General features: G+C 71.5%; 37 protein-coding genes. 19 read left to right on the forward strand and 18 right to left on the reverse strand.

Annotation, left to right across the window (positions count from 1 at the left end; all coding sequences use genetic code 11):
- Window positions 1-77: 77 nt before the first annotated feature.
- Complete coding sequence (locus ACFUPX_RS35290) at window positions 78-2,687, reverse strand: PA14 domain-containing protein (RefSeq protein WP_383332234.1); 2,610 nt, start codon at window positions 2,685-2,687, stop codon at window positions 78-80.
- Between the two features lie 203 nt (window positions 2,688-2,890).
- On the opposite strand from ACFUPX_RS35290, the gene ACFUPX_RS35295 reads away from it, so the two are divergent.
- From ACFUPX_RS35295 to ACFUPX_RS35315, 5 genes are all read left to right on the forward strand, one after another.
- On the forward strand, window positions 2,891-3,904 hold the full coding sequence (locus tag ACFUPX_RS35295) for a LacI family DNA-binding transcriptional regulator (protein ID WP_383332165.1): 1,014 nt from the start codon (window positions 2,891-2,893) through the stop codon (window positions 3,902-3,904).
- A 154-nt stretch (window positions 3,905-4,058) separates the two neighbouring features.
- Window positions 4,059-5,156: an ABC transporter substrate-binding protein gene (locus ACFUPX_RS35300; protein ID WP_383332167.1), complete on the forward strand. Its 1,098-nt coding sequence runs from the start codon at window positions 4,059-4,061 to the stop codon at window positions 5,154-5,156.
- A 1-nt stretch (window position 5,157) separates the two neighbouring features.
- Window positions 5,158-6,678, forward strand: coding sequence for a sugar ABC transporter ATP-binding protein (locus tag ACFUPX_RS35305; RefSeq protein ID WP_383332169.1), 1,521 nt, complete (start codon window positions 5,158-5,160; stop codon window positions 6,676-6,678).
- Between the two features lie 98 nt (window positions 6,679-6,776).
- Entirely contained in the window at window positions 6,777-7,742 is a 966-nt protein-coding gene (locus tag ACFUPX_RS35310; protein WP_383332171.1) for an ABC transporter permease, read from the forward strand.
- Window positions 7,743-7,771: 29 nt separating this feature from the next.
- The gene (locus tag ACFUPX_RS35315; RefSeq protein WP_383332236.1) at window positions 7,772-8,761 is read left to right on the forward strand and encodes an ABC transporter permease; all 990 of its coding nucleotides are present in this window, start codon (window positions 7,772-7,774) and stop codon (window positions 8,759-8,761) included.
- A 16-nt stretch (window positions 8,762-8,777) separates the two neighbouring features.
- Here ACFUPX_RS35315 and glgC read toward each other — a convergent pair whose 3' ends face one another.
- The 4 genes from glgC to ACFUPX_RS35335 are packed head-to-tail and all read right to left on the reverse strand — an operon-like array spanning window position 8,778 to window position 12,729.
- The gene (gene glgC / locus ACFUPX_RS35320) at window positions 8,778-9,998 is read right to left on the reverse strand and encodes a glucose-1-phosphate adenylyltransferase (protein ID WP_383332173.1); all 1,221 of its coding nucleotides are present in this window, start codon (window positions 9,996-9,998) and stop codon (window positions 8,778-8,780) included.
- A 22-nt stretch (window positions 9,999-10,020) separates the two neighbouring features.
- The gene (gene glgA / locus ACFUPX_RS35325) at window positions 10,021-11,187 is read right to left on the reverse strand and encodes a glycogen synthase (RefSeq protein ID WP_383332175.1); all 1,167 of its coding nucleotides are present in this window, start codon (window positions 11,185-11,187) and stop codon (window positions 10,021-10,023) included.
- A gap of 52 nt (window positions 11,188-11,239) precedes the next feature.
- Entirely contained in the window at window positions 11,240-11,980 is a 741-nt protein-coding gene (locus ACFUPX_RS35330) for a (2Fe-2S)-binding protein (protein WP_383332177.1), read from the reverse strand.
- Between the two features lie 11 nt (window positions 11,981-11,991).
- Window positions 11,992-12,729, reverse strand: a complete 738-nt coding sequence (locus ACFUPX_RS35335; RefSeq protein WP_383332179.1) for a class I SAM-dependent methyltransferase — start codon at window positions 12,727-12,729, stop codon at window positions 11,992-11,994.
- A gap of 423 nt (window positions 12,730-13,152) precedes the next feature.
- On the opposite strand from ACFUPX_RS35335, the gene ACFUPX_RS35340 reads away from it, so the two are divergent.
- A complete protein-coding gene (locus tag ACFUPX_RS35340; protein WP_383332181.1) occupies window positions 13,153-14,166 on the forward strand; it encodes a DMT family transporter in 1,014 nt (337 codons plus the stop codon).
- Window positions 14,167-14,221: 55 nt separating this feature from the next.
- On the opposite strand, the gene ACFUPX_RS35345 is transcribed toward ACFUPX_RS35340, so the two are convergent.
- Together ACFUPX_RS35345 and ACFUPX_RS35350 are read right to left on the reverse strand one after the other, a co-directional pair.
- On the reverse strand, window positions 14,222-15,418 hold the full coding sequence (locus ACFUPX_RS35345; protein WP_383332183.1) for a transglycosylase family protein: 1,197 nt from the start codon (window positions 15,416-15,418) through the stop codon (window positions 14,222-14,224).
- 129 nt (window positions 15,419-15,547) lie between these two features.
- Window positions 15,548-16,519: an acetylxylan esterase gene (locus ACFUPX_RS35350; protein ID WP_383332185.1), complete on the reverse strand. Its 972-nt coding sequence runs from the start codon at window positions 16,517-16,519 to the stop codon at window positions 15,548-15,550.
- Window positions 16,520-16,618: 99 nt separating this feature from the next.
- On the opposite strand from ACFUPX_RS35350, the gene gndA reads away from it, so the two are divergent.
- Entirely contained in the window at window positions 16,619-18,061 is a 1,443-nt protein-coding gene (gene gndA / locus ACFUPX_RS35355; protein WP_383332187.1) for an NADP-dependent phosphogluconate dehydrogenase, read from the forward strand.
- Window positions 18,062-18,077: 16 nt separating this feature from the next.
- Here gndA and ACFUPX_RS35360 read toward each other — a convergent pair whose 3' ends face one another.
- The 6 genes from ACFUPX_RS35360 to ACFUPX_RS35385 form a co-directional block, all read right to left on the reverse strand.
- Window positions 18,078-18,266 (reverse strand): hypothetical protein, encoded by a 189-nt coding sequence (locus ACFUPX_RS35360; RefSeq protein ID WP_383332189.1) that lies wholly within the window; start codon window positions 18,264-18,266, stop codon window positions 18,078-18,080.
- Between the two features lie 96 nt (window positions 18,267-18,362).
- The gene (locus ACFUPX_RS35365; protein ID WP_383332191.1) at window positions 18,363-18,809 is read right to left on the reverse strand and encodes a nitroreductase family deazaflavin-dependent oxidoreductase; all 447 of its coding nucleotides are present in this window, start codon (window positions 18,807-18,809) and stop codon (window positions 18,363-18,365) included.
- A gap of 65 nt (window positions 18,810-18,874) precedes the next feature.
- Window positions 18,875-19,537: an aspartate/glutamate racemase family protein gene (locus ACFUPX_RS35370; RefSeq protein WP_383332193.1), complete on the reverse strand. Its 663-nt coding sequence runs from the start codon at window positions 19,535-19,537 to the stop codon at window positions 18,875-18,877.
- Complete coding sequence (locus ACFUPX_RS35375; protein ID WP_383332195.1) at window positions 19,534-19,881, reverse strand: GNAT family N-acetyltransferase; 348 nt, start codon at window positions 19,879-19,881, stop codon at window positions 19,534-19,536. Before ACFUPX_RS35375 ends, ACFUPX_RS35370 begins: the two co-directional genes overlap by 4 nt.
- Window positions 19,878-20,318 carry an aspartate 1-decarboxylase gene (gene panD / locus ACFUPX_RS35380; RefSeq protein WP_383332197.1) on the reverse strand — a complete coding sequence of 147 codons (441 nt, stop codon included), beginning with the start codon at window positions 20,316-20,318 and terminating at the stop codon, window positions 19,878-19,880. Before panD ends, ACFUPX_RS35375 begins: the two co-directional genes overlap by 4 nt.
- Window positions 20,319-20,431: 113 nt before the next feature.
- A complete protein-coding gene (locus ACFUPX_RS35385; protein WP_383332199.1) occupies window positions 20,432-21,409 on the reverse strand; it encodes a beta-ketoacyl-ACP synthase 3 in 978 nt (325 codons plus the stop codon).
- A gap of 511 nt (window positions 21,410-21,920) precedes the next feature.
- On the opposite strand from ACFUPX_RS35385, the gene ACFUPX_RS35390 reads away from it, so the two are divergent.
- Together ACFUPX_RS35390 and ACFUPX_RS35395 are read left to right on the forward strand one after the other, a co-directional pair.
- Complete coding sequence (locus tag ACFUPX_RS35390; RefSeq protein WP_383332201.1) at window positions 21,921-22,235, forward strand: helix-turn-helix transcriptional regulator; 315 nt, start codon at window positions 21,921-21,923, stop codon at window positions 22,233-22,235.
- A 39-nt stretch (window positions 22,236-22,274) separates the two neighbouring features.
- Window positions 22,275-23,015 carry a 4'-phosphopantetheinyl transferase family protein gene (locus tag ACFUPX_RS35395; RefSeq protein WP_383332203.1) on the forward strand — a complete coding sequence of 247 codons (741 nt, stop codon included), beginning with the start codon at window positions 22,275-22,277 and terminating at the stop codon, window positions 23,013-23,015.
- A 38-nt stretch (window positions 23,016-23,053) separates the two neighbouring features.
- Here ACFUPX_RS35395 and ACFUPX_RS35400 read toward each other — a convergent pair whose 3' ends face one another.
- From ACFUPX_RS35400 to ACFUPX_RS35420, 5 genes are read right to left on the reverse strand one after another with little or no spacing between them, the layout of a single operon-like run.
- Window positions 23,054-23,968: an SDR family NAD(P)-dependent oxidoreductase gene (locus tag ACFUPX_RS35400; RefSeq protein WP_383332205.1), complete on the reverse strand. Its 915-nt coding sequence runs from the start codon at window positions 23,966-23,968 to the stop codon at window positions 23,054-23,056.
- Window positions 23,969-23,989: 21 nt separating this feature from the next.
- Entirely contained in the window at window positions 23,990-25,027 is a 1,038-nt protein-coding gene (locus ACFUPX_RS35405) for an SDR family oxidoreductase (protein WP_383332207.1), read from the reverse strand.
- Entirely contained in the window at window positions 25,024-26,349 is a 1,326-nt protein-coding gene (locus tag ACFUPX_RS35410; RefSeq protein ID WP_383332209.1) for an NAD(P)/FAD-dependent oxidoreductase, read from the reverse strand. Before ACFUPX_RS35410 ends, ACFUPX_RS35405 begins: the two co-directional genes overlap by 4 nt.
- Before the next feature lie 40 nt (window positions 26,350-26,389).
- Complete coding sequence (locus ACFUPX_RS35415) at window positions 26,390-27,256, reverse strand: class I SAM-dependent methyltransferase (protein WP_383332211.1); 867 nt, start codon at window positions 27,254-27,256, stop codon at window positions 26,390-26,392.
- Window positions 27,253-27,504 carry an acyl carrier protein gene (locus tag ACFUPX_RS35420; protein ID WP_383332213.1) on the reverse strand — a complete coding sequence of 84 codons (252 nt, stop codon included), beginning with the start codon at window positions 27,502-27,504 and terminating at the stop codon, window positions 27,253-27,255. The genes ACFUPX_RS35415 and ACFUPX_RS35420 overlap by 4 nt, the downstream gene beginning before the upstream one ends.
- 415 nt (window positions 27,505-27,919) lie before the next feature.
- Between ACFUPX_RS35420 and ACFUPX_RS35425 the strand changes: the two genes are divergently transcribed.
- The 10 genes from ACFUPX_RS35425 (at window position 27,920) to ACFUPX_RS35470 (ending at window position 47,942) form a co-directional block, all read left to right on the forward strand.
- Window positions 27,920-28,771 (forward strand): alpha/beta fold hydrolase, encoded by an 852-nt coding sequence (locus ACFUPX_RS35425; protein WP_383332215.1) that lies wholly within the window; start codon window positions 27,920-27,922, stop codon window positions 28,769-28,771.
- 123 nt (window positions 28,772-28,894) lie between these two features.
- Window positions 28,895-35,545, forward strand: coding sequence for an SDR family NAD(P)-dependent oxidoreductase (locus ACFUPX_RS35430; protein ID WP_383332217.1), 6,651 nt, complete (start codon window positions 28,895-28,897; stop codon window positions 35,543-35,545).
- A gap of 3 nt (window positions 35,546-35,548) precedes the next feature.
- A complete protein-coding gene (locus ACFUPX_RS35435; RefSeq protein ID WP_383332218.1) occupies window positions 35,549-39,508 on the forward strand; it encodes a type I polyketide synthase in 3,960 nt (1,319 codons plus the stop codon).
- The gene (locus ACFUPX_RS35440) at window positions 39,490-40,506 is read left to right on the forward strand and encodes a 3-oxoacyl-ACP synthase III family protein (protein ID WP_383332220.1); all 1,017 of its coding nucleotides are present in this window, start codon (window positions 39,490-39,492) and stop codon (window positions 40,504-40,506) included. The genes ACFUPX_RS35435 and ACFUPX_RS35440 overlap by 19 nt, the downstream gene beginning before the upstream one ends.
- Entirely contained in the window at window positions 40,503-41,939 is a 1,437-nt protein-coding gene (locus tag ACFUPX_RS35445; RefSeq protein WP_383332222.1) for an NAD(P)/FAD-dependent oxidoreductase, read from the forward strand. The genes ACFUPX_RS35440 and ACFUPX_RS35445 overlap by 4 nt, the downstream gene beginning before the upstream one ends.
- Window positions 41,936-43,018, forward strand: coding sequence for an AfsA-related hotdog domain-containing protein (locus tag ACFUPX_RS35450; RefSeq protein ID WP_383332224.1), 1,083 nt, complete (start codon window positions 41,936-41,938; stop codon window positions 43,016-43,018). Before ACFUPX_RS35445 ends, ACFUPX_RS35450 begins: the two co-directional genes overlap by 4 nt.
- A gap of 48 nt (window positions 43,019-43,066) precedes the next feature.
- Window positions 43,067-44,374 (forward strand): protoporphyrinogen/coproporphyrinogen oxidase, encoded by a 1,308-nt coding sequence (locus ACFUPX_RS35455; RefSeq protein ID WP_383332226.1) that lies wholly within the window; start codon window positions 43,067-43,069, stop codon window positions 44,372-44,374.
- A gap of 8 nt (window positions 44,375-44,382) precedes the next feature.
- A complete protein-coding gene (locus tag ACFUPX_RS35460) occupies window positions 44,383-45,243 on the forward strand; it encodes an SDR family NAD(P)-dependent oxidoreductase (protein WP_383332228.1) in 861 nt (286 codons plus the stop codon).
- A gap of 13 nt (window positions 45,244-45,256) precedes the next feature.
- A complete protein-coding gene (locus tag ACFUPX_RS35465; RefSeq protein WP_383332230.1) occupies window positions 45,257-46,273 on the forward strand; it encodes an acyl-CoA desaturase in 1,017 nt (338 codons plus the stop codon).
- Between the two features lie 43 nt (window positions 46,274-46,316).
- Window positions 46,317-47,942 (forward strand): AMP-binding protein, encoded by a 1,626-nt coding sequence (locus ACFUPX_RS35470; protein WP_383332232.1) that lies wholly within the window; start codon window positions 46,317-46,319, stop codon window positions 47,940-47,942.
- Window positions 47,943-47,984 lie beyond the last annotated feature (42 nt).

A 47,984-nucleotide genomic window follows, 5' to 3' on the forward strand; every position in this document is an offset into this window, starting at 1 on the left:
TGGCCCCCCCGGGTGGGGGCGTTCCTCAACCGGGCGCCCGGCCCCGCCGCCGGGCCGGGCGCGCCCGCGGGCTGGGGTCAGGAACCCGAGCACCCCGCCGGGTCCGGCCGCGACGCGTCGCTGATCAAGGCCTCATGTGCTGCCTTGAGTCGCTTCACGTCGGGCTTGATGACCCTGCGGTCGTAGGTGAGCAGGCCGTTCAACTCGCCCTCCACATCCGAGATCTGGGTGTAGACGGCGCCGTTGCCGCCCTTGCAGGCGAGCTTGTGGACCTCGTCGAGCTTGGTGAGGTAATCGTCCGTGTACGTCGCCGGGTCCACGTCGACGTAGCTCTGCTGCACGGACCAGGCGTGGCCCGGCACGGCGAGTCCGAGGCCGCCGTACTCTCCGTTGAGCTGCGCCCGCACGCCGTCGGGCTTGGGCGGCAGGGCCGGGCTCGGGTAGCCGTGCTCGTCCATGATGTCGCCGGTGCCGCCGTCGCGCCCGAGGTTGAGGCCCGACATGCCGTTGACCAGGCGGGTCGGGTCCCAGGACTTGGCCTGGGTGGCGATGCGGCCCTCGTCGTACTGGCCCCAGCCCTCGTTGAAGGTGACCCACATGACGATCGACGGGTGGTTGGTGTGCTCGTCGATCATCTGCTTCATCTCGGACTCGTACTGGGCGCGCGCCGCCGTGCTCGGGTTGCGGCCCGCGTCCATCGACGGCATGTCCTGCCACACCATCAGGCCCAGCTTGTCCGCCCAGTAGAACCAGCGGTCCGGCTCCACCTTGATGTGCTTGCGCACCGAGTTGAAGCCCATCTCCTTGTGCATCTTGAGGTCGTACGCCAGCGCCTCGTCGGTCGGCGCGGTGTGCAGTCCGTCCGGCCAGAAGCCCTGGTCGAGCGTGGCCATCAGGAACTGGGGCTTGCCGTTGAGCATCGTGCGCGGGGTGCCGTCGACCTTCTCCACCGCGATGGAGCGCATCCCGAAGTAGCTCTTGACGGCGTCCCGGCCGACGGTGACCTTCAGGTCGTAGAGGAAGGGGTCGTCCGGCGACCAGAGGTGCGGCTTGGCGATCTTCAGCTTGAGCGGTGTGCCCGTGCGTCCGCTCGCCTCGGCGACCTTCTTCTTGCCCGCGTACGCGACCGCCTTGACCGGCACTCCGTCGCGTACGCCCTTCGGCTCGACGGTGACCTGCTTGGTCGCCACGTCGGGCGTGATCTTGAGCGAGTCGGCGTGGTCGGCCGCGACCGGCTCCATCCACACCGTCTGCCAGATGCCGGACGTCGGGGTGTACCAGATGCCGCTCGGGTCCAGGCGCTGCTTGCCGACCGGCGGGTTCTCGCCGTCCTTGCCGTCGGTCGGGTCGTAGACGCCGACGATCAGCTCCTGGGTCTTGCCCGGCTTCAGCGCGTCCGTGATGTCGGCGCTGAACTTGTCGTAGCCGCCCTTGTGTTCGGCGACCTTCTTGCCGTTGACGAACACCTCGGACTGCCAGTCGACCGCGCCGAAGTTGAGCTTGAGGCGCTTGCCGTCGCCGACCTTCCAGCCCTGCGGGACGGTGAAGGTCCTGCGGTACCACATGCGGTCCTCGTGCCGCTGGAGGCCGGAGAGCTGGGACTCCACGGGGTAGGGGACGAGGATCTTCTCGCCGAGCTGCTTGCCGACCGGGGGCTTCTCGCCGGCCTTGGCCGAGGCGAACTGCCAGGAGCCGTTGAGGTTGCGCCAGGCGTCGCGGGTCAGCTGGGGGCGGGGGTACTCGGGCAGTGCGTTGTCCGGGCCCACGTCATCCGCGAACTTGGTGCGCAGCTGGTGCTCGGAGTGGTTGGGGCCGCTGCTCCAGAACGCGGCGACCGCCTTGCCGTCGTCGCCGGTCAGGCCGCCCTTGCCGTCGTAGCGCAGGTCGGCGGTGCCCTTGGCCGTGCCCTCCTTGTTGCCGACCACGGGCTCCTTGAGGCCCACGAGCAGGGCGCGTGCGTCCTTGGGGTCGGCCTTGACGGTGCTGATGGGCCACTTGGCGCCGCCGATGACGGCCTCGATGTGGGTGGCGAGGTCCTGCGGGGGCGCCGCCAGCTTCTGGGCGAAGTCGAGCCTCAGGGTGCGGCCGTCCTTGAGGACCGTGGCGGCGGTGGCTCCGTCGTACTCGAAGCCGTCGGGGAGGCGGAAGGCCGACTGCGGGATCGCCACCTTGCTGCCGCCGGGCTCGGTCCAGCGCAGGTGGAGGTTGGAGCCGCCGTAGTGCTCGAAGTACTCGACCTTGATGTCGTAGGCCTTGCCGGCCTCCAACTCGACCGGCTTCGCGGTCTGTTCCTTGTCCCAGTCGTCGACCCAGTGGTCGATGGCGAGCTTGCCGTCGACCCAGAGCCGGAAGCCGTTGTCGCCGATCATCGAGAAGGTGTGGGACCCGGTCTTCGCCGGGACGACCTTGCCGGTCCAGCGGACGGTGGCGTCATCCGCCTTCCCGGTGGCGAAGGTCAGGCGCGGGTCGAGGTTGTCGAAGTCGATGCGCTGGTCGAAGCCGGTTGCCTTGAGCTCGTGGAAGTCGAAGGCTCCGGGGGCGGACTGGGTGTAGTACTCGCCCTTCAGGCCGTGGACTTCGGGGGGTTCGTCGGCCGCTGTGGCGGCCGGCACGGCGGTGAGTCCGGCGAAGGCGAGGGCGACGGTGAGCAGCAATATCAGTCGCTGCCGCACTCGTCTGGGTCGGATCGGGCGCACGGATCCTCCATTGCTCGAAGCGGTGCTTGAAGGCTGAGGAAGGGGGTGGCGGCTCGCCGCCGCAGTCTGTACAACGGCTCTGTACAACGTTGGAAGGAACGGCAGTTGGCATGACAGCACGCTCTCCGGCGCGCTGTCCAGGGTCATGACAATCACCCCAGGACAGGGGTGCACACCGACGCAGGGAGCTGCACGTGCGGGTAAGCCTCAAAGACGTCGCAGAGCGCGCGGGCGTCTCCATCAAGACCGTTTCGAACGTGGTGAACAAGTACCAGCACGTCACCCCGGCGATGCGGGCCCGCGTCCAGGAGGCCATCGACGAGCTGGGCTACCGACCGAATTTGACGGCGCGTCATCTGCGCAAGGGCCGTACGGGAATCATCGCGCTCGCCGTCCCCGAGCTGGGAAACCCCTACTTCGCCGAGCTGGCGGGCGCGGTCATCGACGCGGCGGCCGAGCATGATTTCACCGTCCTGCTCGACCACACCCGCGGCGAGCGCGAGCAGGAGGTCCTGGTCAGCCAGGGTTTCCGGGCCCGGGTGATCGACGGTCTGATACTGAGCCCGCTGGAGCTGGAGTCGGACGACCTGCTCGGCCGCGAGGACGACGTACCGCTGGTGCTGCTCGGCGAGCGCCAGTACGACCTGCCCTACGACCACATCGCGATCGACAACGTGGCGGCGGCCCGCGTGGCGGTGCGCCACCTGATCAGCCGGGGGCGCACCCGCATCGCGTACCTCGGCGCCCGGACGGACTCCGCGAACCGCCCCGCGAACCTGCGACTCCAGGGCTGGCGCGAGGAGTTGACGCAGGCGGGAATCGCCGCGCCGGACAGTCTGGTGGGCCCGGTCGGCGGCTGGAACCGCTGGGACGGGGCGAAGGCGATGGCGCGGATGCTGGACGCGGGAGTGCGGCCGGACGCGGTCTTCGCGTACAACGACCTGGTGGCGATCGGCGCCATGCGGGTGCTGCACGAGCGCGGTCTGCGCGTGCCGTGGGACGTGGCGGTGGTCGGCTTCGACGACATCGCCGAGGGGCAGTTCGGGGCGGTCACGCTGACCACGGTCTCACCGGACAAACAGGCCATCGCCCGGCTCGCGGTGGCCTCGCTGCTGCGGAGTCTGGAGGGCCCTGAGGAGCCCGCGGGCCGTGAACTCGCGGCGCAATTCCGCCTGGTGGAGCGGGAGAGCACGCTGGGCCGGCGCTGACCGGCCGCGCCGACGGCCGGGGCCTCCCGTTGCGCGGAGGGTTTACAGCATCCTTCCAACGATGTAAAAAGCTCCCCGTACCGCCGAGTTGACCGCAAGTGCCATTCTCCCGTGAGCGCTCTCAGCGCCGGGGCCGTGCCGTTTTGGGGACTCCATGAAGCCGACCACACGCCTTAGCCGCACCTCAGCCAGGACCCTCCTCGCCGCCGGTCTCGCCGCGAGCCTCGCCCTCGCCACCGGATGCGCCAAGTCCGAGGACGACGGCGACAAGAGCTCCGCGTCGCAGGACAAGGGCGACTCGGGACAGGTCGTCTCGGAACCCAGCGAGGGCAGCGGCCCGACCTGCGCGATAGATGCCTACGGCGGCAAGAAGCTCGACCTCAAGAGCGCCACCGTCGGCTTCTCCCAGTCGGAGAAGGAGGCCAACCCCTTCCGCATCGCGGAGACGGCGTCCATCAAGGCCGAGGCGAAGAAGCGCGGCGTCAAGCTGCTCACCGCCAACGCCCAGTCGCAGTTCTCCAAGCAGATCAGCGACGTCCAGGACCTCATCGCCAAGGGCGCCGACCTGCTTGTCATCGCACCCCTGAACTCCGACGGCTGGGAGCCGGTCCTCCGCTCGGCCGCCGCCAAGCACATCCCGATCATCACCATCGACCGCAAGATCAACGCCAAGGCCTGCAAGGACTACGTCAGCTTCATCGGCTCGGACTTCGTCGAGCAGGGCAAGCGCGCGGCCGACCAGATGATCAAGTCGACGGGCGGCAAGGGCAAGGTCGCGATCCTGCTCGGCGCGGCGGGCAACAACGTCACCACCGAGCGCACCAAGGGCTTCCAGGACCGCATCAAGGAGAAGGCCCCCGACCTGAAGGTCGTCTTCAAGCAGACCGGCGAGTTCGCCCGCGAGAAGGGCCAGCAGGTCACCGAGCAGCTCATCCAGTCCAAGCCGGACATCAACGGTATCTACGCCGAGAACGACGAGATGGGCCTCGGCGCCGTCAACGCCCTCAAGGGCGCGGGCAAGAAGGCCGGTGACGTGAAGATCGTGACGGTCGACGGCACGCGCAACGCCGTGCAGGGCATCGTCGACGGCTGGATCGACGGCGTCATCGAGTCGAACCCGCGCTTCGGCCCGCTCGCCTTCCAGACCCTGGACACCTTCACCAAGGGCACGAAGGTCTCGCAGGACATCGTCATCAAGGACAGCGCGTACACGAAGGACAACGCCAAGGCGGACCTCGGCAAGGCGTTCTGAGATGTCCGACGTCCTCTCGGTCACCCACCTCAGCAAGACGTTCCCGGGCGTACGGGCCCTGGACGGGGTCGACTTCACCGCACGCGCAGGTGAGGTGCACGCCCTGATCGGCGAGAACGGCGCGGGCAAGTCGACCCTGATCAAGGTCCTGACAGGCGTCTACGCCCCGGACACGGGCAAGCTCACCTACAACGGCAACCAGGTCACCTTCTCCAGCCCTCTCGAGGCCCAGCACGCGGGCATCTCCACCATCTACCAGGAGGTCAACCTCGTCCCCCTGATGAGCGTGGCCCGCAACCTCTTCCTCGGCCGCGAGCCACGCAACCGGCTGGGCCTCATCGACTTCCGCCGGATGCACCGCGAGGCGGAAGAGGCCCTGCAACGCCTGGGCATCGGCGTCGACGTACGCCGCCCGCTGCGCGAACTGGGCGTAGGCACGCAGCAGATGGTGGCTCTGGCGCGGGCGGTCTCGGTCGACGCACAGGTCGTCATCATGGACGAGCCGACGTCGTCACTCGAACCCCGCGAGGTCCAGACCCTGTTCGGCGTCATCCGCATGCTGCGGGACCAGGGCATCGCGGTGATCTACGTCAGCCACCGCCTGGAGGAGCTCTACGAGGTGTGCGACACGGTCACGGTCCTGCGGGACGGCAAACTGGTGCACACGGGCCCGATAGCGGAACTCGACCGCCTCCGCCTCGTCGCCCTCATGCTGGGCCGCGAGGTCGGCGAGGTCCGCGAGGAGGGCGTGACAAAGTTCACCGGCGACCACGCTCCGGACACCCAACCGGTCCTCCAGGCAAGCAACCTGACGATGCGCCACCACCTGCACGACGTGTCGCTCGACATCCGCCCCGGCGAGGTGGTGGGCCTGGGCGGCCTGCTCGGCTCCGGCCGCAGCGAAACGGCAAAGGCGATAGCGGGAGCACTGCCACCGGATTCCGGCCACGTCATGATCGCGGGAGCCCCGGTCCGCACCGGCTCACCCCCGGCCGCGATCCGAGCAGGCATCAGCCTCCTCCCGGAGGACCGCAAGGCGGAGGGGATAGTCCCCGGCCTCTCGGTCCGCGAGAACATCGCCCTGGCCGCACTCCCCCGCCTCTCGCGCTTCGGCCTGGTGAACGAGGGCGCGATCGACTCCATCGTCGACACCTTCATGAAGCGCCTGCGCATCAAGGCATCGGGCCCGCACCAAAAAGTAGGTGAGCTGTCCGGCGGCAACCAGCAAAAGGTCCTGCTGGCCCGCTGGCTGGCCATGAACCCCAAGGTCCTCCTCCTGGACGAGCCCACCCGAGGCATAGACATCGGCGCGAAGGCCGAAGTCCAGAAACTCATAGACGAGTTGGCCAACGACGGCCTTGCGGTCCTCCTCATCTCCTCCGACATGGAGGAACTGATAGAGGGCTCGGACCGGGTCATAGTCCTCAAGGACGGCAAGGTCATCGAGGAACTGACCGGCACCAAGGTCACAGAGGACGCCCTCATGCGAGCGATAGCAACCACAGGGGGCCCCGGTGAATGACCGGACGATGGCGAGGACGGACATACCGGCGCGGCCCCGCCCCCAAGTCGACCCGAAGCGCACCCGACGCCCCGCCGGCAGGCACCCCCGGAGCACCCATGACTGACCTGGCCCTGGGAGGCAAAGCCCCCGCCGACCGCGAGCGCGTCCTGCGCTACCTCCAGAACTACGGCGTCTACCTGGGCGTAGCCGTTCTCCTGATCCTCAACATCGCCCTGACCCCCCACTTCCTCTCCGCGGAGAACTTCCGCACCCAGGCGGTCCAGGTAGCCCCCGTCCTCATCGTCGCCCTGGGCATGGCCCTGGCCATCGGCAGCGAGGGCGTGGACCTCTCCGTCGGCTCGGTCATGGCGCTCTCCACGTCCCTCCTCTCCCTCTACCTGGGCTATGGGACATGGATCGCACTCATCGTCGCGCTCATCGGCGGCGCGGCCATCGGCCTGGCCAGCGGCTCCCTCATCGCGTTCATCGGCGTCCAGCCCATCGTGGCGACACTGGCCTTGATGGTCGCCGGCCGCGGACTCGCCCTGGTGCTGCTCCCCCAGCTCAAGGACGTCCGCGACCCGACGATGGCGAGCCTCGGCTCCGGCGCGGTCCTCGGCATCCCCTACCTGGTCCTGATCGCGGCGGCCCTCGCGCTCATCGTCGCCTTCGTCGTCAAGCGCACCACCTTCGGCCGCCAGCTCCTGGCCATCGGCGACAGCCGCCCGGCCGCACGCCTCGCGGGACTCCCCGTACGCCGCGTACTGATCCTCGTGTACGTCTGCTCCGGCGTCCTCGCGGCCATCGCGGGCGTCCTGGCGACGGCCCGTCTCACCGCCAGCGACCCCACCTCACTCGGCAACCTCATGGAACTCTCCGCCATCACCGCCGTAGTGGTCGGCGGCACCCCGCTCAGCGGCGGACGCGTACGGATCGGCGGCACCGTAGCGGGCGCCGTCCTGATCCAGCTGCTCACCGCCACGCTCATCAAGCACGATCTGCCGCCCTCGTGGACACAGATCGCCCAGGCCGTAGTGATCATTCTCGCCGTCTACGCGGCACGGGAGAGGGGCAAGCGGTGACCGGCACCGTCCTATCCGAGGCCAAGCCCATGAAGAAGCCAGGGGACGAGCAGACCGGCGCGAGCCGCTCCGATCGCGTCAGCGCACTCGCCCAGCAGCACGGCGCCCTGGTCACCCTGGTGGTCGCCGTCATCGCGGCCTCGCTCAGCTTCGACACGTTCATGACCGGGGACAACCTGGAGAACATGGCGGTGTCCTCCGCGTTCCTCGCGGTCGTGGCGCTCGGCATGACGTTCGTGATCATCACGGGCGGCATCGACCTCTCCGTGGGGTCCCTGTTCGCACTCGGCGGCGTCCTCGCGGCCTGGGGCTCGCAGTACGGGACGGCGGTGGCGCTCCTGCTCCCGCTGGCCGTCTGCGGACTCATCGGCCTCGTCAACGGCCTCCTCATCGCCCGCTCCCGCCTGGCCCCCTTCATCGTGACGCTGGCCGCGATGCTCGGCGCACGCGGCATCCTCCTGTCCATCACCGACGAGGGCTCCAAGACCTACCTGGTCGACAAGGACTCGTTCTTCGCGACGCTCGGCCAGGGGAAACTCCTGGGCATCGGCGCCCCCGTCTGGATCACCCTGGCCCTCTTCGTCGTCGGCGCCGTCGTGCTGCGCCGCAGCCGCTTCGGCCAGTACGTGTACGCGGTCGGCGGCAACGAGGACGCGGCGGCCCTCATGGGCGCTCCCGTGGCCCGCACCAAGGTCACCGTCTACACCCTCTCCGGCCTCTGCGCGGGTCTCGCGGGCGCGCTCAACGCGGCCTGGCTGGTCTCGGGCGTCACCATCCTCGGCTCGGGCATGGAACTGGAGGCGATCTCCGCGGTCGTCATCGGCGGCACGCTGCTGACCGGCGGATTCGGCTTCATCAGCGGGTCACTCGTGGGCGTACTGCTCCTGAAGGTCATCCAGAACGTCATCAACCAGATCGGCTCGCTCGACTCCGCCTATCAACAGGTCGTCAGCGGCGCCTTCCTGGCCCTCGTGGTGATCGCCCAGACGTGGCTGGGCCGCAGGCGCCGGGTGCTGTAGAAGGCACACCCGGGTGTCACATGGGAACGGCCTGCCCCTTCCCCAGCGCGATCACGCCCCCCTTCGACACCGTGTACAGCTCTTCGTCCCGCTCGGGGTTGACCCCGATCGTCGCCCCGGGCGGGACGTCCACGTTCTTGTCCAGGACGGCGCCCCGCACCACCGCGCCCCTGCCCACACGGACGTTGTCGTGCAGCACCGAGCCCTGCACGACCGCCCCGTCCTCGATCGTCACCCCGGGCGAGAGCACGGAACGCGTGACCTGCCCCCGGATGACGCACCCGGGGCTGACGATGGACTCGCTCGCGATGCCCGCCGCGCAGAACTTGGCGGGCGGCAGACCCCCGGAGTGGGTGTAGATGGGCCAGCGCCGGTTGTCCAGGTTGAAGACCGGCTGGTCGGAGATCAGATCCATGTGTGCTTCGTAGTACGCGTCGAGTGAGCCGACGTCACGCCAGTAGCCGTGATCGCGCGCCGTCTCCCCGGGCACGTGGTTGTCGTCGAAGTCGTACAGCTGGGCCAGGCCGCGTTCGGTGAGCATGGGGATAATCGAACCACCCATGTCGTGCACGGAGTTGCCGTCCTCGGCATCCTGCTGGATCGCGTCGACGAGTGTCTTGGTCGTGAAGACGTAATTGCCCATGGAGGCGAACACCTCGTTCGGTGACCCGGGCAGACCGGGCGGGTCGGCGGGCTTCTCCAGGAAGCTGTCGACGCGCGTGCCGTCCCGCGAGGGCGTGATGACGCCGAACGATGCCGCGTCCGAGCGCGGCACACGGATCCCCGCGACCGTGACCCCCGCGCCGCTCTCGAAGTGCTGGCTCAGCATCTGGCGCGGATCCATGCGGTAGACGTGGTCGGCGCCGAACACCGCGATGTAGTCGGGCTGTTCGTCGTGTACGAGGTTGAGGGACTGCAGGATCGCGTCCGCGCTGCCCAAGTACCAGCGGGGACCAAGACGTTGCTGCGCCGGGACCGGGGTGACGTAGTTGCCCAGGAGGCTGGACATCCGCCAGGTGGTGGTGACGTGCCGGTCCAGGGAGTGCGACTTGTACTGGGTCAGTACGCAGATCCGCAGGACGTCGCCGTTGACGAGATTGGAGAGCACGAAGTCGACGAGGCGGTACGTACCGCCGAACGTGACCGCTGGTTTGGCCCGGTCGGCCGTGAGGGGCATCAGGCGCTTTCCCTCACCGCCCGCCAGGACGATTCCGAGCACCGAAGGTCCACCGCGCATCGCGCCGCCCCCTTAACTGGGATCACTTGGACTCGAGTAACTCCGCGTACACCTCGGTCGTGCGTCGCGCGACCGCGTCCCAGCCGAACTCCCGGACGGCGCGGTCGCGTCCGGCGGCGCCCATGCGGGTCGCGGCGCGCGGATCGGCGACCAGTTCGTTCAGGGCCCGCGCGAGCCGCGCCTCGAAGGCCGCCGGCTCCTTCTCCTCGTACGGGACGAGGAGTCCCGTACTTTTGTCGGCGACTACCTCGGGGATGCCCCCGACGTCCGACGCCACGACCGGCGTGCCGCACGCCATCGCCTCCAGGTTGACGATGCCGAGCGGCTCGTACACGGACGGGCAGACGAACACCCGTGCATGGGTGAGGAGTTGGACGATCTGCGGGCGCGGCAGCATCTCCGGGATCCAGTGGACTCCCGCGCGGGCGCGGCTCAGCTCCTCGAAGAGGGTGCGGAACTCGGCGTCGATCTGCGGGGTGTCGGGGGCTCCGGCGCAGAGCACGAGCTGGGCTGCCGGGTCCAACTCCTTCGCGGCGCGCAGCAGATGGGGCACGCCCTTCTGCCGGGTGATGCGTCCGACGAACAGGACGAAGGGCCGCTCGGGGTCGATGCCCAGGCGCTCCAGGACGTCCGTGCCGGGGTCGGGGCGGTAGAGGGCGGTGTCGATGCCGTTGTGGACGACGTGCACCTTCGCCGGGTCGATGGCGGGGTAGCAGCCGAGGATGTCGGCCCGCATGCCGCGCGAGACGGCGATCACGGCGTCCGCGGACTCCACGGCGGTGCGCTCGGCCCAGCTGGAAAGGGCGTACCCACCGCCCAGTTGCTCGGCCTTCCAGGGGCGCAGGGGCTCGAGGGAGTGCGAGGTCATGACGTGCGGGATGCCGTGCAGGAGCTTGCCGAAGTGGCCCGCGAGGTTGGCGTACCAGGTGTGGGAGTGGACGAGGTCGCACCCGGTGAGCGCGGCCGCCATGGAGAGGTCGACGGAGAAGGTGCGCAGTGCGTCGTTGGCGCCGTCCAGGGCGTCCCAGGCCTGGTGGCGCACGAGCCCGTCGGCGGCCGGCCGATTTCCCCAGCAGTGCACGTCGACGTCGACGAGGGCCTCTAACTCCCTTGCGAGGAACTCGACATGGACTCCGGCTCCGCCGTAGACATCCGGCGGATACTCCCGGGTGAGCAGTCCCACTCGCACGCAGCACCCCCCGTCCGTCCGCCCCAGCCGTCGGTCGCCCGCCCCCTCATGGTCACCCAGAAGCGCCCGGCGGGGAAGAGGTCCGCACCGACCTCTGGGGCGGCCGGTCGAAGCAGCAGTCCCCGCACACGCCGCCGTCGGGGCAGCGGTAGTAGAGGCAGCAGCTGCGGCGGCGGAACGCGGTGCCGCTCAGGGTTCCGGTGGAGCGCAGGTCGGGGTGGTCGAAGAGTTCGACGGCCAGCGCCCGTGCCCGCTCCCCCACGTCGGTACGTCCGGTGCGGCGCGCCCAGGTGTCCAGCTCGCGGGCCGCTCCGGCGAGCGCGGAGCCCGCGTTGCCCCACAGGAGGGGTGCGGAGATCCGGTACCGCGTGCGCAAAACGTCGGCCAGGGGCGCCAGATGGCCGTGCTGCACGACGTCCCGGATGCTCGCGGCGTCGCCGGGCCGCGTGCCCAGGTCCGTCAGCCACAGGTCGTCGGGCGAGGTGCCGTCCGCGTCCCAGTGCAGCAGCGCCGGGTCGAGGTCGGGCACCTGGCCGTGGAGCGCGGCCGAGCCGAGCGCCACGGACCACAGGCGCGCCGCGAGCCCCAGTTGCGCCACGGACACGGCGATACGCGCCTCGGGCGCCCCGAGGCGGGCGGCGACCTTGTCGACGCGGAACGCGAGGGGCCCGCCGTCTCCCGCGTAGAGCCGTGCCAGGGGCGTGACGTGGGCGCCGCCGGGTGGCGCCCCGGTGCGCAGGGCGAAGAATCCGCCGACGGAGCCGACTTCGGTGAGGTCGAGAGGGGCATTCACGAGAGCAGAGCCTAGGCGTCCCTGCGGAACAGGGCCGTCCAGAGGAAGGGCTCACCGAAGTACGCGGAGTCGGCGGGTTCGTCGCGCATGCGGCGCAGTTCGACCTCCGTGAAGTCGGAGAAGATCCAGCGCAGTGACTCCGGCGTGTAGGCGAGGCCGCCCTGGAGCCCGGACGCGCGGTAGAAGTCCGCGTCGGGCAGTTCGGAGCCGGAGCCCCCCTCGCCGGCGGCGAAGCTGGTGAGGGCGAGGTGGCCGCCGGGGGCCAAGGCGCGGTCGAGCAGGGAGAGGTAGCTGACGCGGCGGTGGGGCGGCAGGTGGTGGAAGCAGCCCGAGTCGTGGATGAGGTCGTACGGGCCGCCCAGTTCGGCCGCCGTGAGCGCGAAGGCGTCGCCGCGGTGGAAGCGGATGTCCGCCCCGGCCTCGCGGGCCCGCTCCTCGGCCCAGGCGACGGCCTGCGGGGAGAGGTCGACGGCGTCCACCCGGAACCCCAGGGAGGCCAGATACAGCGCGTTGCGGCCGGGGCCGCAGCCCAGATCGAGTGCTCGGCCCGGGGTGAGCAGGCCCCGGTCCATGTAGGAGGCAAGGTTCTCGTCCGGTTTGGCCACGAAGAACGGCACCGGGCGTGAGCGGTCGGTGTAGAAGCCGTCCCACCAGCTCGCCGCGTCGGCACTCCAGCGGTCGGCTGTTGGCGCGAACATGCCGTCCATGAGCTTCAGGACGTCGTCGACACTGCGTATGTTCCGGTGCATCCGGACCCCTTTCCACGAGGGTCAAGAATATGACCGGGCACCGTAAAAGCCCAGGTCAGATGGCTTCCTGGTAAATCCGCAGGAAGCTTTTCGAGGAGCTGGGAGCACACTGGAGGGGCGGCACCCCGCAAGAGGCACGCGGTCGCGCACACAGCGCGCCCAGTGGCCTGGAAGGGGGTGCTCAGGAGGGCGCTCACGCAAGAATTTTCGAGAGTCTGGATGATCCACCGAACCGCGGCGTAACCCACCCGGGGGAGGACATCTCCCCGGTCGTACTCCATCGGTAGTAGGACCCAATGCCTGCTGAGGTACGACGACGTGGAGCGAAATCCGCGAGATCGTAGTGAGTATGGAAGCCGACCGTTCGCCGCACCGGACGCCCCGGGCCCACCAGGGGGCGCGACGCAAGCCGTGGAGCACCTCATGAGTGCCCTCACGCTCGCCGTGGTGCTCTCCCTCGTCTCCGCCGTGGCGTACGCGGGCGGGGCCATCCTGCAGGAGCGCGTCGCCGTGAGCACGCCGGAGCGACGGTACGCCCCGCTGCGCCGCGGCGCCTGGTGGGTCGCCATCGCGCTGAACGGCCTCGGTGCGCTGCTGCACGTGGTGGCGCTCGCGTACGGGCCGCTGAGCCTGGTGCAGCCCCTCGGCGCCCTCACCATCGTCTTCGCGCTGCCGATGGCCGCGCTCTTCGTGCGCCGCAAGGCGGGGGCCACCGCGTGGCGCGGCGCGATCATGGCGACCGTGGGCCTTGCCGGACTGCTCTCGCTGACGCAGTCGGCCGACGCGCAGTCCCTGGACGACGCCGAGCGGGTCATGGTGGCGCTGGTGACGGCGGGGGCCGTGGTGGCGCTCATCGTCGTGGCGCACGCGGTGCACCGGCATCCGGTGGTGCGCAGCGTGCTGCTGGCCAGCGCGGCGGGCGTCGCCTTCGGCATCGCCTCGGTGTTCACCAAGACGGTGGCGGTGGACCTGGAAGCGCACGTGTCCCTGACGCGGCAGGTGCCGAGCCTCGCCGTGATCGCGGTCCTGGCGGCGGCCGGTGTGCTGATCTCGCAGGCGTCGTACCGAGGAGCGGGTCTCGCGGCGCCGCTGTCGACGGTGACGGTCGTGAACCCGGTCGTGGCGGCCGCGGTGGGCCTCACGCTCTTCGACGAATCGTTCCGCTACGGCTCGGCGGGCACGGCCGTGGCCCTGGGCTTCGGTGTCGTCGCGGCGGGCGGTCTGATCCTGCTGACCACGGAGCGGATCGGCGCGGCGCAGGGTGCGTCGGCGCCGACGGTGCAGGTGGCCAAGGGCGGCCCGGGGGCCGCGGATCCGGCGGCCCCCGAGATCCGGCGGCCGGAAGAGCTGCCCGCGGTGCCTTCGCAGCCGACGACCGGGCCGCACCGGCGGGCGCTGTTCCGCCACGGCCACGGCCGCGAGCGCATCGGCTCCTGAAGCACGCACAGCACACAGAGCGAAGCCCCTGGGATCTCCCAGGGGCTTCGGTCTTTCAGATGCGGACGCCGCCGGCCCGCAGGTACGCGAGCGGATCCACGTCGGAGCCGAACCCGGGTCCCGTCCGCACCTCGAAGTGCAGGTGCGGGCCCGTGCTGTTGCCCGTGGACCCCGAGCGCGCGATGCGCTGGCCCGCGCCGACCTTCTGGCCGCTCTTCACGGTGAGCGCCGAGAGGTGGCCGTACTGGGAGTACTTGCCGTCGGCGTGCCGGATCACCACTTCGTAGCCGTACGAACCGCCCCAGCCCGCAGACACGACCGTGCCCGCGGCGACCGCCTTCACCGAAGTGCCGGTGGCCACGGGGAAGTCGACTCCCGTGTGGTAGCCCTTCGACCAGGAGCCGCCCGCGGCGCGGTAGGGCGTGCTCGGCGATGCGGCCACGGGTGCGGAGAGGCCGTGCGAGGCCTGGGCGGGCTCGGCCTTCTTGGGTTCGGCCTTCTTCGGCTCGGCCTTGGCCTGCGGCTTCGGTTCGGCCCGCTGCTTGGCCTCCGTGCGCGGCTTCGGCGGGGTCTGCGGCTTCCCGGCCTTCTTCCGCGAGGCTTCGAGGGCGAGCCGCTGACCCGGTGTGATCAGGTCGGGGTCGCCGCCGATCGTCGTGCGGTTGGCCTCGTACAACTGCCGCCAACCGCCCCCGACCCGGCGCTCGTCGGCGATCTGGGAGAGCGTGTCGCCGCGGACGACCGTGTACATCTGGCCGCGGCCCGCGGTGGACTGCGGGGTCACTTCCGGCTTGACGTCCTTGGCCTCGCGCTGGGGGGCCTTCGGCGCCGCCTTCTTGGGCGCGCTCGCCGGCGTGACGTCGGGCGCGTCTCCGCCGCGCGTCAGGCCCGCCCGCTCGGAGCAGACCGGCCAGGCACGCGGGCCCTGCGCCTTGAGGACCTTCTCGGCGACGGCTATCTGCTGGTCCTTGGTGGCGCGGTCGGCGCGCGGGGCGTAGGCGGTGCCGCCGTACGCCTCCCAGGTGGACTGCGTGAACTGGAGGCCGCCGTAGAAGCCGTTTCCGGTGTTGATGCTCCAGTTGTTCGTGGACTCGCAGGCCGCCACCTTGTTCCAGGTGTCGACGTCGGCCGCCTGTGCCGTGCCGGTGCCGATCAGTGGCAGCGCCATCCCGGCGCCGCCCGCCGTCACGGTCAGCGACGCACGGTTGATCCGGTTCGGCTGATACCGGCGGTGACGACCGCGTACGGCCATGGGAGCCCCCTCAGTCACGCACATCACAGTCACGTCAGAACAGTCACGTCAGACACACGACAAGGCGGCAAGTTAGCCGGTCCGACCGAACCGTGACAAGGGCGCACGACCGAGGGGGCGCACCAACCGTCAGCCCTTCAAATGCCGCGGAAGCCACTGGAGTTGAACATTCTGCTGGTAGGGGCCGCCGCCCTCGTGATCGTTGAAGGAGTACACCTCCATCGAAGTCTCCGCTCCCGTATAGGCGTTGTGCGCCGCGAACACGGTGGACGGCGGGCACGTCATGTCCTCCAGCGCCGTCGAGAAGAGCGCGGGCGCCGTGCCGCGCGCCGCGAAGTGCACGCCGTCGAAGTAGGAGAGCGTACGGAAGACGCGCTCCTCCGCGCCGCGCTTCGCCTTCATGTAGAGGGCGATCTCCCGGTAGGGCGGCCGTTCTGTGAGGGTCGTGGAGCGCGGGAAGTCGCACAGGAACGGCACGTCGGATGCGATCGCCGCCAGGTCGTGGACGAGTCCGCCGACGGCGAGCGTGATCCCGCCGCCCTGGCTGCCGCCGACCGCGGCGACGCGCGAGGAGTCCACCAGCGGATGCGTACGGGCCGCCTCGACCGCGCGTACGCCGTCGGTGAAGACGCGCCGGTAGTAGTACTCGTGCGGGTCCTCGATGCCGCGCGTCATGTAGCCGGGGTAGGCGGGGCCGCTGCCGACCGGGTCGGGGGTGTCGCCCGCCGAGCCGCCGCTGCCCTGTCCCCGGGTATCCATCACGAAGTGCGCGAAGCCGGCCGCCGACCACAGCAGGTGCTCGTGCGGGAGACCGCGGCCGCCGCCGTATCCGATGTACTGGACGACGGTGGGCAGCGGCTCGGTCGTCCCGGCGGGAAGTATCAGCCAGCCCTTGACCGGGTGGCCGCCGAACCCGGCGAACGTCACGTCGAAGACGTCGACCGTGCTCAGGTGCGCGTCGACGGGCTCGAAGCGGGCGTCCAGGTCGTGCTCACGTGCGGCCGAAAGGGTCTTCTCCCAGAAGGCGTCGAAATCCTCGGGCTCGGCCAGGTCGGGCCGGTAGCGGCGCAGTTCGTCGAGCGGCATGTCGAAATGGGGCACGGGCGGCTCCTCCGTCGGACACAGTGTCGGAATGTCACGCTACGCCGCGGGGCAATACTGGCGAACACCACCGGCACTTTCATCCCCAGGAGCCACGGCATGAGCAGCACGTCAGCCCAGATCGGTGTCACAGGCCTCGCGGTCATGGGGCGCAATCTGGCCCGCAACTTCGCACGCAACGGCTACACCGTCGCCCTGCACAACCGCACGGCGGCCAAGACCCGGGCGCTGGTCGAGGAGTTCGGCCACGAGGGCGAGTTCATCGCCACCGAGACGGCGAAGGAGTTCGTCGCTGCCCTCGAGCGCCCGCGCCGCCTCGTCATCATGGTGAAGGCGGGCGATCCCACGGACGCCGTCATCAAGGAGTTCGCGCCGCTCATGGAGGCGGGCGACATGATCATCGACGGGGGCAACGCGCACTTCGCGGACACCCGGCGCCGCGAGCGCGAACTGCGCGAGCAGGACATCCACTTCGTCGGCACGGGCGTCTCCGGCGGCGAGGAGGGCGCGCTGCTCGGCCCGAGCATCATGCCGGGCGGCTCCCCGGAGTCGTACGCCTCGCTCGGCCCGATGCTGGAGAAGATCTCGGCGAAGGCGAAGGACGGCTCCCCGTGCGTCACACACGTCGGTCCGGACGGCGCGGGGCACTTCGTGAAGATGGTGCACAACGGCATCGAGTACGCCGACATGCAGCTGATCGCCGAGGCGTATCAGCTGCTTCGCGATGTGGCGGGCTACTCCCCCGCGCAGATCGCGGACATCTTCCGCACCTGGAACACCGGCCGCCTGGACTCGTATCTGATCGAGATCACGGCGGAGGTCCTGAAGCACGTGGACGCCGCGACGGGTGAGCCGTTCGTGGACGTGGTGCAGGACCAGGCCGAGCAGAAGGGCACCGGCCGCTGGACCGTGCAGATCGCCCTCGACCTGGGCGTCCCGGTGTCGGGCATCGCGGAGGCGGTGTTCGCCCGCTCGCTGTCGGGCCACACCGAACTGCGGGAGGCGTCCAAGGAGTTGGCGGGCCCGACGGCGCGTGCGCTGAGCGAGGCCGAGGCCGCGGCCTTCGCCGACCAGGTCGAGCAGGCGCTGTACGCGTCGAAGATCGTGTCGTACACGCAGGGCTTCCACGAGGTCGCCGCGGGCAGCGAGGAGTACGGCTGGGACATCGACCTGGGCGCGGTCGCCGCCATCTGGCGCGGCGGCTGCATCATCCGCGCCGCCTTCCTGGACCGCATCCGCGCCGCGTACGACACGCGCGCGGACCTGCCGAGCCTGCTCTCGGACAAGACGTTCGCGCAGGAGATCGGCGCGGCCCAGGACGACTGGCGCGCGGTCCTGGTCGCGGCCACCCAGCAGGGTGTGCCCACGCCGGGCTTCTCGGCGGCCCTCGCGTACTACGACGCGTTGCGCGCGGACCGCCTGCCGGCCGCTCTCACGCAGGGACAGCGGGACTTCTTCGGGGCGCACACCTATCGGCGTACGGACCGCGAGGGTTCGTTCCACACCCTGTGGGGCGGTGACCGCTCGGAGGTGCGGGCCTGACGGCCTCCTCCTGACGTCAGACCGGCTTCGGTTCCGTCTCGGGTTCCGGAGCCGGCGGCGGCAGCGGGGTCGGCGGCGGCCCCGGCGTGGGACGCGGCACGGGGCCCGGTCCTGGCGCGGGGCGCTCGGGGTCGGGCACCGGGCTCGGCCCGCCCGGGTCGGGGATCGGGCTCGGCGGCACGGGGTCGGGGTACGGGACGGTCATGTCTCCTCCATCGACGTCGGAGATCGGTCGTGTCCACTCTCTCCCGCCTCGCGTGCCCACGCCTGCCGAGTTAACGCGTCCGCGGGCCGTGCGACCTCAGTCCTGGACGCGGCTGAGCCGCACGACGGGGATGTCGCGTTCCGTCTTGGCCTGGTAGTCCGCGTAGAGGGCGAAGAGCTCGACCAGGCTCGGCCAGACCCGGGCCTTGTCCTCGGCCGACAGGGTCTCGGCACGGGCGGCGAACCGCTCCTCGGTGCCCACACGCAGGCGCACGTCGGGCTCCGCGACGATGTTGCGGTACCACAGGGGGTGCTCGTCGTCGCCGCCGTTGGACGCCACGACGAGGTAGTCCTCGCCGTCGCGGCCGTAGATCAGTACGGTGCGGCGCAGCTGCCCCGTGCGCCGTCCGCGGTAGTCGAGCAGCAGGCAGGGAACGCCTTGGACCCCGGTGCCCGTGGTGCCGCCCGACTCCTCGTATCTGCGGGCCTGCTCGGCCACCCAGCCGGTGGGACTGACCACGGCCTCTTCGTCCTGCTGCGCCATGTCCGCTCCTGTGAAGTCGAAGGGGTACGCGGGAGACGAGCGGTCACTCATCTCCCGCGCTCAGCCTACGACTTGGCGTCCGCGCCGACCCGGAGCACCGCCACGGCCGCGCGCAGGCCGGGGCGTGGACTGGAGAGGACCGGTACGGCGAGGGTGGCGTGGTCCGCCGCCTGCGCCATGGACGCCTGGGCGAGGACGACGGCATCGACACCCTCCAGGGCGTCGACGGCATCGGCGATCAGCCGTACGTGGCCTGCCCTGTCCCCGGCTTCGAACCGCTCCCAGGCGCCTTCCACCAGGACCGTCGTGACGTCGACGGGCCGCCCGGCGCGGGCGGCCTCGTCCTCGACCAGGGCGCGGGTCGGGCCAAGGGTGCTCTCCAGGGTGGCGACGACGGCCACGCGGCGCCCGGCGGCCACGGCGGCGGCGGCCATGGGCCGGTCGACGCGCACGAGGGGGATGCCGACGGCCGCGGCGCGCGCCTCGGTGACGGCGCCGATCGTCGAGCAGGTGCAGAGCACGGCGTCCGCTCCCTCGGCGACGGCCCGCACGAGCAGCTCCTGGACGGCGTCGGCCACCGCCTCGGGGCCCTCGGCACCGGCGCGCGCGAGCAGCTCCTCGTGGACGAGGTGGCGCAGGGCGAGCCCCGGATGGTCCTGGTCGCGCAGCCCCTCGAAGACGGGGACGTGCACGGGCGAGGTGTGCAGCAGGGCGAGTGTCGGCGTCACCACGCGGACGGGTCCGACTTCACCTTGTCCAGGGCGGCGGCGACCAGCTCTCCCGAGGGGACGGGGGCCTCCTGCGGATGGCGCTCGGCCCACTTCACGACGTACGGACACAGGGGCGCGACGGCGACGCCTTCCCGAGCCGCCATCGCGTACAGCTCTCTGGCCAGCGATCCCGCGATGCCCTCCCCCTCGTGCGCGGGCACCACTTCGGTGTGCACCGGCACCAGGGCGGCTTCGGGCGCGTCCAGCGTGAAGTACACGATCTGGCCGACGACTTCGCCGTCCGCGCGCGCCTCCAGGGCGCCGCGCTCCCGGTCGTCGCGGATCTCGATCCCACTGCTCATCGGCTCTCCTGAAGGGCTGCCACGGCCTGCGGACCGCGGGCCATGTCGTCGGCGCCCGGCACCGGCGCGGACGCGTCGTTCCCGAGGGCCACGATGCGGTTGTCCTCGCCGTCGACATGCACGACCTTGGGCCGCAGGGTGCGTGCCTCGGCGTCGTCGACCTGGGCGTAGCTGATGATGATCACCCTATCGCCGGGGTGCACGAGGTGCGCGGCCGCTCCGTTGATGCCGATGACGCCGCTGCCGCGTTCGCCCTCGATGGTGTAGGTCTCCAGGCGGGCGCCGTTGGTGATGTCGACGATGTGCACGAGTTCACCCGGCAGCAGGTCGGCCGCTTCGAGGAGGTCGGCGTCGATGGTGACCGAGCCCACGTAGTGCAGGTCCGCCTGGGTGACCGTGGCACGGTGAATCTTGGACTTGAACATGGTGCGCAACATGGAAGCACTCCCTGATCTAGGCTCCCTGCCTGCGTTTGTGCAGGTCAAGGGCTGTATGGCAACGATACAGCGAGGAGCTGCCTCCCGTCACGGTCTCCCGTCAAGGTCTCCCGTCACGGACAGGCGATCACCTGGGCCGCGTAACTGAGGCCCGCGCCGAAGCCCATCAGGAGGATCGGGTCCCCCGGCCTGACCTGGCCGAGGTCGATCAGCCGGGACAGCGCCAGCGGCACGGAGGCCGCCGACGTGTTGCCGCTCTCCACGATGTCCCGGGCCACGGCGGCGTTCGTGGCGCCCAGGCCCGCCGCCAGGCGTTCGATCATCCGCAGGTTCGCCTGGTGGGTCACCAGGCCCTTGAGGTCAGCCGGGGCGAGCCCGGCACGGGCGCAGGCCGCCGCGGCGACCGAGGCGAGCTCCGAGGTCACCCAGCGGTAGACGGCCTGGCCCTGCATCGTCACGCTGCCGTGCCGGTCGGGGATGGCGACCAGCGCGGCCTTGTCGCCGTCCCCGCCCCACTCCACCGGGTGGATCCCCGTCCGCTCGGCGGCGACGACGACCGCGGCGCCGGCCCCGTCGGCGAAGACGGTGGCGGTGTCCACGTCCCGCTGGTCCACCCAGTCGGTCATCCGCTCGGCCCCGATGACCAGGGCGCGGCGGCTGGTGCCGGAGCGGATGAGGCCGTCGGCGACGCCCAAGGCGTAACAGAAGCCCGCGCAGGCCGCGTTGACGTCGAAGGCCGCGATGCGCGGGACCCCGAGGAGCGCCGCGACGGACGCCGCGCCGCTCGGCATCGGCGAGGGCATGGAGCAGGTGGCCAGGACCAGCACATCGATGTCGGCGGGGGCGAGACCCGCCGCCGAGAGCGCCTTGGCCGCCGCGCCCGCCGCCATCCCCGTGACGGTCTCCCGCGCTCCGGCGAACCTCCGCTCGCGCACTCCCACCCGTCGCTCGATCCACTCGGCCGTGACGCCGAGTCCCCTGCCCAGCTCTTCGTTGCCGACGACCCGTTCCGGGCGGACACCGGCGACGGCCGCGATGCGGGAACCGGCGACGGCGTCGGAACCGGCCGGGGCAGATGAATTGGTCGACATAGGGTCACCTCGAGATGGCTGCGTCGGCGGACGGTGCTTTTTGCACGGAGTCGTCAATTCCACTTGACGAAGAATTTCCCATGCCCTGAGGGGGAGAGGAATGCATGACGGGCCGGAGCGCGGTACGGATTGCAATTCACCACCCCTGCAAAGAATTCCGCACGCGGGCCGAAGCCTCGCCGGAAAGGCGTGCCAAAGACGCTCGCCGCCCCCTTGGTGACCATGGTCACCGGGCTGGGCCGGGCCACGCCGCCCCGCCGAACGCCCATGTCACCATGCGGAGTTGAGCGCTCAACTAGTTACGATCGCGATCACCCGTCCCCCGGCAAAGGCTTCCGCCTTGCCGCCCTCTCCTTGGGGGTACAGTGCGACTTACGCAAGTCCCAACGGCGACCGGCGAGTTCGGGCGCCGTCTTATTAACTTCGAGTCAATGGGGGGACGGCGGTTGAGACCATTAAATCGATCCGGCTCCTCCCGCGGTGACGACTTCCTCAAGGAGTTGGAGAACGCATGCACGGGGATATTCAGGTCGACGGTGGCGTGGACACACGAATAGGGACCGGTGGCAGACGTCTGGCATCGGTGGAACGTTCCGCCCTGCGGGTCCTGACACCACGGGAGCTCGAAGTGTTCGGCGTCCTGCCGGACGGTGAGGGGAACCGGGAGCTCGCCCGTCGCCTCGGCATCGCGGAGCGCACGGTCAAGGCCCATCTGACCAGCATCACCCGGAAGCTGGGGCTGCGGTCCCGGGTGGAGGCCGCGCTCCTCGCCGCGGAGTGGTCGGACGAACTGCGGGCCGACGCGAAGGAACTCGACAGGCCGTAGCGACACCTTCATGAATGAAGTGGCTGAAGTGACACCTTCGTGACCGAGTCCCCTCCGACGGTCGACGTGTGGACGCTGTGCGTTCCGGAGCACGCCGCCGCAGCGGCCGCGCGCGCCGGGATGCTCGACGCCAAAGAGGCGCAGCGTGCCGCCGGGTTCCAGGACCCGGCGGCGCGCACGCGCTTCGTCACGTCCCACGTGGGGCTGCGCGTGCTGCTCGGCGCCCGCCTCGGGATCGCCCCGCGGGACGTCGTGCTCGTCCGCGAGCGGTGCGGGATGCCCGGTTGCGAGGAGCCGCACGGGCGGCCCGCCGTCGCCGGTGACCCCGGAGTGCACTTCTCGCTCTCGCACGCCGGGGACGTCGCGCTCTACGCCCTTGCCGCCTCGCCGGTCGGGGCCGACATCGAGTCCCTGGATCTGGTCGGCGCCGGTCTCGAACGGATGGCCAGGCGGCTGCACCCCGCCGAACGGCGGGCCCTGGACGGACTGGACCCGGCGGTGCGTCAGGAAGCCCTGCTCGGTTGCTGGGTGCGCAAGGAGGCCTTCCTCAAGGGCATCGGCACCGGACTGCCCGGCGGGGTCGGCGCCCATCACGTCGGTCTCGCCGCGGCGCTGGCCCCGCCCTGGGCGCCGCCCGCGCCCGCCGGCTGGGCCCTGCTCGACGTGCCCGCTCCCGACGGCGCTCACGCGGCCGTCGCCCTGCGTCTCCAGGACCCCGGCGAACGGGGACGGCTCCCCCTCATGCGTACCTCCCGGCTGATGCTGGACCGACTGAGTTGACCGGGCCGGGATCGGCCCCCGGCGTCGGTCCGGCTCCCCTACTGGTCCGCCGCCGACTTGACCACCTTGTTCAGGCGGTGCATCCGGGTGGCCAGACTCATCCGCCCCTCCAGTCGGAACGCCGGCGGCTGCCGTCCGTCCACGTCGGCGAAGCCGTACTCGAGTGCCAGGTCGCCGGTGCTGAGGACCTTGCCCGTGCGCTCCATCACCTCGGGGTCCGCGAGCAGCGCCGCGATCGCCCGCCCCACGTACTCCGGGGAGTGCACCACCGAAGCGGGGCCGTCACCCATCGCCTCCCATGCCGCCTCCACCCGCTCCGTGCGGACGAAGCCCGGGTGCAGGGAGAGCGCCGCGACGTTCTTCTTGCGCAGGTCGGAGGCGAAGCCCCGGCACATGCGGTCGGAGGCCGACTTGAAGACGTCGTAGCCGACCTGGCCGAGGTAGATGTCCCCGTCCGAGAAGCTGATGCCGACGATCACGCCGCTCTGCTGCGGCAGCATCAGCGGGGCGAGCCTGCGGGTGACGTCGTACTGCGCGCGCAGCGACGTCTCGAACAGGTCGTAGCGCCACATCGGCTGGTCCCAGAAGGGTGCGTCGAAGCGCACGTCCGAGGAGCGTTCGTAGCCTCCCCAGGCGTTGTTGACCAGCAGGTCCAGCTTGCCGTGGTCGGCCTGGACGCGGGCGGCGAGCGCCTCGTTGTCCTCGGCCACGCCATGGTCGCAGCGTACGGCGATGCCCTTGCCGCCGCGCCGGGTCACCTCGTCGGCGGTGTCGTCCACCGTGCCGGGCAGTCCTTCGGTGCGCGCGCCGCCTCGAGTGCTGCGGCCCGTGACGTACACGGTGGCGCCCGCGGCGCCGAGCGCGAGCGCGACGCCGCGGCCCACGCCGCGGCTGGCTCCGGTGACCACGGCCACCTTGCCGCCCAGGTCCGGCGAGTTCCATTCCTCGTTCACAGCACTGTCCTTCCGTTCGGTCTAGCCGAGGTGCTCCGCCGCGTACTCCAGGCTCGTCAAGTACGCCGCCGTGTCGTCGACTTGTGGGATGCCGTAGCGCTCGCGCAGTTCGGGCATGGAGGTGGGCAGCACGCCGCCGCTGCACCGCGTGACCTCGCTGACGTCGCGCAGGACGGACAGGAAGGAGCGGGTCCGCGGGGCGGTGCTCTCGATGGCGTCCGGGGCGAGCTCGTCGGCGTTCACCACCGGCGGCGGGGTCAGCGAGCGCCCGCGCCCGGCGGCGTGCTTGACCAGCACTCCCAGGCAGGCCTCGATGTCCATGGCCTCCGCGCCGTACGTCACCCAGAACTCGCCCTGGTCGTCGCCGAGTTCGATGGCGCGCAGGACCGCCTTGGACAGCAGGTCCTGCGGGACGAAGTCCATCCGGATGCCGGGGTGGGCGGGGATGAAGGGCGCCTTGCCGCGGCCGAGCCAGTCCGACATCAGCTGCACGATCTGGCCCTGCGAGGTCCAGCCCGTGGTGGAGTCCCCGATGAGGTTGGTGGGCCGGAAGACGGTGTGCCGCACGCCGCTGTCCCGCAGGATGCGCTCCGCCTCGCGCTTTGAACCGATGTAGTTGCGGCAGACGTTGTCCACGCCGAGCGGCACGGGCGCGGTGTCCTCGAGCGCGGCGACGAACGCCGTGCTCATGAAGTGGACGGTGGCGCCCGCCCGTTCGGCGAACCGCGCGACCCTGCGGGTGCCCTCGACGTTGATCGGGCGGTAGGCGTCGGCGGGCAGGCCCCACTCGGTCAGACCGGCGGAGTGGACGACGACGTCGACCTCGGCGGCGAGTGCGCCGTAGCTGTCCTCGTCGAGGCCGAAGCGCTCCGCGGTCATGTCCAGGCGCACCGACCGCGCGTCCCCGGCCTCCGGCACCGGGGTGCTGTGGGTGGCCACGACGAACCGCGGGCCGTCCGGCTCCCGCAGGAGGGAGCGTCCGACGACCCCGGAGGCGCCGGTGAGGAGGACGGTGGGGCGGGCTCCCGCCCGGCCTTTGCCGTTCGCGGTGGGGCTCATGCGCGGGAGTCCTTCCAGTCCATCAGCCGTGCCACGGCTCGGGCGCCGACGTACAGGGCGGGGTCGGGCGGGAAGGAGGCGGGCGGCTTGCGCCGCTCGTCGTCCACGAAGAGCAGCCGCGAGTGGTCCGTGTCCTTGCCGAGCGTGAGGTCGCGCAGGACCTTGCCGCCGGTGTGGGTGGCCGCGATGCCGTTGCCGCAATAGCCGTACCCGTACAGGATGTTGCCGCCGCCGAGCCTGCCGAAGTGCGGTGCGTAGTCACGGACGACGTCCGCGGTGCCGCCGTACGCGTAGCTGAACTCCACGTCGCCCCACATCGGGAAGAACCGCCGGAACTCCCGCTGGATCTCACGGTAGGCCTCGGGGCGGTTCATGTTCCGCTGCCGCTTGTCCCTGCCGTAGTAGTACGGGGCCGGGCCGCCGGCGAACATGATGCGGTTGTCGTGCGTGAAACGGGCGCAGGTCAGCAGGGACTTGGCCTCGACCAGGCCCTCGCGCCCCTCCCAGTTCACGCGTCCCAGCTGTGCGTCGGTCAGCGGCTCGCTCACCATCGCGTACGTCCAGATCGGGATGACCTTCCTGCGGAACGGCGGGAAGGCGTCCATGTGGACGTTGGTGGCCAGGACGACCTTGTCGGCGGTGACCTGTCCGCCGGCGGTCACGACGGTCGGCCGCACCCCCGGTTCCACGCGCAGGCAGGGCGAGTCGTCGTAGATCGTGACGCCCTTCTCGCGCACCACGCGGGCGATGCCGCGGGAGAGTTTGAAGGGGTTCACGAGCGCGCCGCCGGTGCGCATGCTGCCCAGCACCGCGGGCGAGCCGATGATGGCCTGGGACTCCTCGCGGGACAGGACCTCTGCCTGTGCGGCGCCCATCCGCTCGGCGAGGGCGCGGTCGTGCTCCAGACGCCCCAGCTGGGCCGCGTCGGTGGCCACCATCAGGTAGTCGTTGGCCTCGTACTCCGCGTCGACGCGGTTCTTGCGGGCGAACCTGCCGATTTCCAGGATCGACCGGCCCACCGCCTGCGACGCCTCGAGCGCGCGCTGGAGTCCGAATTCCTTCACCAAAGCTTGAATGTCTTTGCCGATGGTTGGCGTGACGAATCCGTCGGCGCGGCCCGACGTGCCGTAGCCGGAGTAATTCGCCTCGACGATGCGGATGTCGAGCGCGGGCTCGGCCTCTTTGAGGAAATAGGCCGTCCAGAGCCCCGTGAATCCGCCGCCGACGATGCAGACATCGCAGTCGACGCGTTCCCGGAGAGGGGCCTCGACGGTGACCTTTTCGGTGTCGTGCCAATAGACGACGTGCTTGTACGCGTTCAAATGAGTGCTCCTCGAGAGGACCCGCGGTCGGCGCTGTCGGTCACACGGCTTCGAGGATGATCCTCGACAGGCCGAGATGACGGTTCCTGAAGTGGCCGACCGTGGAGCTCAGATACCGCTCGTAGTTGGCGACATTTTCCTCGCCGGCCACCTGCACGGCCTGTTCGCGGTTGGCCCGCAACCGGTCGAACCATTCCTGGCAGGTACGGCTGTAGTGGTCCGGGTCGTTGCGCAGACTGACGACGTCAAAGTGCTTCTCGCTCGACTCGAGAACCTCGGAGAGCGCCGGAATCTCGGATTCCGGGAAGATGATGTCCATGATGAAAAGCAGGTCCCGCACGGTCTGCTTGTCCATCTGGACGTTGTTGCCCTTGATGTTCGTCTGGAGCGCGAGCCGGCCGCCCTTGGGCAGCCAGGCACGGCAGTGCTCGAAGAACTCGCGGTACGCGGCGACCCGCTCGGCGCGGGACAGGCCGGTGCGCGCGAAGTGTTCGAAGGCGCCGATGGAGATGATCGCGTCGTACGGCTCGGTGGGCTCGTGGTCGAGCCAGTTCTCCACCCGCACCTCGGTGCGTTCGAGCGCGAGCTCCCGCAGGCGTTCCGCCTGGCTGTCGCTGAGCGTGAGGCCGACGGCCTGCTCCACGCCGTGCGTGCGGACCAGCCGTTCGAGCAGGCTGCCCCAGCCGCAGCCGACGTCGAGGACGCGGCGGGCGCCGGGCGCCCTCGCGCCCTCGATGAGGTGGTCGAGCTTGCGCTTCTGCGCGCTTTCGAGCGTGTCGCCCTCGTCCCACAGCGCACAGGTGTACGTGAGGTCCTTGTCGAGCCACAGTGCGAAGAAGTCGTTGGAGACGTCGTAGTGATGCTTGATGGACTGGGCGGTGGCGCCCTGGTAATCGATGGCCGTCACGCGGCGGCGCTGCCCTGCTCGGTCTCCTCGGCGAGCTTCACCAGGTCCGCCACGGTCTTCACGCTCGCGGCCCTGCTCTCGTCGAATTCGATCTCCAGGTCGTCCTCGATGGTGTAGACGATGTCGGCGATCTGCAGGCTCGACAGGCCGACCGAGTCAAAGGCGGTGTCCTCGTTCAAGGTGAACGAATTCGCCTTGCTGCCGAGCTTCTTGGCGATGCGGGCACATACCTCTTCAGCAGTGATCACGGGGCAGCCTTTCCGATGCACGGTAATGGGATGACCGAGGTTCTGTGGAGCCCGCGATTTGGCCGCTGCGCCAGAGGATCGAGGGATGGAATTCCGAAGTGATGACCTCTGGGGCGCGGGGCTGAAGCCGCACGGCGTACCTCGTCCGTGCACTCGTCCTTCACCTTGCGGCGGACGGCTCCGGCACGGGAGATGCCACGGTACCCAGAGCGCCGTCGGCCGACTATTGCCCTTAAGGGCAATGATCATTCTTGGTCGAGTTCTTGCTGGCGAAAAAGAGTCCGAGGTGTTTTGCTTACCCCGGCTCACCCGTCCGAGCGGCTGCCACGCCGCCCAACTGGGCATCCAGCGTTGCGTCCGGTGCGAGCATCCCTTCGCTACCCCCACAACCCGTAGAGCTCCGAGGAGATGTGAAATGGCTGAGGTAGACCTTTCGGCTGGCACGGTGGAGTATCAGGACACCGGCGGCGAGGGTCCTGTCGTGGTCCTGCTGCACGGTGTCGCGATGGACGGCTCCCTGTGGCGGAACGTCGTGGCGCCTCTGCGTTCCGAATTCCGTTGCGTGGTGCCGACGTTGCCGCTGGGCGGTCACCGCCGGCCCATGAAGCCCGACGCGGACCTGTCGATCGCGGGCGTGGCCCGGCTTGTCGCGGAGTTCCTCGACCGGCTCGACCTGCGCGACGTCACGCTGGTGATGAGCGACTGGGGCGGGGCGCAGGCGCTGGTCTCCGAGGGCAGGGACGAGCGGATCGGGCGCCTCGTCATCACCTCGTGCGAGGCGTTCGACAACTTCCCGCCCGGCGTGCCCGGAAGCAACCTCTTCACCTCGGCGAAGCTGCCCGGCGGCATCAACTTCGCTTTCAAGCTGCTTAAGTTGAAGCCGATGCGGCGACTGCCCATGACCTGGGGCTGGATGAGCAAGCGGCCGGTCCCGCACGAGGTGATGAACGCCTGGTTCGAACCGCTGTGGACCTCGAAGGAGATCCGCCGCGACCTGCGCAAGTACGTACTCGGGGTGCCGCCGAAGAGTGAACTGCTCGGCTGGGCCGAGAAGTTGCGCGACTTCGACCGGCCCGCCCTTGTGGTGTGGGCCGCCGAGGACAAGGTGATGCCGCCCGAGCACGGGCGCAGGCTCGCCGAGCTGCTGCCCAAGGGCGAGCACGTCGAGATCGCGGACAGCTACACCCTCATCCCCGAGGACCAGCCGGAACAGCTCAGCGCGCACATCCGGTCCTTCCTCCTGACGGGCAAGGCCGCCGCCTCCTAGGAGGCACTTCTGGAGGCCTCCCACCAGGGGCGGACGACGGAACTCTGTGGCCGCATCCCGTGCAGGGGAGGGAGCGGCGGCGAGGCGCGGGGGCGCGGAGAGACGACGTGGAGGACGGACGGCATGGCTGACTCGATGGAAGAGCGGAACCGGGGATCGGAACGGAGTCGGCGGTCCGAGGCGGCGGGCGGGGATGTGCGGGGCGGGGAGTCCGGGCCGGGCGGGGACGTCCGGGCCGGGGGCCCCGGAGCGGGCGAAGGCCTGCGGACCGGGGAGTCCGGGCCTGCCGCGGACCTGCGCGGCCGGGATGTGCGGGCCGGGCAGTCGGGAGCGGGCGAGGAAGTGCGGCGTGGGCAGTCCGGGCCTACCGCGGGTCTGTCTGCCCTGGACCTCCCTGCCACGGGCCTGCCTGCCCCGGACCTCCCTGCCGGGGATGCGCCGGCCCAGGAGCCCGAGGCGGCCGGAGGCCTGGCGGGGGTTCTGGCTGGGTTGTCGGGTGGGCGGCGCGCGGCGGTTCTGCTTGATCTGGTGCGGGAGGAGACCGCGGGGCTCGCGGGCACGGACCCGCTCGACATCGACCCGGAGATGGCCTACCGCGACTACGGCTACAACTCCCTGGCGGCCGTGGAGCTGACCGGCCGGCTGAGCCAGGCCACCGGGCTCGAACTGCCGCTCACCCTGCTCTTCGACCACCCGACGGCGGCCGCCGTGGCGCAGCATCTGCTCGGCCTGTTCGGCTTCGCGCCCTCCGATGAGGACACCTCTGAGGCGGAAGCCTCGGACGCCGACCCCGACTTGGGCCACGGCGACGATCCCATCGCCGTCGTGGGCATGGCCTGCCGCTTTCCCGGCGGCGTGACCTCCCCCGACGGACTGTGGGACCTCGTGGCCGCCGGTCGCGACGCCGTCTCGGACTTCCCGCGCGACCGGGGCTGGGACCTCGACGGCCTCTACTCCGCCGACCCCGAGCAGCCCGGCACCAGCTACGCCCGCACCGGCGGTTTCCTCGACCCGGTCGCTGATTTCGACGCCGAGTTCTTCGGCATCGCGCGCCGCGAGGCCCTGGCGATGGACCCCCAGCAGCGGCTGCTCCTGCAGACCGTCTGGGAGTCCCTGGAGAACGCGGGCATCGACCCCGGCCGCCTGAAGAAGTCGCGGACCGGCGTGTACATGGGCAGCAGCGGCCAGGACTACGAGAACGTGGCGCGGTCCGGGCCCGGCGAGCTCGAGGGCTACTGGGGCATCGGCTCGGCGGGCAGTGTCCTGTCCGGCCGGGTCGCCTACGCCTTCGGCTTCGAGGGCCCGGCCCTCACCGTCGACACCGCCTGCTCGTCGTCGCTGGTGGGCATGCACCTGGCCGTGCAGGCCCTGCGCCGGGGCGAGTGCACGCTCGCCGTGGCGGGCGGCGCCACCGTGATGGCCACGCCGAAGGTCTTCACCGAGTTCAGCAGGCAGCGCGCGCTGTCACCCGACGGCAGGTGCCGCTCGTACGCACAGGCCGCCGACGGCACCGGCTGGGCCGAGGGCATCGGAGTCCTCCTCCTGGAGCGCCTCAGCGAGGCCCGCCGCAACAACCACCGCGTCCTCGCGCTGATCCCGGGTACGGCGGTCAACCAGGACGGTGCGAGCAACGGCCTGACCGCTCCGAACGGCGGCGCGCAGCAGCGCGTCATCGCCCAAGCGCTCGCCGACGCCGGTCTGCGGGCCCAAGACGTCGACGCGGTCGAAGGGCACGGCACCGGCACCACGCTCGGCGACCCCATCGAAGTCGACGCCCTCGCGGCCGTCTTCGGCAAGGACCGCCCTGCCGACCGGCCCCTGCGGCTCGGCTCGCTGAAGTCCAACATCGGGCACAGCCAGGCCGCGGCAGGCGTCGGCGGCCTGATCAAGATGATCCAGGCGCTGCGCCACGAGGTGCTTCCGCGGACCCTGCACGTCGACCGGCCCACGCCCAAGGCCGACTGGTCCGGCGACGTGGTCTCCCTGCTGACCGAGGCCACCCCGTGGCCGCGCGGCGAGCGGGTGCGCCGGGCCGGGGTGTCCGCCTTCGGCGTGGGCGGGACCAACGCGCATGTCCTCGTGGAGGAGGCGCCCAGCGCTGAGCGGGCGGCGACGGCCACGCCCGAGGAGCAGGTGCCGCACCTCGAACTCCCCGCGTCCTCAGCGTCTTTCGAGACGAACCGGGCGGTGCCGTGGGTGCTGTCCGCCAAGACACCGGCCGCCCTGCACGCCCAGGCCCGCCGCCTGCACACCCACCTCACCACCACACAGCCCCACGCCACCCCCACCCAGATCGGCGCCGCACTCGCCCACACCCGCACCCACTTCGACCACCGAGCTACCCTCACCGGCACCACCCGCACCGAACTCCTGGCAGGCCTCGCGGAGTTCGCCCGGGGCGGGGAGGCGGACCAGGCGCCCCTGGCCCGCAGCCTCACCCCTACCCTCGCCCGCGCTCGCGCGCGTGCCGGAAAGACCGTCTTCGTCTTCCCCGGGCAGGGCTCCCAGTGGATCGGCATGAGCCGTGAACTCGTGGCGGCGCACCCGGTGTTCGCCCAGGAGCTGAGCGCTTGCGCGCAGGCGCTCGCGCCCTACACCGACTTCTCGCTCGACGACGTCCTGAGCGGGGCGCCCGGCGCTCCCCCGCTGGACCGGGTGGACGTCGTACAGCCCGCGCTGTTCGCGGTGATGGCGGCGCTCGCCGCGCTCTGGCGCCACCACGGTGTGCAGCCGGACGCCGTGGTCGGGCACTCGCAGGGCGAGATAGCCGCCGCGTACGTCGCCGGGGGTCTCTCGCTCCAGGACGCCGCCCGCGTCGTGGCGCTGCGCAGCAGGGCCATCGCCGAGATGGCCGGGCGGGGCGGCATGGCGTCGGTGACGGCGTCGCCCGAGCGGCTGCTGCCGCTCCTGGAGGACTTCGACGGCCTCATATCCGTCGCCGCCGTCAACGGCCCCTCCTCCATGACGGTTTCGGGCGACTCCGACGCCCTGGACGGGCTGCTGGCCCGCTGCGACGCCGAGGGCATCTGGGCCCGGCGGGTCCCCGTCGACTACGCCTCGCACTCCCCGCAGGTCGAGTCGCTCCGGGAGCGCCTGGCCGAGGTCCTGGCTCCGGTCGCGCCGCGCTCCGGGGAGGTGCGCTTCCACTCCACGGTCACCGCGGGCGAGTTCGACACGAGGGGGCTGGACGCCGACTACTGGTACCGGAATCTGCGCCGGACCGTGCGGTTCGAGGAGGTCGTCCGCGCGCTGCTCGACCAGGGGCACACCACGTTCATCGAGGTGAGCCCGCACCCGATCCTCACCTTCGCGGTGGAGCAGACGGTGGAGGGCGCGGGGCAAGGGAACGGCGGTACCGGACAGGGCGCCGCGGCCGTCCTCGGCTCTGCGCGGCGCGAGCAGGAGCTGGCACAGTTCACGGCGTCGCTGGCCGCCGCGCACGCCCACGGGGCGCCTGTGGACTGGGATGCGGTGTTCGACCCGGCCGTCGCGCGTGACGTGGAACTGCCCACGTACGCCTTCGAGTCGACGCGCTACTGGGCGGCGCCCAGGCCCGTGGCGGGCGATGTCGGGGAAGCGGGACTGCATTCCACCGGGCACCGACTTCTGACTGCGGGGGCCGAACTCGCGGACGAGGGCGGCTGGTTGTTCACCGGACGCATCTCGCGGGACACGCACGGCTGGCTGGAAGACCACGCGGTCTACGGGACGGTCCTGCTGCCGGGCACCGCGTTCGTGGACATGGCCGTCCTCGCCGCGTCGTACGTCGACTGCGACGTGGTCGAGGAGTTGACGCTGGAGGAGCCGCTGGTGCTCCCCGACGAGGGTGCCACCGATCTCCAGGCGTCGGTCGGCGCCCCGGACGCCCGGGGGCGGCGGCCGGTGGCGGTCCACTCCCGGCCGGCCGGAGCGGCGGGCGACGAATGGACGCGGCACGCGAGCGGCTTCCTCGCACCCGCCCCGGCGCGCGGCGAGGCCTCCCCCGAGCTCGTCTCCTGGCCACCGTCGGGCGCCGACCCGCTGGACGTCGACGGTCTCTACGACCGCCTCACCGACCGGGGCTTCGAATACGGCCCCCTCTTCCGCGGCCTGCGCGCGGCCTGGCGGCGCGACGGCGTACTCCTCGCCGAGGTGGACACCGCGACGGCCGGGGGCGCCGAGGGCTACGGGGTGCACCCGGCGCTGCTGGACGCCGCGTTCCATGCCCAGCTGACCGAACTGGCCGATGCCGACGGGGCATCCGGCCAGGCATGGCTGCCGTTCACCTGGTCCGGTGTGCGCGTAGTCCAGCCGGGCGCCACACACCTGCGGGTGTCCCTCACCCCGCTCGGCGAAGGCACCGTACGGATGTCCGCGGTCGACGCGTCGGGCGCCCCGGTGGTCACCGTCGACTCGGTCGTGGCCCGCCCGGTGTCCCAGTCCCACCTGTCCGGCACACGCGCCCCGGCCGACTCCCTCTTCCGCGTGGCCTGGCAGCCGATACCGACACCACCCCTCACCCCGGCCACCGTGCAGGAACGCTGGGCGATCCTGTCCGAAGACGAACGCACGCTGGCCCACCCGGACGCCACGATCGGCTCGGGCGCAGGTGCTGAGGCGGGCGCAGAGCCCGGCCCGGACGCAGGTGCTGCCGCGAACACAGAGCCCGGCCCGGACGCAGAGGCTGACGCGAACGTAGAACCCGGCCCCAACGCAAGGGCTGACGCGAGCGCAGAGCCCGGCCCCAACCCAGGTGCCGACACAAACACAGAACCCGGCCCCAACCCAGGTGCCGACACGAACACAAACACCGCCCCAGGCGCGGGCACCGACTCCGCCACAGGCGCCGTTCTCGGCCCAAGGACCGGCCCGGATTCCAACACCGGCTCGCACATCCCCACCGGAACCCCCGCCGCCCCGCAGCTCCCCGCCGCCCCGCACCTCCCCGCCACCTCGCACACCCCCACCTACCCGACCCTCCCCCACCTCGCCACCGCCCTGGACGCAGGCGACCCCGTTCCGGACACCGTCATCGCATTCGTGCCCGCCGCCCACGGCGCGCCCACCGCGGAAGCGGCCCGATCCCTCGCCCAGCAGACCCTCGCGCTGCTGCGCGGCTGGCTGGGCGATGCGCGGTTCAGCGGGGCGCGGCTCGTGCTGGTCACCCGGGGCGCCGTGGCCGTCGAGCCCGGCGAGACCGTCGCCCCCGACCTCGCGCCCCTGTGGGGCCTCGTCCGTACCGCGCAGTCCGAACATCCCGGCCGCTTCACGCTCGTCGATCTGGCCGGTGACTCCGGCGACGATCCCGCGCGGGATCTGGCCGGTGACGCCGACGGCGATCCCGCCCACGTCCTGTCCGTCGCACTCGCCGCCGACGAGCCCCAGGTCGCCGTACGCGATGGAGTGCTCCACATTCCCCGTGCCGTCCGGGTCCGCGGCGCCTCCGGCGGGCCGCTCCCCTTCGACCCGGACGGTACGGTCCTGATCACCGGGGGCACCAGCGGGCTCGGCGCGCAGCTGGCCCGGCATCTCGTCGCCGAACGTGGCGCGCGGCATCTCCTCCTGGCCAGCCGGCGCGGGCCGGACGCCGAAGGCGTGACGGAGCTGTTGGGAGAGCTGGTCGGCCTCGGTGCCGAAGTCACCGTCGCCGCCTGCGACGTGACGGACCGGGCGGCGACGGCGGCTCTCCTCGCGGCGGTCGACGCCGCGCATCCGCTGACCGCCGTCGTCCACTCTGCGGGGGCGCTCGACGACGGCCTCCTGGAGGCGCTGACCCCCGAGCGCCTGGATCGCGTACTGCGTCCCAAGGTGGACGCGGCCCTGCACCTGCACGAGCTCACCGAGTCCGCACCGCTCGCCGCGTTCGTCCTGTTCTCCTCGGTCGCGGGGACCATCGGCGGTCCGGGACAGGGCAATTACGCGGCGGCCAACACGTTCCTCGACTCCTTCGCGCAGTGGCGGCGTGCCCAGGGACTGCCCGCGCTCTCGCTGGCCTGGGGCCTGTGGGAGGAGGCGAGCGACATGACCCGGCACCTCGGGGACGCCGAGGTGGCCCAGCTGGGCAGGTCGGGGCTCGCACCGCTGGCCACCGAGGAAGGACTGCGCCTGTTCGACTCGGTGCACGGCACGGCGGACGCGCTGCTGCTCCCCGCCCGCCTCGACCTGGGCGCCCTGCGTGCCCAGGCCCGCGAGGGCTCGCTGCCCGCCGTGCTGCGGTCCCTGGTGCCGGCGGCGCAGGGCCTCGCCGACCGGCCGGGCGCGGCACTGCCCGCGCGCTTCGCGGCCACCGCGGCCGAGGAGCGGGACGCGCTGGTGCTCACGGCGGTCGCCGCTGAGGTCGCCGCGGTCCTCGGGTACGAGGACACGGGCGCGGTCGACGTGGAACGCCCCTTCAAGGAGCTGGGCCTGGACTCGCTGGGCGCGGTGCGGCTGCGCAACCGGCTGAGCCAGGTGACCGGCCTGACCCTGCCGTCCACCCTGGTCTTCGGCCACCCGACGGTTCCCGCGCTCGCCGCGCACCTGCGCACGCTGCTGGACGAACACACCGCCGGGGGCCAGGAGGCGGCCACGCCCGCCGTGTGGCTGGATCTGGACCGCCTCGCCGGGCTGCTCCCTTCGGTCGCCGACGCCGATGTGGCGGCCGTCCGCACCCGGCTGCGGTCCCTGCTCGCGGCGCTCGACGACAGGGGCGGCGGGCAGGACGGCGGCGCAGGCGCCCTGCGCAGGGAGCACATCGACGAGGCGTCCGCCCAGGACCTCTTCGACCTGATCGACAACGACTTGGGGGTGGGCTGAACCATGCAGGACGACGACAGGACACTGCGGTACCTCAAGCGCGTGACCGCCGAACTGCAGGCCACCCGCGAGCAGTTGCGGCAGTCCGAGGAGCGCGCGTACGAGCCGGTCGCGGTGGTGGGCATGGCCTGCCGCTATCCGGGCGGCGTGACGTCACCCGACGACCTGTGGGACCTGGTGGCGGCCGGGCGCGACGTGGTCGCGGACTTCCCCGCGGACCGGGGCTGGGACCTCGACCGGCTCTTCCACGACGACCCCGACCACCCCGGCACGACGTACGCGAAGGCCGGCGGGTTCCTCGAAGGGGCGACGGAGTTCGACGCGGAGTTCTTCGGCATCGGGCGTACCGAGGCCCTGGCCATGGACCCCCAGCAGCGGCTGCTCCTCCAGGCCGCCTGGGAGTCCCTGGAGGACGCGGGCCTCGACCCCGGCGTCCTGCGCGGCTCGCGGACGGGTGTGTTCGTGGGGACCACGGGCCAGGACTACGCGCAGTTGGCGCGGTCGGGCCCCGACGACCTCGAGGGCTACTGGGGCATCGGCTCGGCGGGCAGCGTGCTCTCCGGCCGCGTCTCGTACCTCCTGGGGTTCGAGGGTCCGGCGCTCACGGTCGACACGGCCTGCTCGTCGTCGCTGGTGGGCGTGCACCTTGCGGTGCAGGCGCTGCGGGGCGGCGAGTGTTCGCTGGCCCTGGCGGGCGGTGTGACGGTGATGTCCACGCCGGGCGTCTTCACCGAGTTCAGCAGGCAGCGCGCCCTGTCGCCGGACGGCAGGTGCCGCTCGTACGCGCAGGCCGCCGACGGCACCGGCTGGGGCGAGGGCGTCGGGGTCGTCCTCCTTGAGCGCCTCAGCGAGGCCCGCCGCAACAACCACCGCGTCCTCGCGGTCATCGCGGGCTCCGCGGTGAACCAGGACGGTGCGAGCAACGGTCTGACCGCCCCGAACGGCGGCGCGCAGCAGCGAGTGATCACGCAGGCGCTCGCCGCGGCCCGGCTGCGTCCCGACGACATCGACGCGGTCGAGGGGCACGGCACCGGCACCACGCTCGGCGACCCCATCGAGATCGACGCCCTCTCGGCGGTCTACGGCCGCGGGCGCACCGCCCCGCGCCCGCTGGGACTCGGCTCGCTGAAGTCCAACATCGGGCACAGCCAGGCCGCCGCGGGTGTCGGCGGACTGATCAAAATGGTGCAGGCGCTGCGCCACGAGGTGCTGCCGCGGACCCTGCACGTCGACCGGCCCACGCCCAAGGCCGACTGGTCCGGCGGCGGCATCTCCCTGCTGACCGAGCCCACCCCGTGGCCGCGCGGCGAGCGGGTGCGCCGGGCCGGGGTCTCCTCGTTCGGCATCAGCGGCAGCAACGCGCACGTCCTGGTGGAGGAGGCGCCGCTCGACGAGTCCCACGCCACCGGGGCGGACCCGGAGCCCGAGCCCCTGCCCGTCGTGCCGTGGGTCCTGTCCGCCAAGACACCGGCCGCCCTGCACGCCCAGGCCCGCCGCCTGCACACCCACCTCACCACCACACAGCCCCACGCCACCCCCACCCAGATCGGCGCCGCACTCGCCCACACCCGCACCCACTTCGACCACCGAGCCACCCTCACCGGCACCACCCGCACCGAACTCCTGGCAGGCCTCAAGGAGTTCGGCGCGGGGGGACTTCCGGGCAACGCGGTCCTGGGAGTGGCGGCGCGGTCACGCAAGACCGCCTTCCTCTTCTCCGGGCAGGGGTCGCAGGCAGCCGGGATGGGCAGTGAACTCGCCGCCACTCACCCGGTGTTCGCCGATGCCCTGGACGCGGTACGCGCCGAGCTCGACCGGCACCTGGAGCTGCCGCTGCGGCAGGTCATGGAGGCCCCTGACGGCACCCCGGACGCGGAGCTCCTGCACCGCACGGGCCTGACGCAACCGGCGCTGTTCGCCCTGGAGGTGGCCCTCTACCGCCTCGTCGAGTCCTGGGGTTTCACGCCGGACTTCCTGATGGGCCACTCGATCGGCGAGCTGTCGGCGGCGCATGTCGCCGGGGTGCTGTCCCTGGCCGACGCGAGCACCCTGGTCGCCGCGCGCGGCAGGCTCATGCAGGCCCTGCCGGAGGGCGGCGCGATGGTCGCCGTGGAGGCGACGGAGGACGAGGTACGGGAGAGCCTGCGCGGTGAAGGACCGCTGGCCGTGGCCGCCGTGAACGGGCCTCGCTCGGTCGTCGTGTCCGGCGCCGCCGAGCCCCTCGCCACCTGGCTGCGACCGTGGCAGGACCAGGGCCGCCGCACCCGCAGGCTGCGCGTGAGCCATGCCTTCCACTCACCCCTGATGCGGCCCATGCTCGACGAACTCGCTTCCGTGGCCGGTGGGTTGAGTTACCACCCGCCGACCGTGCCGATCGTCTCGAACGTGACGGGGACGTTCGCCGACGCGGCCGACCTGGCCACGCCCGGCTACTGGGTCCGCCACGCCGAGCACCCCGTCCGCTTCCACGACGGGGTACGCCACCTGGAGGACGCGGGGGTGACGGCGTACCTGGAGCTCGGGCCGAGCGGCGTGCTGACCGCGATGACCCGGCACTGCCTGCGCACGCCGGGACCCGCGGTGCTCGCCACCGCCCTCGACGGACGCGCGCCCGAACCTGCCGCACTCATGACCGCGCTCGCCGAACTGCACACCCACGGCGCGTGCGGCGACCTGGCGGCCCTCCTGCCCCGGGAATCGGCCCGCCGGGTGACCCTTCCGACGTACGCCTTCCAGCCGCGCCGCCACTGGATCGACGTACCGCAGACCGTACGGAACACGGAGCCCGGCCCTTCCGCGGAGCCGGACCGTGACGAGCCGCAGCAGACGGGGCGGGAGCAGACGGCGCAGGAGCCGGTCGGCCAGGAGCCCGTCGGCCAGGAGCGGGACGTCCTCGGGATGGTCCGCACCCAGGCGGCCCTCGCCCTCGGTTACGAGGACGGCGCGCGGATCGATCCGGAGCGGACCCTGCTGGAGCTCGGCTTCGACTCGCTCGGCGCCGTCCGCTTCCAGCGGCGCCTGGCCTCGGTCACCGGCCTCGACCTCCCGGCCACCCTCCTGGTCGACCACCCCACCCCGTCGGCGCTCGCGGAACACCTGCGGCCGCTGCTCGCCCCGCACACGCCGACCGCGCCCAGCGGCCCCGCCGAACTCCTGAGGGACCTGCACCGGCGAGGGGAACTCGTCGACGCCATACCGCTGTTGGGGGCAGCAGCCGCGGACCGGCCCTCCTTCTCCGCGTCCGAACGGCCCGCGGGACCGCCGGAGTCCGTGCTGCTCTCCGACGGCCCCGCCACCCCCGCCGTAATCTGCGTGCCGTCCTTCCTGGCCGGTTCGGGCCCGCACCAGTTCGCGCGGTTCGCCGCCGGATTCACCCGCCGGCCGCGGATGTCCGCGCTCACCCTGCCCGGCCTCGGCGCCTCCCCGCTGCTGCCGGGATCGTGGCGGGCGGCGGTCGACGGCCTGGCCGCCGCCGCGCTGCACACCGCGGGCGGCGCCCCGCTGGTCCTGGCGGGGCACTCCATCGGCGGCGCCCTCGCGCACGCCGCCGCCGCGTCCCTGGAACGCGCGGGGCACCGCGTCGAAGGGGTCGTACTCATCGACACGTACGAGCCCGAACCTGCCCAGCAGCAGGCGGTGTTCGCCTGGGCGATGGGCCGCATCCTCGCCAGGGACGGCGCATCCGACGGCATCGACGACGACGGCGTCCTGGCCATGGGCGGCTATCTGCGGCTCTTCGACGACTGGGCGGCCGATCCGCTGACCGCGCCCGCGCTGCTCCTGACCGCGGAGCAGGGGCCCGACGCGCCGAACGCACCGGCCTGGCGGCTCTGGCAGGCGGCGGACACCGTCACGCCCGTCACCGGCGACCACTTCTCGCTCCTCGAGGAGCACGCCGCCCACACGGCACGCACCGTCGAGGAATGGCTTCGAAAGGAACTGTCATGCAGCCCGTCGGCATAGTCGACTTCGGGAGCTATCTGCCCGAGAAGGTGGTGGGGCCGGAGTTCTACCTGGACGAGAACGCCCCGGTGGACCCGCTCGCCAACACCCCGCTGTTCCGCGTGCCGCCGACCCGGCACCACGTCGCCCCCGGCGAGCGGGCCGCCGACATGATCGCCGAGGCGGCCCGGCCGGTCTTCGAGCGCCTCGGCAAAGAGCCCGCGGGCCAGGTCGACGTGCTGCTGACGAACGTGCTGCTGCCGGACGAGCCGTTCATGGGCGTCGGCGCCCAGGCCGCGCACGCACTCGGCATCGACCCCGAGTGGATCGTGGACCTGCACAACGGCGGCTGCGCCTCGTTCCCGTACATGCTCGCCCTCGCCCAGAAGATCATGGCCGACGGAGCGGCACGCACCGCGCTGATCGCCAACGTGCAGAACACCGCGGGCCAGATGTTCGCCCAGTCGGAGATCCGCAAGATGTCGCACGCGCCGATCCCGGGCGACGGCTGCGGGGTGGCCTATCTGGAGGTGGGCGCGGGCTCACCGCTCCTCGGCGTACGGACACGCAGCATCCCCGCGTACTCCGTGGACCTGGGCGTCAAGACTCCGGACGGGCGCAAGTACTGGGAGCCGGGCGAGGGCCAGATGGACATCGGCTTCGACGGCGAGCGGGCGGCGGAGATCCTCCAGCGGGGCAACACGCTGGTGCCCGAGCTCGTCGGGAAGCTCTGCTCCGACCTCGGGGAACCACCGTCCGACATCGACGTGCTGGTCACCAACCAGCCGAACCGGATCTTCCTGAAGAACTGGCGCCAGGCCCTGAAGCTGGACGCGGCACGGCACTTGGACACCTTCGACCGCTACGGGAACCTGTACGGCGCGGCCGTGCCCGTCACCCTCGACCGGGCGGCCCGCACCGGGGAGCTGCGCGACGGCGACCTCGTGGTGATGTCGGGGTTCGCGCACGCCGGTGACTTCGCGGCCGCCGCAGCGGTGCGCTGGAACGGCGCCTCATGAGCGGGCCGTCCCACAAGACGGGTGGGAGCGAGCCGTCCGATGCCGCTCAACGGCCCGGCGACAGCACGGAGTTCGACGTGGTCGTGGTCGGGGCGCGCTGCGCCGGGGCCACGCTCGGCGCGCTCCTCGCGCGCCGTGGCCTGCGGGTCGCCGTGCTCGACCAGGCCACCGAGATCCGCTCGACCCTCTCGTCGAACATCCTCCAGGCCGACTCCCTGGCGTTCCTGAACCGCCTCGGTGTGATGGACCGGCTGCGCGCGGCCGGGGTCACCACCATGAGCCACGTCGACATGCGCCTCGAGGAGTTCCGCTGCCGGGCCGCGTTCCCGCAGGAGCCCGGTGACGTGGGCGGCGCGGCGTGCATCCGCCGCGAAGTCCTCGACCCGGTCCTGGTGGACGCGGCCCGTGCGTCCGGCGCCGAGGTGCGCCTGGGCACCCGGGTCGTCGGGGTGATCCGCCAGGGCTCCCGGGTCACGGGGGTCCGGGCGGTGTCGGGCGGCGTCGAGACGCGGCTGCGGGCGCGTCTGGTGGTCGGCGCTGACGGGCGGAACTCGAAGGTCGCCGAGGCGTGCGGGGCGCGCATGTACCACGTGAGTCCCGGCGAACGCAGTTACTACTGGACGTACTTCGAGGGCGCCGACACCGGCCCGCGGCCGACCTTCGTCTTCCACCGCTGGGGCGACCGGCACATGCTGGGCGGTCCCGCCGACAACGGCCTCTACATCGTGGGCGTCTCCCCGCAGCGCCACGAGCGGGAGAGCTTCCGCGCCGACCTCGACGGCTCCGTGCGCGCCCACGCGATGCGTTGCGCGCCGATCGCCGAGGCGATATCCGATGCCACGAGGGCGAGCAAGATCTACGGTATCCGCCGCTTCTTCGGCTACTTCCGCGAGGCGGCGGGCGCCGGCTGGGTGCTGCTCGGCGACGCCGGGCACTTCAAGGACCCGGCGGGCGGGCGCGGCATCGGTGACGCCTTCCACCAAGCGGAACAGCTCGCCGACGCGGTCGGTGACACCATCGGGGCGAGCGTCAGACTGGACCGCGCCGTCGCGGAGTTCGGCCGCAGGCGGGACCGCGTGTACGCCGAGTACTACGGCCTGGCATCGGACCTCGGCGTGGCCGGGCCCATCGCGGGCATCGTCCCGCGGGTCGTGCGCGGCCTGCACGCGGACGGCAAGGTCGACGGCGTCCTGAACCTGCTGAGCCACCGGGCTTCCGTCCTCGACGTCCTCACCCCGGGGCGGGTGCTCGGCGCGACGGGCGGGCATCTGCTGCGCGCTCCCGGTCAACGCCGGGCCACGCTCGGCGAGTTGGGACGGCTCGCGAGCACCGAGATCCGGCGCAGGAACGCGATGCGCAAGCCCGTCTTCCAGAGCGGCCCCGCGCCGCGACCCGTACAGCAGGACACGCCCGAACCGGAGCTGAGCCGATGACCAGCACGATCCCGCACACCGCCGCAGGCGGCCAACTCCCGCCCCCGGGCGTCGAGCTGGCCTTCGACCAGACCGTGCCGCGCTCCCTCGCCCACCGCAGGCAGGTCGGCGAGGTGTTCGTCACCGACTCCGCGCAGGGGTCCGACGACGACTTCCACCTCGCCTTCCAGATTCCCCGGGCCCACAGTCTCTGGTCCGACCAACAGGCCGGGTTCCACGATCCGTTGGCGTCGGCGGAGGCCGCGCGGCAGTCCATCTTCGTGCTGCTGCACCGCCATGTCGGGGTGCCCGTGGGGCTGCCCTTCAGCCTCCAGCGGATCACGCTGCGGGTGACGGACCCGCAGGCGTACGCCCATGACGGGACGTCGGCGCTCCAGGGTTATGTGCACTACCGGGTCGCCGAACGCCAGGGCAAGGGCTCCGACGTGGTGAGCATGGTCCTCGAAGGGGTCATGGAGATCGGCGGACGCCGGGCGATGACCCTGAACGCGGTGCTCGCCTTCATGTCGCAGGACGACTACGACATCTTCCGCGCCTTCCAGCGGGCACAGAAGCCGGTGGCCGGCGCCCGGCTGACCCCGGCACAGCGGCTCGAAGCCGCGTCGGTGGGGCGCCGGAACCCGCAGAACGTCGTCGTCGGCCTGCCGGGGCAGGAGGCACGGGCACAGGACGACACGGACGGCACGGAGGGCATGGGCGGCACGGACGGCACGTTCCGCTGCCTGCTGGCGGCCGACCCGCACCACCCCGCCTTCTTCGACCACGAGTACGACCACGTGCCGGGCCCCTTGATGGTCGAGGGCATGCGCCAGGCCGCCGTGGCGGCGGCCTTCCGGGCCGGGGCGACGGACACCCCGCACGCCCTCGTCGTCGGCTGCGAGGCGGCCTTCCTGGACTTCGCCGAGTTCGAGGCCGACCTGGTGCACGAGGCACGGGTCGGCGCACCCGGAGCGGACGGCCGCATCCCGGTGGCCGTGGTCCTGCGGCAGTTCGGCAAACCGATCGTCGAGGGCCGCATCGACCTGCTTCCCGACCCGGCCCCGCATCCCACATCGACCGCGCGAGCGCACGGAGTCTGATCCATGACAGTTGCACACACAGGTGTAGGCGCAGGAAACCGGCGGCGCGTGGCGGTCGTGGGGGCGGGCATCTCCGGCCTCACCGCGGCGCTGCGTCTCGACCTCCTCGGGTACGACGTCGAGCTCGTCGAGGCGGACAAGGTCCTCGGCGGCCGCTTCGGCCTCGACAAGCTCGGCGACCGGCAGGTCATGACGGGCGGGAAGAACATCGGCCGCCGCTATCACACGTTCCGCTGGTTCACGTCGGAGCTCGGCGCGGACGCGTACGACTCCTTCGGCTACAACGCCTCCCGCATCAAGGACGGCGAGATCCTCACCCTCGACAGCGAGCGGCGGAGCCAGACCCTGAAGAACATCCGCCGGATGGGCTCGGCCCGCGATTTCGCGCGGATGGCGGCGATGGCGGCGCGGATCCGCGCCGACGAGCGCAACCGCTTCCTCGGTTCGCGCTACTTCAGCGGTGTCTCGCGGCGCCACGACCACGCCGCGCTCAGCTCGTTCTTCGGGCGCGAGATGACGGACATGCTGGTGCGGCCCATGGTGATCCGCAACAACGGGGCCGAGCCCGACGAGGTCTACCCGGGCACGTTCGGCACCAACCTGTCGATGCTGATGGACCATTACGACCAGCTGTCCGGCGGCATCCAGCCGGTCCTCGAAGCGTTCGCCAAGCGGGTCCCCGTGCGGCTCGGCGCCACCGTGGAGGGCCTGGAGGTCCGCGACGGCAAGGTGACCGGACTGCGCGTCAGCGAGGACGGGGCGCCCGCGCGGAGCATCGACTACGACGGCGTGGTGCTCGCCACCCCGGCCTACGCGACCGCCGAGATCCTGCGCTCCGCGCGGCCCGCGCTCGCCCGGCGCCTCTCGGACGTGAACTACTTCCCCTCCACCGTGGTGCTCGTCGAGTACGACCGGCCCATGTTCGGCCACGACGTGCGGGCGCTCGCCATGGACGACGGGCCGTGCAGCAACGCCGGTTCGTACGGCATGGAGGAGCGGCACATCGTCCGCTACACCTACAGCGGACGCGAGGGACGCCTGACCGACCTCAGCCCTCAGAACATCGACCGGCTGACCGGTGAGACCGAGGACCGCCTGGTGAAGTACCTGGGGGCGCCGCGCGCCGAGCGCGTCAACCTCCTGGTCAAGCACTGGAAAGCGGCCTACAGCGGCTACCTCCCGCACCACGCCGACTTCCTCGCCGAGGTGCGCGAGAGCGTCTCGGGCGTGGCGGGCCTGGAGCTCGCGGGCGACTACATCCAGGGCGTGTCCATCGAGGCGTGCGCCCGGACGGGCCGCGCCGCGGCCGGCCGGCTCGCCGCACATCTCACGTCGCCCGCGCGGGCGGCGACATGAGCGGCGACATGAGCGGTGACGTGAGCGGCGCGGCCGACTGGGCGGTGGTCACCGGCGCCTCGTCCGGCATCGGCGAGCACCTCGCCCGCGGCCTGGCGGCGCGGGGGTACGGTCTGTGGCTCGTCGCCCGCTCCACCGACGCCCTCGATCGGCTCGCCAAGGAGCTGCACGACCGGCACGGCGTTCCGGTGCGCGTACGCAGCTGCGACCTCGCGGACCCGGCCGCGCGCCAAGAGCTCGAAGAGGAGTTGGCCGGGCAGCAGATATCCGTGCTCTGCGCCAACGCGGGCTTTCCCACCTGCGGTCCTTTCAGCGAGAACGACCCCGCCAAGGAGAGCGCCGAGGTCCAGGTCAACGTCGTGGCGCTGCACGCGCTGACGCTGGCGCTGCTGCCGGGCATGCTGGACCGGCAGAACGGCGGGATCCTGATCACCGGCTCGACCGCGGGCTGCCAGCCCGTGCCGACCGCGGCCACCTACTCGGCCAGCAAGGCGTTCGCCAACACCTTCGCCGAGTCGCTGCACGTCGAGCTGCGGGGCACGGGAGTGAGCTGCACGCTGCTCGCTCCCGGTCCCGTGCGCACCAACTTCTACGCGGTGGGCGGCATGTCACGCCTCCAGGAGCAGAAATTCCTGGCGTGGCTGACGCCCGAGCGGGTCGCGGAGGCGGGCCTGCGCGGCCTGGCCCAGGGGCGCCGCGTGGTCGTCCCCGGCCCTGTCGCCAAGGCCCAGTACCTCGCGGGCCGGCACACGCCGCGCCCCCTGCTCTTCCCCCTGCTGCGCGCGGCGGTGCTGCCCGTCTTCCGCAGCGCGCGCGGGGGCTCCCCCGCCCAACCGTCAGTCGTCGGTACTCCCGACTTCCGTAACTGAGAGGCACAGGCAGATGGACGGCAGAAAGCACCGTTGGTTCATCCTCGGGGCGTCACTGATACCGCTGATCGCGGTGTTCGGCGCCATGGCTCTGTTGTGGAACGAGATCTTCGGCTGGTCTGACGTGGTGGTGCTCGTCATCATGTACGCGGTCTCCGGCTTCGGTATCTCCACCGGCTACCACCGGATGCTCACCCACCGCTCGTTCGAGACGTACAAGCCCATCCGGGTCGCCCTGGCCACCGCCGGAGTGATGGCAGGACAGGGCCCGCCGCTGATCTGGGCGGCCCACCACCGCAAGCACCACCGCGTCGCGGACAAGCCCGGCGACCCGCACAGCCCCGTCCTCGACTTCGAGCCGGGCTTCAAGGGCACGATGGCCGGTCTCTGGCACGCCCACCTGGGCTGGCTCTTCGACGTCAACCTCACCTCGGACCCGATGCGTTACTGCCCGGACCTGGTGCGCGAGAAGCCGCTGCGCTGGCTCAGCGAGAACCTGATGCTGGTCACCGCGTCCAGCGTCGTCCTGCCCGGTCTCATCGCTTTCGGCATCACCGGCGGCGACTGGCGGGCCGGCCTGACCGGCATGCTCTGGGGCGGCCTGGTCCGCATCTTCCTGATCAACCACATGACGTACGCGGTGAACTCCGTCGGTCACGTCTTCGGCCGCCGCCGCTTCGACACCACCGACCAGTCGCGCAACGTGGCCTGGCTCTCCGTGCCCTCCTTCGGCGAGGCCTGGCACAACAACCACCACGCGTTCCCGCGCTCCGCACGGCACGGCATGAAGTGGTACGAGATCGACCTCTCCGCGATCCTCATCTGGAGCCTGGAGAAGACCCACCTCGCCTGGAAGGTCGTGCGCATCGACCCCGAGCGCATGGAGATGCGCGAGGCGGGCGTCAGCCGCGTCAGCACGCCCACGCTGGACAAGAAGGAACTCCTGGAGACGCAGCAGAACATCGCGCCCATGGCGGAGCGCGGCCGTGAGACCCGTGAGGCGGACGCCTCGCTGGTGGACGTGGAATAGCGCGGCGGCCGGACGAGCGGACAAACAGACGGGGATCACGTACATGGAGTTCTTCCAGGCCCTGACCCACGGGGCTTCGCACGGCGTACTGCACGAGTGGACGGGCGAGGAGTTCGAGCACACCCCCTGGCGCGAGGTCGCCAGGGACGCCCACGGCATGGCCGCCGGGCTGCGCGCCCTCGGCGTCGGTCCCGGCACCCGGGTCGCCGCCATCCTCACCAACACGCCCGACACGGTCCGCGGCCTGCTCGCGGTCTGGCTGGCGGGCGGCGCGGTGGCCTCGCTGCCGCTGCCGACGCGCGGCCAGAGCCAGGAGGCGTACGGCGAGCAGCTGACGGCGCTCTCCGCGCGCCTTGACCCGACGCTGCTCCTGGTCGACGACTGGCTGACCTCCATGGTGCCGGCGGAGCTCAGCAAGGAGCTGCCGGTCCACGGGTGGACGACGCTGCGCGGCGGCGGGCACATCGAGCCGAGCCCGCCGGGCCGGGACGACGTGGCGTTCATCCAGTACTCGTCCGGGTCGACGAGCACCCCCAAGGGCTGCGCGCTGACCACGCGTGCCATCGAGCAGCAGTTGCAGATCATCCTGCACCTGACCGGTGGCCGCCCCGGCACCGACACCGTCGCCTCCTGGCTGCCGCTCTCGCACGACATGGGCATGTTCGGCTGCCTGCTGTACTCGTGGGCGTACGACTTCGACTTCGTGCTGTCCTCGCCCGAACGGTTCGGCATGGCTCCGCGCACGTGGTTCAGGGACATGTCGGAGTACGGGGCGACGATGACGGCGGGCACGAGCACCGCCGTGTATCTCGCGGCGCGGGCGCAGGGCCGGGGTGCGCTGCCCAAGGAGCTGAAGCTGCGGGCGGCGGTGATCGGGGCCGAGCGCGTCGACTGGGACACCCTGTCGGCGGCGACGGAGAAGTTCCGGCCGTTCGGGCTCTCCGACACCGCGTTCCAGCCCGCGTACGGCATGGCGGAGGCGACGCTCGCGGTGGCCGGGAAGCCGTGGGACCAGGCGCCCAAGGCGCTCGCCTTCGACGGTCCCGCGCTCGTCGAGGGCTCGGTGATCGAGGTGGCGCCCGACCATCCGAAGGCGGCCAGGCTGGTCTCCAACGGCCTGACGCTGCCCGGGGTTTCGGTCCGGGCCGGGAGCGGCGACGGCATCGCGGAGATCCTGGTGTCGTCACCGAGCCTGGCCGAGGGGTACTACGCGGACCCCGAGCGCACCGCCGCACGGTTCCAGGACGGCTGGCTGCGCACCGGCGACCTCGGTTTCGTGCGCGAGAACGAGCTGTACGTCCTCGGCCGGGCCGACGACATGCTCTCGGTGGGCGGCCGCAAGGTCTACGCCTCCGAGATCGAGTCGGCGGTCGACTCCCTGAAGAACGTCCGCAAGGGCTGCGCGGCCGTCGTCGACGCGGGTGGTTCGGGCATGTCCCGGCTCGTGCTGATGGTGGAGCCCCAGGGCAATCCGAAGGACTTCCGCCCGATCGCGGAGGAGGCCGCTTCGCTGGCCCTGGAGAAGGCCGGGGTCGCGCTCGCGGAGTGCCTGTTCCTGGCGCGTGGAGTACTGCCCAAGACGCCGAGCGGGAAGATCCAGCGGTTCCGCTGCCGGGCGCTGCTCGACGAGGGGCGGCTCGTGCCCGTGGCGCGGGTGACGTTCGCCTGACAGGGACGAGGGGCCGGTGAGGGGGTGAGCCCCTCACCGGCC

The sequence above is a fragment of the Streptomyces sp. NPDC057302 genome, from assembly GCF_042667685.1.
In the GTDB taxonomy this organism is placed as follows: Bacteria; Actinomycetota; Actinomycetes; order Streptomycetales; family Streptomycetaceae; genus Streptomyces.

Coding starts and splice junctions, on each gene's coding strand:
- ACFUPX_RS35300 (WP_383332167.1), top strand. CDS start 4,059: ATGAAGCCGACCACACGCCTTAGCCGCACCTCAGCCAGGACCCTCCTC.
- ACFUPX_RS35305 (WP_383332169.1), top strand. CDS start 5,158: ATGTCCGACGTCCTCTCGGTCACCCACCTCAGCAAGACGTTCCCGGGC.
- ACFUPX_RS35310 (WP_383332171.1), top strand. CDS start 6,777: ATGACTGACCTGGCCCTGGGAGGCAAAGCCCCCGCCGACCGCGAGCGC.
- ACFUPX_RS35315 (WP_383332236.1), top strand. CDS start 7,772: ATGAAGAAGCCAGGGGACGAGCAGACCGGCGCGAGCCGCTCCGATCGC.
- glgC (WP_383332173.1), bottom strand. CDS start 9,998: ATGCGCGGTGGACCTTCGGTGCTCGGAATCGTCCTGGCGGGCGGTGAG.
- ACFUPX_RS35335 (WP_383332179.1), bottom strand. CDS start 12,729: ATGCACCGGAACATACGCAGTGTCGACGACGTCCTGAAGCTCATGGAC.
- ACFUPX_RS35340 (WP_383332181.1), top strand. CDS start 13,153: ATGAGTGCCCTCACGCTCGCCGTGGTGCTCTCCCTCGTCTCCGCCGTG.
- ACFUPX_RS35345 (WP_383332183.1), bottom strand. CDS start 15,418: ATGGCCGTACGCGGTCGTCACCGCCGGTATCAGCCGAACCGGATCAAC.
- gndA (WP_383332187.1), top strand. CDS start 16,619: ATGAGCAGCACGTCAGCCCAGATCGGTGTCACAGGCCTCGCGGTCATG.
- ACFUPX_RS35360 (WP_383332189.1), bottom strand. CDS start 18,266: ATGACCGTCCCGTACCCCGACCCCGTGCCGCCGAGCCCGATCCCCGAC.
- ACFUPX_RS35365 (WP_383332191.1), bottom strand. CDS start 18,809: ATGGCGCAGCAGGACGAAGAGGCCGTGGTCAGTCCCACCGGCTGGGTG.
- ACFUPX_RS35375 (WP_383332195.1), bottom strand. CDS start 19,881: ATGAGCAGTGGGATCGAGATCCGCGACGACCGGGAGCGCGGCGCCCTG.
- panD (WP_383332197.1), bottom strand. CDS start 20,318: ATGTTGCGCACCATGTTCAAGTCCAAGATTCACCGTGCCACGGTCACC.
- ACFUPX_RS35385 (WP_383332199.1), bottom strand. CDS start 21,409: ATGTCGACCAATTCATCTGCCCCGGCCGGTTCCGACGCCGTCGCCGGT.
- ACFUPX_RS35390 (WP_383332201.1), top strand. CDS start 21,921: ATGCACGGGGATATTCAGGTCGACGGTGGCGTGGACACACGAATAGGG.
- ACFUPX_RS35405 (WP_383332207.1), bottom strand. CDS start 25,027: ATGAGCCCCACCGCGAACGGCAAAGGCCGGGCGGGAGCCCGCCCCACC.
- ACFUPX_RS35425 (WP_383332215.1), top strand. CDS start 27,920: ATGGCTGAGGTAGACCTTTCGGCTGGCACGGTGGAGTATCAGGACACC.
- ACFUPX_RS35430 (WP_383332217.1), top strand. CDS start 28,895: ATGGCTGACTCGATGGAAGAGCGGAACCGGGGATCGGAACGGAGTCGG.
- ACFUPX_RS35435 (WP_383332218.1), top strand. CDS start 35,549: ATGCAGGACGACGACAGGACACTGCGGTACCTCAAGCGCGTGACCGCC.
- ACFUPX_RS35440 (WP_383332220.1), top strand. CDS start 39,490: ATGCAGCCCGTCGGCATAGTCGACTTCGGGAGCTATCTGCCCGAGAAG.
- ACFUPX_RS35445 (WP_383332222.1), top strand. CDS start 40,503: ATGAGCGGGCCGTCCCACAAGACGGGTGGGAGCGAGCCGTCCGATGCC.
- ACFUPX_RS35450 (WP_383332224.1), top strand. CDS start 41,936: ATGACCAGCACGATCCCGCACACCGCCGCAGGCGGCCAACTCCCGCCC.
- ACFUPX_RS35460 (WP_383332228.1), top strand. CDS start 44,383: ATGAGCGGTGACGTGAGCGGCGCGGCCGACTGGGCGGTGGTCACCGGC.
- ACFUPX_RS35465 (WP_383332230.1), top strand. CDS start 45,257: ATGGACGGCAGAAAGCACCGTTGGTTCATCCTCGGGGCGTCACTGATA.
- ACFUPX_RS35470 (WP_383332232.1), top strand. CDS start 46,317: ATGGAGTTCTTCCAGGCCCTGACCCACGGGGCTTCGCACGGCGTACTG.